The sequence below is a fragment of the Vibrio penaeicida genome (assembly GCF_002933855.1).
Classification (GTDB): domain Bacteria; phylum Pseudomonadota; class Gammaproteobacteria; order Enterobacterales; family Vibrionaceae; genus Vibrio; species Vibrio penaeicida_A.
This window is the reverse complement of the sequence record NZ_BFAQ01000023.1, coordinates 1-57,671: the sequence shown is the minus strand read 5'-3', so window position 1 is coordinate 57,671 and position 57,671 is coordinate 1. Positions and strand designations below refer to the sequence as shown.

Genomic DNA, 57,671 nt, shown 5'->3' with positions numbered 1-57,671 from the left:
CACCAGTACACCCTAAACAAGTTTTGTGGTCAGCTCAAATAGAAAAACCGCCTTAAATTCAATCAGAACGCATACTCATTCAGCTATCACTAGGAATTTGACGAATAATTTTTAGCGATCTCAATCACAGAAAACTTGCCTTACAGCACTACGCATGATAATTATTATCATTTCTATTTGTGTGAGTTAAACAGGATTGGTTTGCTCACAATACACTGGATAAAGGCTTCGGTACTGTAGCGATACATGCCAAAGGACCTGCAGAGCTAATAGCTGCAAGCAATCAAGGAAATGATCGAATGAATCAGGAATCTCGCTCGCTGTATGATCGCGAGCATGAACACTCAAGCTGTGGGGTGGGTTTCATCACGGATAAAACGGGGGAGCAGACTCATCAGCTTCTTACCCTTGCCCATGAAGCTTTATGCACTATTCCACATCGTGGCGGTATGAATGCCGAAGGTATTGGTGATGGTGCCGGTGTTAACATCGACTTATCCGTGAACTTTTACCGCTTTCTGTTAAACGAGCCAACGCTTGAAAAAGGCGAATTTGGTGTCGCAAACTTTTTTTTCCCATTCGACTCTGCACAATTTGAGTCGGCTAAATCTCTTATTCTAGAGACGCTTTATAAGTATTCATTGAAGGTTGAATTGTGGCGCGAAGTGCCCGTTAACCCAGAGGCCGTCAACGAAGCGTCACAAAAAGTTCAGCAAGCCATTCAACAGGTGGTTTTTTTAAGAGGCGATAATCAGCCAGACGCGCAATCGTTTGAAGACCAGATTAACGCAGCGCTTTCCGAACTTGAATCGATCGGATTTACCGATTCTGAATTTGAAGGGTTTTACCCGCTTTCAATGAGTTCACGCACTCAGGTGTACAAAGGGCGCTTGAACTCAGGTGAAGTCGTACCTTATTTTTCGGATCTTACGCATCCAGAGCACCACGTTACCACTTTGTTTTTCCATACGCGTTTTTCGACGAATACCGCACCCGCCACCATGATGGCTCAGCCGTTTCGCCGTATGGCGCACAATGGTGAACTTAATACCGATAAGAAAAACCGCCTAAGCGAAGATGCGATAGCGCGTCAGCAACACAAAAAAGTGATCTTCCCGAAAGGGCAATCGGATTCTGCCCGCCTTGACCAAACATTGGCTAGACGCGTTGTTGAAGACCGTATGGACATCGTAACAGCGGTGCTGGCGATGATGCCGCCTGCTTGGGAAAACGACGAATCAATTTCGCAAGAAGTAAGAGACATGCTGGAATATTTCAGTTTGTCTGAAGAAAAAAATGATGGACCTGCGGCACTGATATTCTCTGATGGCGAGAAAGTGGGTGCACGCCTAGACCGATTGGGTTTGCGTCCGCTTCGTAGTGTTGAAACCAATCGTTACCTCGCGGTGATGAGTGAATCGGGTCAAATTGATTTCCCGCCAGAAGATGTGATTCGTTATGGACGCATTCAGGCTGGTGGCATGATTTACTTTGATCACTCCACTGGCAATAGCTACGAAACCAAAGAAATTTTAGAAACGCTCGCGAAAGAGCGTAATTACTCAGCATTGCTAGAGTCGGCAAGAATCACGCTGAACGATATTGAATCTGTTTCCCTTGATGCAGTTAAGGAAAACAATAATTTCAGTACCTACAGCCGCCACGTTGCATACTCATTAAACCAAGAGAGCTTCAAATTCTTCCTCGATCCTATGATCGAAAGTGGTGCGGAAAAGATCTCAGCAATGGGCTTTGGCTTAGCGCCGAACGTTTTGACCGACGAAGAAGGCGGCATGTCCAAATACTTCAGTCAGCGTTTTGCACAGGTAACCAACCCACCTTTGGATTCGCTGCGTGAATCGGATGGTATGACCTTGCGCGTTGCCTTAGGCGCTAAGCCAGGTTTTAGCCCTCAAGATACCGTTCAGCTTGTTTTACAATCACCTGTGTTGCAGCCACAACAACTAGAGCAAATTCTTGAACAAGATCGCATAGAAGTCGCCACGTTCGATACGCTGTACACTCCGACGCTTAATAGCCGCGAAGACAACGCTAAGCGAGTAGAAGAGGCGATTAACGCGCTTTGTGACCAAATTGAAGAAGCGGCTCGTCGTCGCTGCGGTATTGTTCTGCTAAGTGATAAGAACATCGGCAAAGACAAAGCCGCTCTGCCTGCTATTTTAATGGTAGCCGCGGCCAACCAAAGGTTGATCAAACAAGGTCTGAGATTCAACACCAGTATTGTTTATCTCACAGGACAGGCGGCAAGTAGCCACGATATAGCCTGCCTTCTTGGGTTTGGTTCATCTGCGGTTTGCCCTATTTCTGTGTTCTATCGCGCTCAAACGTTATCGACTAATCAAACGGTTGAAGCGGGCCTTAAGCATTTCCAAAAAGCGGTTGAAAAATCACTCATGAAGACCATGGGTAAGTTTGGTTTGTGTACGGCTGAAAGTTACATCGGCGGTGAATTTTTCGAATCAAACTTCTTAGATTCCGATTCCGATTGTTTGAAGCGTTATTTCCCGAACATCAGCTCGCCGGTTGGTGGTGCAAGATTTGAGGACTTGGCTTGGAGCTCCGCTAAATGGCACTTTAAAGCACTTGCTATCAATGAAGAGAATCAGATTCCACTTCTTGGCTTGTTTAAAGAGCGACAAGATGGCGCGGGTCACAGCTTTGGTAACACAGCGGTTCGCGAATACATCAACATGACTCAAGAGCCTGTCAGTTACGCCGACCAAGCCGAACTGGCAATGGACAAGACCAATCAATTTGCCAGTGAAGACATCGCATACAAAGACAAGGGTTACGAGAAACGCAGCCCAGAACAGATTGACGAGTTTGACATTACGCCGTCTTATCAAGCGTTCATCGACAACCTGTATCAGGAACGTAGCGCTCGACCTGCGGCTCTTCGCGATATCTTGCTGCTGCCACTGGATTTCTCCAAGGCCAATACCGTAGAAGCATTCTCGCATCTTCTCGACCGTTTTCATTTGGACGGCAACGTCAATTATTTGTGGGGCGGTATTTCTATCGAGAACGTATCGCGCCAAGACCGTGCGTTTAGTTTCCGTTTGGACAACACGGATAACCTCTCGACGTTTGCAGAAGCGATGCAAACCTGTTGGGCAGATCATGTTGAACAATTGTCCCTTCACCAAGACAAATTGGATGTGGTTCTCGCACCTAAATACGCAGAGTTCATCGGGAAGATTCAAAAAGCGAAATCACCGATAGCATTGGACGACGTCGAGCCTGCACATCTCATTACTCCTACCTTTGCGTCGGGCGCGATGAGTCATGGTGCGCTTAACTCCAATGCTCACATGGCTGTTGCGCAAGGCACCAATATTGCGGGTGCTATGAGTAACTCCGGTGAAGGTGGTGAACACTCAAGCCGTTTTAACAGCATCAAGTCGAGCAAGATCAAGCAGTTTGCATCCGGTCGATTTGGTGTTTGGGTAGGTTACCTTGCCGATCCACAGCTTGAAGAGATTGAAATCAAAATCGCGCAAGGTGCGAAACCCGGCGAAGGTGGTCAGCTACCATCACCAAAGGTCACCGTAGAAATTGCGGCGGCGCGTGGTGGTACACCGGGTGTGGAATTGGTGAGCCCACCGCCACACCATGATACTTATTCTATCGAGGACCTTGGTCAGCTTATTCACGATGCCAAAGCAGCACGTGTTCGCGTTATCGTTAAGTTGGTGTCATCCGAAGGTATCGGTACGATCGCGGTTGGTGTTGCGAAAGCGGGTGCGGATGTCATCAACGTCGCAGGTAATACAGGTGGTACGGGTGCAGCCGCAGTAACCAGTTTGAAAAATACAGGTCGCGCGGCAGAAATCGGTATTGCAGAAGTGCATCAGTCGCTCAGCGAGAATGGCTTGCGAGACAAAGTGACGCTTCGTTGTTCCAACGCACACCAAACGGGGACGGATGTCATCAAGTCCGCGATCATGGGCGGTGACTCGTTCGAATTCGGTACAACCGCACTGATGATGCTTAAATGCGTTATGGCGAAGAACTGTAACATCAAGTGCCCAGCGGGTCTGACAACGAACCCTGAGCTCTATCAGGGCGATCCACGAGCACTAGCGCAGTATTTCTTAAACGTTGCGCATGAAGTTCGCGAGATTCTGGCAAGCTTGGGCTATAGCAGCCTGCGTGATATCCGCGGTAAGACAGAACTTCTGCATCTTGCGAATCACCACAGCATTGTGGGTCGATTGGATGTTACAGGGCTTCTTCGCGAAGTGGAGCATGTCAAAGTACCACGCCCTGTTTACTTGGAAGCAGACTTCACGCCAGATGACGCATACATCGAAAAACTGCTCAGTGAGTACTTCAATTCAGAGCTTCTGAACATTGAATTAGCAGGAACAAAACTCAACAACCGCAACAAATCGACGGGCGGTCAGCTTTCAATCGATATTGAACGCGCGTTGAACTATGAAAATGTTGGAGAAAAACACCCAGCCGTGTTTACCGCTGGCAATGGTCGTCGTTACCTTGATGCTGAATCCATTGTGGTTCGCACCCACGGCAGCGCGGGTCAGAGCTACGGTGCATTCAACAACTCCGGTTTGGTGATGGAACATGTCGGTACATGTAACGATGGTGTCGGCAAGGGTTCCAGCGGTGGTCATATCGTGGTTCGCTCTCCGGGCGGAAACGATATGTCGGCGGGCAATAATGTTCTTATCGGTAACTTTGCGTTATTTGGCGCAACTGGCGGTCAAGCGTTTATTCAAGGCGAAGCGGGTGACCGATTTGCCGTGCGTAACTCTGGCGCGATTGCTGTTGTAGAAGGCGTCGGTGATTTTTGTTGTGAATACATGACAAATGGTTCCGTTATTAACCTTGGCGAATACGGTAAAGGTTTTGGTAACGGCATGTCTGGTGGTCTTGCTTATCAATACGATGTTGATGGTGCGTTTGCGCAGCGTTGCAGCAAAGATTCCGTCTTAGCTTTGCCGCTCATCGAGCACGATGAGGGCTACGAAGAAGCACTGAAATGGCACTTAGAACAGCACGTTCGATTTACTCAATCTGAAAAAGCGCAAGCCATTTTGGACGACTGGGCGACAAGCCGAACGTTGTTCACGTTGGTGCTTCCACTTGCATTAACGCAGAGTCAGCACCCTGAGAGTATTCTTGAGACCAACTCCCGCAAGAAAATGCTGGAAGAATTGATCCAAGGAGAGGCGAATCGCTTAATTGAACAAGTGCACTTTGCTTATGAAGGAAATGAAGCCTTGTCACGTGGTTTCAGTCCACAGTATGGCGATATGGATACGCCACTGATTTGTGATTTATTGACGCAAAGCGGTGTGCTTCACCGAGCGCATCAATTGGTAAAAGGTCAGTTTGAAGGTGAAGTTGAGCAGTCTCGCGCAGTGAAACGCTTGTTCGAGCTTCGTGACAAAAAACTGTTGGATGTGTTGCTGAAAGATATCAAGGAAGCCATATCGAACTATCGCGATGACGAATTGGCTGTATTACTGGCGGCTAAACGCGTGCAGGACTACAAAACGTCTTTGGCACGCCGTGATGTCTGGGATACCCATTCGCGTGGTACTTCAGTCTGGATATTGGCGCGAGAGAAAGACATTAGTAAGCAAATGGTAGAGATCGAAGCGGTGTCATTACGTACAGCGACGCTTTACTGCCATGTTTTTGCCGATGTCATTCGAGACGATATTGAAGAACAAAAAGCTCAGCAAGTTTTAGAAGCCCAAACTGCCTAGGGAAGGCACCGATTTCAAAGTAGGAAGAAAAATGAAAGTACCTTATTTGCCTCAAGACATTCCGTTTAACGACGATCAGAAGACCTGGTTGGCGGGCTTCTTTTCTGGATTACACTCACGCCTGTTGGTTAAAGAAGAGTCCGTAGTACACGCGGAATCTAAGCCTCAGGTTAAAGCACTGACGATTCTTTATGGTTCTCAAACTGGTAACGCAGAAGCCGTTGCTTACGATACGGCAGAAAAAGCCAAAGAATATGGCATGACAGCCACGGTATACGATATGGATGACGTCGATGCACAAATCTTCGTTAAATCTTCTCGTATCCTGATTGTAACCAGTACCTATGGTGAGGGTGAAATGCCCGATAATGCCGAGTCACTTTGGCAGACCATGTCTGATGAACATGCGCCTAAATTGGACGGCACCTTCTTCTCAATATTGGCACTAGGTGACACCAGTTACGATGAGTTCTGCCTTGCAGGTAAACTTTGGGATGAGCGCCTTGAAGAACTTGGTGCAACGCGTGTTACGACTCGTGTTGATTGTGACATCGATTTTGAACAACCTGCTGAAGAGTGGATGATTGCCACTCTGCCAGGTATTGCAGACAAAGGTGATGACGGTGAAGCCACCGTTGCTCAAGGGGGCAGCGCCCCAAAGGCTAAGTCGAAGTACAGCCGTAAACAACCACTGCAAGCAACGCTGAAACATAAGCGTGTGCTGAATAAAGAAGGTTCTAGCAAAGAAATCGTACATTACGAAATCTCTTTGGAAGGGAGCGGTGAGTTCTATAAGGCTGGTGACGCCCTAAATGTAATCTCTCAAAACCAGCCTGAACTGGTTCAAGCATTCCTAGAGCATTTCCAGTTTAGTGGAGATGAAAAGCCGTCGTGGAATGGCGACAACTTCAGTTTACGTGAAATCTTTACCTCGCATTTGGATATTCGAACTCCGTCGAAAGAGTTTGTTAAAGCGTTGGCTGAAAGTGCCAGCGACCATAAATTGATCGCTTTAATCGGAAACGAAGACAGCAAAGGCTTGAACGACTTCCTTTGGGGGAAAGACATTCTCGACTTGTTGCGCCAGTACCCAAGCGTGACGTTATCGCTGGCAGAAATTTTATCGCTGCTTAAGCCTATTGCACCGCGCGCTTACTCCATTTCATCGAGCTTGAACAAGCACGCAGATGAAGTGCACCTAACCATTGGCAGTGTGCGATACCAAAATGGCGAGCGTGACTACAACGGCACATGTTCAACGTGGTTAGCAGACTTGGTGGAAGAGGGTGATGTAGTGCCTTGCTACTTTGCTCCTAACAAGAACTTCGCTGTGCCTGAAGACGACAAAGCACCAATGATCATGGTGGGGCCGGGAACGGGTATCGCGCCTTTCCGAGCTTTCCTTGAAGAGCGTGAGGTTCAAGCTTCTCCAGGCGACAACTGGCTGATTTTTGGTGATAGAAACGGTTCAACAGACTTTATCTATCAAGAAGAGCTAGAAGCACTTCAAACCAAAGGTGTGCTGACTAAGCTAGATCTGGCATTCTCGCGTGACCAAGCTGAAAAAATCTATGTGCAAGATAAAATGCGTGAAAGTGGCGCTGACTTGTATGAGTGGCTAGAACGCGGTGGTTACTTCTTCGTGTGTGGCGACGCTTACTACATGGCAAAAGATGTAGATAAAGCACTGCACGAAGTCATCGAAGTTCACGGCAACAAATCGAAAGAAGAAGCAGAAGCTTACGTTAACCAGCTTAAAAAGCAGAAACGCTACGTGCGAGACGTATATTAAGCTCTATTCGGGTTTAGCATCATTCAAAGCCATGGTTCGCCATGGCTTTTTATTACCTCAGGTTTTTCTTTGTGTCCCTTTATTCCTAAAAGAGATTATTAAAATAGTTTAAAGTTCTAAAGAATATTGAAGCTTTTATCTTAAAGATGTATTTTAAATGCATCTTTAAGATAAAGAGGTAAAGCTCATGTCAGACTTCAAATTAACGCATCGCTCTGCGAGCAAACTTTCTGAACGTGTCGCGTATCGGATTACGCAATTCTTAAAATTTACCCTCAATATTTTCTATGGAAAGAAATACGCGAAGCGAGCGGTGATCTTAGAAACCATTGCCGCAGTACCTGGCATGGTTGCTGGTATGTTTAACCACATGAAAGCCCTTAGGCGCATGAAAGACGACGAAGGTTGGATCCGAGAGTTACTGGACGAAGCCGAAAATGAGCGTATGCACCTTATGATTTTCTTGGATATCGCAAAACCCAGTTGGGTTGAACGTGCTCTGGTGTTGCTAGGACAGGGTGTATTTATTGTTGTTTACAGCCTGATTTATCTGCTTTCTTCTAAGATTGCGCATCGAGTGGTCGGGTATTTTGAGGAAGAAGCGTGTAAAAGTTATACCGAGTATCTGGGTAAAATTGACGATGGTGAAGTAGAGAATGTACCTGCGCCGAAACTGGCCATTGGGTACTATAAATTGCCGAGTAATGCGATGCTAAGAGACGTAATTTTGCAAATACGTAATGACGAAGCCAAACACCGCGATCGCAACCATTCATTCGCTGATGCTTATGAAAAACAAGACTTACCTGCCCACCAAAACTGATGGATCCAACTCGCCAGCGCTCCCTTTTGGGCTGGCGAGCACCTCGATATCTTATCTATTACCAGAGCTGTATTTTTCCTTTTTAAACCAATCACAAAGAAACTGAATCAATGTTTTAAGCTTTTCTGGTTGGTAGCGATTCTTGTGGTAAATCAGGTGAATAGGAATAGGCACAACTGACCAACCTTCAATTGCATGTACCAATTTACCGCTTCTCAAATGTGTTTCTGCGTATCGGCTAGGTAGGCGGCAAATACCCATCCCGTTGATCGCGTAAGTCAACAATACTCGGCTGTTTGAACAACTAGCAGATGGAACGATTTGGACAGTCTGTGATTCGCCATTTGAATGAGTGAATACCCATTTGTCTATTGTGCCAGTTAAACAATGGTGCTCCTTGAATTGACTTGGGTGGGTTGGGCTCGATGTACCTTGCAGGTAGTTTGGAGAGCAAAATACACCTATATCCATATCCATCAAGTGTCGCGCAATCATACGAGAATCAGGCAAGTTTCCTGAACGGATCACAAGATCAAATTCATCCTCAATTAAGCTGACTTGTTTGCTGTCGAAGGAAATATCAATGCGTATATCTGGGTAAAATAGTGAAAATTCGGCGATAGCTTGTGATAAATATTCTTCACCAAATGCGCCTCCTAAACTGTTGATGCGAATCAGCCCAGACATAGATGCGTTTTGTTCTAGCGCGTCAGCAGCGGCTTGATCGATTTCTATCAAGGCGGCTTGGGATCTTGAGTAAAAACGCTCCCCTTGCTCGGTAAGCTTGAGGGAACGAGTTGTGCGAATCAGTAATTGTACGCCTAATGTTCTTTCTAGCTGACTCAATTGACGAGATAGATGTGCTTTGGATGAACCTAATGCCTCGGCAGCATTGGTAAAGCTGCCATTAGATACGATGGCGACGAATGCTTTTACGTCTAGCAATGAAATATTGTTGTTCATTATGTAACAGTTAGTGTGGTGTTGATGTATATATCATAAATCAAACTGTTCTTATGATGTAGCCATCGCTCAAAAAGAGTGAACAACTTATTACTAGAGGCAGAATCTCCATGACTTACACTCAACAAGAAACCTTTTTTTATAGCAACGGTAGCCGAATTGCCGCGAACCTTTTTATCCCAACTAAAGGCTGTCACCCTTTTCCAGCAATAGTGATTGCTGCGCCTCAAGCGGGTGTTAAAGAGCAAACGGTCGATCACTATGCCACTCGATTGGCAGCTAAAGGTTTTGTGACCCTGACCTTTGATCACGCTACGTTTGGTGCCAGTGAAGGGCAGCCGAGATTTCATGAAAACCCTTATCTTAAAGCAGAAGACATTTCTAATGCGGTGACGTTTCTTCGGTTACATCACCATGTTCAGCCAGATCGTGTTTATGGCTTGGGCGTGTGTTCAGGTGGAGGGTACTTAAGCTTTGCTGCTGCAACGGATAGGCGAATTAAATCCGTAGTCACAGTAAGTGCTTACTTTGATCACCGAGGCTTCTATCAAACTATTATGGGAAGAGAGGGGGTTTTGGAAGTATTGGAACTGGGTAACAAAGCAAGAGAAACCTATCAGCAGACAGGTGAAATCAGTTATTTGCCTCATGCTCCTGAATCAGACAGCGAAGACATGCCAAGATTATTCAGAGAGTTTTACGATTATTACATGACGTCCCGAGGGCAAAAAGGACGTTATGAGAGTAAGTTCTTGCCTTGGTCGTTTGCCAGCTTAGCCAACTTCTCGGCATTAGATGTTGCTGAAAATTTGTCGCCGACACCTCTGTTGATGATTGTTGGCTCTGAAGCTGACTCGGCATACGAAAGTGAGCAAATGTTACGTGCCACCGCCGGCGCCGGAAAGCTTGAAGTGATTCAGGGTTCCAATCATATTGGGCTTTACGATGTCGCAGAATATGTTGACCAAGCTATCGATAAGATTGCCACGCATTTTACTGATTAAGTGGTTTTACGGTTAGCGAATTGGAGACCAGCAGTTCCTACTACTGGTCTCGTTTGATCCGATTGAGTATGAAGCTTGTCTCATTATACAAAGAATTTAGATGGGCAAGTTCGAGATGAGTTGCGTAAAGCTTAGTATGAGCTTCTCTACGGTTCGTGCTGAAATATGAACCAGATACGCTCTGTTTCAAGGTTAATTACCGATGCATGTTATTTGTCGCTTTTTCGATCGTCTCCCGCTTCTTCTTTTCTTACTTACTTTCAGTGCAACTTCATTTTCCAAGAGTTGCGATTCGTTCAGGACTCCTATTTCCTTCAGTCCTAAAGGTATGCCGATAGTGACGTTGGAAGTAGGTGAGCAAGAGATAGACTTCCTTTTGGATACCGGATCAAGCGCAGGTTTTCATCTACCTAAACCTATGATTCAGGCATTACCTGGAATATCTGAACTGCCTGAAAAACGCAAAAGCATGAATTCGGTAGGTCAAGAGTTCAGCAATTCTGTATATCGCTTGAAGACGCTGAAATTGGGGTGCATGGAATTTGAAGATCTTGAAGTAGTTTCGCTGCAGCCGTGGGGGGTATCGGTCGGAGAAGGAAAGCCAGATATAGAAGAAATACCCGTTTTGGGCTTAGGCGTATTCTTAGGGAAGACGGTTAGAATCAGCTTCCACGATAAAGTGCTGATTATTGAGAACTCAGATCAATCTGAATCTAAATTTTGGCAAGCTCTTACCGTATACAAAGAGGGAGTCGGAGTTGAACTTAAAACTAAAAATCAAAAATATCTGTTGGCGTTGGATACCGGAGCGTCACAAACTCTTTTTGTTGGCAACAAAGTGAACCCTAATGAATCACTTGAGCCGTGTCATTACAACTTAGGTGGCATCTCTTGTCAGCTTTTCAACGAGCCGATGACCACGCACGGGTATCCTTTTGTTAGTAAGGCATTACTGTTTCCCATTGATCATCGGTTTCAACTGGATGGCTTACTTGGTGTGGACTTTCTTCATCAATTTGATGTCCAACTGGACTTGACTCACAACAAAATCCTCGTCAAGCCAGCGAATTAATTAACCGGTGTGGCTTCTTACTCAATTCTTTTCTGTTTTTTAGATATCTGCCTACCGTATCAAGTTAAATGTATGAAGGTACGTTTTTACAGGTACAAGGTTCATTGCCAATAATAAAAGTTTACCAAGCGTGATTGCAGGGGAGCGTCTAGTCTTGAGGAGTAATCGATGTTTTTCAGCGTAGTTAAGCGGATCGACGCGGAATTTCTTCAACCCTATGGATGTGTTTGTTTAATTGGGATTATTTGATTTTTGGATACAAAAAAGCCGCAGACTCTAATGGTTAACCACAAAAATTAAAGGTTGTATTAACAGGTTAGCTTTATTCTAAACAATGAGTTATAAATAACCGATCGTTCTAATAAAAATATCATATAGGGGTTTTAACTGAGAAAAAAGACCTAATGTATGTTGTAGGGTCTGCTGATCTCAGGCTCAGATATATCCCCCTCCTCACACAGATAAGGAATTGAGATGGCAAACGAATATACACCACCAAAAGTTTGGACGATGGAAGATGAAAATGGCGGTCAGTGGGCAAGCATCAATAGACCAGATTCTGGTGCACGACATGAACAAGGACTGCCGGTAGGTAAGCACCCGCTGCAGCTTTACTCCATGGGCACTCCAAATGGGCAGAAAGTCACCATAATGTTGGAAGAACTTTTGGCACTTGGCGTAACCGAAGCCGAATACGATGCGTATTTAATCAAAATAGGCGATGGCGACCAGTTTGGCTCGGGTTTTGTTGGTGTTAACCCTAACTCGAAAATCCCAGCGTTGGTGGATCGCTCAGGCAGTGAGCCAGTAAATGTTTTTGAATCGGGCGGTATTTTGCTTTACTTGGCAGAGAAGTTTGGGCAGCTATTACCTAAAGATGCGAAAGCTCGTACAGAAACGTTGAATTGGCTTTTCTGGCTTCAAGGGTCGGCACCATACTTAGGCGGTGGCTTTGGGCATTTCTATGCTTACGCGCCAGAGAAGTTTGAGTACCCGATCAATCGCTTTTCTATGGAAGCTAAACGTCAGCTCGATGTATTGGATAAGCGCCTTGCGAGTAATAAATACTTAGGTGGCGATGAATACAGTATCGCGGATATTGCGACATGGCCATGGTATGGCAATCTTGTGCTTGGTGTGCTCTATGATGCAGCCGAGTTTTTAGATGTAGAGAGTTACCCCAACCTTGTGCGCTGGGCTAAAGACATTTCTCAACGTCCTGCTGTGCAACGTGGCCGAATGGTTAACCGCGCGTGGGGTGAAGAATGGGAGCAAGTGCCAGAGCGTCACTCAGCTGCTGATATCGATGAAGTGTTGGCAAAAAAGCCGTCTTAACCCGTTGAGCTATATACCCAAGCGCCTTTACCTTAAGGTTATTTGGATAGGCAAAACCCTTTCAATGTTGGAAGGGTTTTTTATATTTAGCCGTCTTTTACGCTTTATTTTTGAGCGGCAACTCTAGCCGCAAGCTGTTTAGCTTCTTTCTTCGCCCCTTCAAACGAAAGGCTGTGGCGCTCATCTCCAAATTCTTGATACTCACTGGTGATTTCATGGAATTGGCTGGCTCCTAAATAAGGGCTTAACAATTTGATGTGTTTTCCTAAGTGATTCATATGATGCTTTTCTCCTCCTTCAGAAAAACCCGATTCACCGCTGGAGGTACACAGCACAACGGTTTTTCCAGACAATATAGGCTCGATAGGATTCTCTCCTCGTGCTAAATCAAATGAGAAAGTTTTATTCACCCGTATGACTTGATCAAACCACGCTTTCAGAACCGCGGGCATGCCGTAGTTGTACATAGGGGACGAGATAACAATGACATCGGCTTGCTCGACTTCTTCTATTAACTTGTTTGATGTTTCTAAAGCGGGATGATTGGTCTTTCCTGTTTGTTTTGCAAAGCTTTGTGCGATCCATTCTACATCTATAAATGGTGGAGGAGTCGTTGATAAATCTCGATATATCAGATTATTCTTATGGCATCGCTCATTGAATTCAGAAACAAAGTGATGTGCGATTTGGCGAGAAAGCGACTGGTGTGCTTTCATGTCTGGAGAGTAAGGTCTCGGGCTTGAGTCAATGTGAAGAAGTGTTGCCATGATGATGTCCTGCGTGATTAGGAAGAAGGTTTATTCTTAATTGGGATAGAGGTTTTGACAAACGAGAAAAAACCACTTATAGATGAGAAATAATTACTTATAGAGTTTCAGTAATATGGCGAATATCCCGTCTTTGAATCATTTAAGAGCGTTTTCCTTAGCTGCCCAGTACGGTAGTTTTAAGCATGCTGCGTCTGTACTGAACGTAACGCCAACAGCCATTTCTCACCAGATAAGAAGCCTAGAAGCTCAATTGAACGTGACGCTTTTCGAACGCAAAGTTCGGGCGGTGACGTTAACGGAAGAAGGGAAGAAACTGGCGCAAACAACACAGAATGTGTTTACCCAATTAGAAGACACCATCTCAGATATTCAGGCACCAATAAATCGAGTCACTATCTCGTGCTGTACGTCGTTTGCGGCACTGTGGTTAGCCCCAAAACTACCGGAACTGCATGCCAAACGTTCGGATTTGGAAGTGGAAATATGCGCCAGTGACAGGCTGGTGGATTTTAGTAATGAGCGCCGCATTGATATTGCGGTTCGTTATGGTTTGCCAGAAACGATGGAAGAAGGGGAAGTGCTTCTTGGTGCTGAGCGATTAGGGTGCTATGTGCCAGCGAACCCTGATGACCAACGTAAAAATATACCCAAAACCCTATTTGTAACCGAGTGGGAGGATGAGTCTTATATTCCTAATGTGCCGTGGCAGAAACATTTTGCGAATTCAGGCTTGGCGACTCAAAAATTCAATCAGGAACAGTATGTGTTACAGGCGGCACTTGCAGGTCAGGGAGTGGCATTGGTCAGTGATGTGTTGAGTGAAGTCGCGAGAAAGCAAAAATGGCTAAAACAAAGATCCGATTTACCTTCTTTTGAAGGGTATAGCTACTACCTCAGGGTTTCACCATTCAGCAAAGACAAACACGTGGTGAGATATTGTGTGGATTGGTTGCAAAAGCAATTTAAGGAGCGAGGATAGCCTCGCTCCAATAGCGTCAAAAATTCATGCTTGTTTCTTCACGTATTCTTTTAGCTAAGTATTTGTGAATGGCAGTTGTTGGGTGGGTTACATCCCAAAAAACGTATTTATCCGATCCAATGGCGGCGCAGTCGTTCGTAATATCATGTCCATACAAATAGTCGGCGGCAGAGCTGCGCGTTAAGTTTAAGCAAGGTTCATTTGTGTTCACGAACCCATGTTGCTTAGGGTTGGCGAGTACATCTTCAAACAATTGGTATCCATCAAACAATGTAATATCGACTCCTTGAGTTTGATAGTGGGTTGCTCGTTCTTCAATAAAACCGTTGAATTCAAGAATTTTCCTACGGATTGTATCGATGTTTTCTTGAGTGCTGTATTGAAATTGCGGTGCTTTTGTCGCATCAGGTAAAGTCAGCAGTAAGATGTTTTTTGCCCCTGCTGTGGTGAGCCTATTCATAGCTGAATCAAAATCTGCTTTTACTTCAGAGACATCACGCCCGTAATTCATAAAGTCGTTCAAGCCGAATTCCAGAGTGAATAACGTGTTCTGGATTTTGTAGTTTTTAGCTTCTTCCATGTAGGTCAGAAAAGAGTCGACTTGCGCCTTAACTCCTTTAATCAGTAAGTACTGATCCGATCCCGCAGCCCCACCAACCGACCAGTTGTACATTGGTAATTTCTGAGACTTGGCAAGATATTCAGCCCAAATAAATCCGTTTGAAAAATGCCCTAAATACCAAGAATCTCGGCTCGGAAATTTCCATTCAGATTCGTTAAATATATTTCCCGTATCCGACAGGCTATCACCGAGTACCACCACTTTATTGATGGTATTCGGCTGCATCACATGATCATTGGTCCAGATAGTGTAGTTGTAGGAAAGATCGTTATCGGAGGCATAAAACATGATGTCGGCATTGTTATAATTCACTCCGAGTGTTTGTTCACAATACTGATGAATGGTTTCTTGTGGCATATCGGTATAGAACATATTTCGTCTACCAAAGGCAGACCACCAATACCCATCCAATTCAAGGTAAGTACCATTTTCATTTTTTGCCCATTTCCAATCGGTGCCAACGTCTTCCTCCGCGTGGCTGGTTCGATACCAGCAGCGTACGTAAGTTGGTCTTTCTCTATCAAAAATGAACGAAACAGGAGCAGAAGAAAGTACGGAATCTGGTATTTCAGCCATGTCTAAATCCAGCAGTGATGTGAATGGTTGCATAGCACCAAAGCTGGTTATAACGGGTAAAAGGTAACTGAGCATAAGCATTAACTCTCTTATTAAATTGAGTTAGTGTTTTTACTCTAAATTATGCTAAGGGTTTGGAACGAATCTCTATACGTTAAAAAGTTGAATACAAATGCCGGTGAAATTTGGGCTAAAAGACGCATTTTCAATTTTAATCTTTAACATAGATGTTGATGCTTTACCTATGCGATGCCGCCGGGTTTCTGGTTTTATTTATTCAATAGAATGTGCATATTCTACAATGACTTGGTTACCTTCAATGTAGGTTTTTTGGATCTCTCCATCGACGGTGATTCGACTTTTCAAATAAATAATTTGGCTGGGGTTATCGTTGTTTTTCAGTGAAGGGATAACCGATTTAGGATCGACATGCAATTGACTACAAAATTGCTCAACAAAAGCAGGCTCTAACCGCGCATTTCCTCTTAAAAGCTCGGAAAAATCGATTTGGCTGATCCCAAGTCGTTTCGTGATTTCCATTTGAGTCATGCGCATTTTGGCTTTTTGTGACATCCAGATTTGATAAAGCGCTTCGCGATCTTGTTGAGTAAACTCCATAGCCATTCCTGATTAATTTATTGGTTTTAAAGTACGATGAACAGAAGTGCGAAGAAGTTTGCCGTGCTGATGGGCGTATTTGTCAAAACAGGGTTAGAAATTGTCAGTTCAATTTTCTAGGTTGCTATATCGTGACCTTTTACCAAGGTAAAAACAGGGTGCCACAAGACGGTGTATTAGACTCGCTCCCTTATGGCTCTCTGGCTTAGTAAAGCTTGTTGTCGCCTAACGGTATTTCCATTGCGTTGCTGATGGGTTTATCTGGTCCTCCAACCATTTCGTCGTAAGCGCTTTCTTGGCGCATTACTCGTTCAATGGCGTCAATGTTTCGGCAACGCTTTTGAATCTCTATGAACGACCAGGCCCGGACTAACTGCCCATCTTGCTCTGTGAGAAACCACTCTTCGTCGTCGATCACGACAGAGGCTTGATAGAGCGACATATCCAAAGAGTGGATCACCAACTTGTCGATATGAAAATATTTTTTGGCTTTGTTTAACGTCATTTTCATAGAAACTCACCTTCCATAAAATTCTCCAATACAGCTTTAGTACGCAACAAATTTACCTTCAGTTCACTCTCAAATATTCGCAAAATTTCTTGTGATCCCATTTGAAAATCCGACCGTAGTTACAGCAACCAGTTATTTACTGGAACCGTTGATCAAAAACTAAGGACAAAACTATGTTCAAAAAAATTCTGCTTGTTGCCACTGTCGCTCTCACTTCTTTTTCATTTATGAACCATGCCGGTCATCATGGTGAGAAGAAAGATATCGTTGATGTTGCTGTAAGTAACGGGTCATTCAACACACTCGTAGCCGCTGTAAAAGCGGGCGGACTGGTGGATACATTGAAGGGAAACGGCCCGTTCACTGTATTTGCTCCTACCGATGCGGCGTTTGCAAAATTGCCTGAAGGCACCGTAGATATGCTTTTGAAACCAGAAAACAAAGACAAACTAATTGCTGTTCTTACCTACCACGTTGTTCCAGGAAAAGTAATGGCATCAGATGTGGTTAAGCTATCAGGCGCGTCAACCGTGCAAGGACAAGATGTATCGATCAAGACAATGGGAGATAAAGTCATGATTGACAATGCGAACGTTGTTCTAGCGGACGTCAAAGCTAGCAACGGCGTTATTCATGTGATTGATTCGGTGATTTTGCCTAAGTAAAGAAGACCATAGATAGCCAAAATTAATAACCAAGCGACAAAGTGTTATGCAGTGCTTGCCGAGCTAAAGTAACCCAAGATACTAGACCCGCTGGCGCTGCTTTTTACAGGACATGAGATGAACAAAAGTTGTTACACACGAAGAATCATCGGAGAGATGGAAGACAGGTATCGAGCTCGGTTTGTTAACTCTTTATCGGGGTATAAGAGTGCTAACTTGATAGGTACGATAGACGACAAAGGTCAGCACAATCTGTCTATCGTGAGTTCCGTTTTTCACCTTGGAGCCAATCCACCTTTAATGGGCTTTATTATCCGCCCTCATAGTGTCGAAAGGCACACGCTCGAAAATATTCTGGTTAGCCAGCAATACACGATCAATCCCGTATGCCAATCGATTTTCAAATCAGCTCATCAAACGTCTGCTCGTTACAAAAAAGAAGAATCCGAGTTCGAGAAGGTTGGGCTTACTCCTGTTCTAGGAAGCGAAATATGTGCCCCCTATGTAAAAGAAAGCCCTATACAAATTGGTTTATCGTTAAGAGAGCACACGACGTTACGCGTGAACAATACTGAGCTGATCATTGGTGAGATCCAAGAGGTACGTTTGCAAGATGATGCGTTAAACACAGACGGCTCAATTGATGTAGATTCGCTAGAGCTGGTTGCAGTGTCGGGGCTAGACAGCTATCACATTGGAACCCGACTTGCGCGATTGAGCTACGCTAAGCCGGATTCTGATCTAAGGGAGCTTGAGTGATGGGTACACTGTAATATCAATTCACCTGACTTGCCGGTTCTAAGTTAATGTTGCTGCTTTTGTTTAACAGTGTCATGAGTATGGCGGCAGCGATAACAATGACTGCAGCAATCACGAATCCATAACGAGTTATCTCATGGTGACTAAGGTACGCGATTAATACGTAACTCAGTGATTGAGCCAGTGTTGAAAACAGCGCTAAGCCACCGTCTACTCGGCCACGCTCAGACACCTTTACGCTGTGGTGCATCCAGTTGGTTCTCGCAATTCGGTTAAGCGCATTAAAGAATCCAAAACCTAATGTAAATGCCATCAAATAGGCTGGGTGTTGATAGATAGACATTCCGACTAACATAAAAGCAACCACAAACATGGAGTACTTCATAATATTTTGGTGTGATGATTCCGCCAAAATTTTACTGACCAACAAACCTGTAATTAACGAGCCTAAACCGAAGCTGATGTTGTACCCGGCAAGCCACTCTCCAGAAATACCCGCCTCAGAAAACCAAATAGGGACAAGTTTTCCCAAAAACGTCAGTATTGGGTAAGACAAGCAAGACAACAGAATGAAGGCATAGAAACGCGGTGCTTTGGCGAATATGCTTTTGCTCTCTTTTAACTGGGCAAAGAAAGGCACTACTTGAGTTTTTCTTAGCTTTCTTCGATATGGGGTAAGCAGGTAAGCGATAGAGGCAATACCAGACGAGATTGCAGCAAACAAAGCGAATTCCCACATACTCCACATTTCTAACAGAACCACACCCAGCGCACCTGCACCCAAAGTTGTGCCCTGCATGACCACTTCTTGGTAGCCAGAAATAGACGCATATTCATGCGAATCGTAGTTTTCTTGAGTGAAGGCATTGTTGGTTGACCACGCTAAGTTACTAGAAACCCATATAACCAACTGAGCCCCGGCGAGCAACCAATGCGATCCTGCATCGAGTGAATACGCGACAACCACAATTGCGGCGGTAAGGGCTTGTATAACTTGATTGATCACCAATAATTTTTTTCGGGAATGGCGATCAATCAAAGTAGAAAAGAAAGGTGTCGCAACAAAAGAGACGGCAGTACATAAGAGTGCGACCATGGCAACGAACGTACCCATATTGGGTTGAGATAAAATGACCCATGGCAGCGCCATCATAAAAAGCCCAGATGAAATGCCATCAAAAAAGCGGCCAACTAAGTAGGGAAAGGTTTTGTTTTTCATTCTTTTTCCTCCGTGAATTCTTTAGGTCTGCGTGCTACTCTAAAACCTCAAGTTAAGTTGAGGTAAAGGTCTTTTTTGATCTTTTTGGTAGGTGGTATATGGACATAGGCGTTGGCGAAGTAGCGAAGCGGGCTGGGGTGAAAGTCTCGGCTATTCACTTCTATGAGCAAAAAGGGTTGATATCCAGTTGGAGGAACGCTGGAAATCAGAGGCGTTTTCATCGCAGTGTGTTACGCAGAATTGCTGTTATCAAAGCCGCCCAGCAAGTGGGGTTGTCGCTAGAAGAAATCGCCCAAGCTTTGTCGCACTTACCCAAACACCAAGCACCAAACAAAAAAGAATGGGATACATTGGCGAGCCACTGGCACACGATGTTAGAAGACAGAATCCGCCGCTTGCAGGCGCTTCAGAATGACTTGGGTGGGTGCATTGGCTGCGGTTGTTTATCTTTGGAAAATTGCGCTCTTCGCAATCCCCAAGACCAGTATGGCGAAGAACACAAAGGAGAAAACTGGCTAACGAATTAAACCTTTTTCAGCCCAAAAAGTTGAACATTTAATTGACTCGGTTTGAGAAAATGTACTTAGAACTTTGATCTTTATATAAAAGTGTAAATATTTCAGGGTTTTATTATATTATCAAGCTCTAAAACAGGAGCTACCTTGATGTCTCCCGCTTTCATCATTGAAGACAAACGTTGAAGCGAGGAAAGAAGTAATGACTGTTCCCATTCTTCTAGTTGTTGAAATTTATCAACGAAACTTTGTTGCAATGGGGGAGGCGTCTGCAATAGCACTTGGTTGCCCTTTGGCGTAAGAAGAGCATGGACTTTCCGCTTATCGTATTCATTTCTCACTCTTTTTATCAAATGATGCTTTTCTAGACGATCCAAAATGGTGCTGGCAGTCGCTTGACTCATATTTGTGTTCTCTGAAAGCTGACGTATGGTGACTTCGCCGAGTTCACGTATTGCAAGCATGATGATCAGTTGTGGGGTAGTCAAGCCGGATTCTTTGTTGAGTTTTTTAGAATGCAAAACAATCGCTCGGATGATTTGGCGAATCGAAACAAGAACTTCTTCGTGCCTATCCATACATACCTCCACTGTATCTTCATAGGTTCATCCAATTAACCTAGGTGGTATATCCCATAGGTATAAGTCCCTGACTCTGGGACTTATACCTTACGGACAATAAAATTATAAAGCCGCTTTTTTCGCTTCAGCTACCCAGGCGTCAAACTGTGATTGGTTAGCCTTTATCCAACCATTCACATGTGACTCGATATCTGCTGAACTGTTCTTCCCTTGGCTCATCATCATGTTTTGTGCACTAACATCGTTGATATTTAGCTTGATGATTTCAAAAAGCTTCGCTGCAGCTGGGTTTTGCTCGGCGAAGGATTTGTTCGCAACAATACGCATTGCATTCATTTCAAAGCCATAGTTTTTACCATTTGGTAGTGTGGTATCGACATTTTTACGCTCGCCAGGTAAGGCAGAGAATGGGACTTCTAACCACACCACATCTTTACCCGGAACGAGAACGCCACTAACCCAGTATGGCGTCCAGGTGTAATACAAGATTGGGTCGCCTTTTTTGTAACGAGAGATGGTATCGGCAATAATTGCAGCGTAATTGCCTTGGTTATGAGTCACGGTATCACGAAGCTTAAAGGCGTTGAGTTGTTCCTCGATAACTAACTCACATCCCCAACCCGGATTACAACCCGTCAAATCTGCTTTGCCGTCGTTATTGGCGTCAAATAGCTTTGCCAGCTTTGGATCTTTTAGCTGGCCGATATTAGTAATGCCGTATTTCTCAGCAGTTTTTTTGTCGATCAAATAACCCTGAGCTGCACCAGTAACATAATGCCCTTGGCGGTAGAATTTCTCGTCGCCACCAGACATGGTGTATTTATCTGCATGAAGTGGGAACCAACCGACAGCGAGGAATGTTGCATCACCCTCAGCAATGGAGGTGTAAGCCACATTGTAGTCAACTTCTTTAGTTTCTTTTACATCGTAACCCAACGCTTCTAGTGCTCGATTAACAATTAAAGTCTGGAACGTTTCTTCTGCAACCGTAGATTGCAACGGCTGGACAGTGACGCCTTCACCTGGGAGTGATGCTGACCACGCCTGAGGCGAAAGAGTCAGTGCGGATAATGCACTTACAGTGATTGCTTTCTTCCATGAGTAACTCATTTGTAGTTCTCCTTTAATGATGCTTTTGGTTTGTTAGGTTGTTTCAATGTGCGCAGAACAATAGAGATTGGTCCAGAGTGGTACCAGCGTGTTTTAGTATTTCCAGCGTTGTGTCCTAGCGCTTGAGTAATGCGGTCGAGTAAAATTGCGAGAATCACGATGCCGACACCGCCTACCGCAGCAAGCCCCATATCTAATCGACCAATGCCTCTTAATACCATCTGCCCTAGACCACCGACTGCGATCATTGATGCTATGACAACCATAGAGAGCGATAACATTAACGTTTGGTTTATCCCTGCCATTATTGTTGGTAGAGCAAGTGGTAATTGAATTCGATAGAGCATCTGCTTATTACTTGCGCCAAAAGAGTGCCCAGCTTCAATCAACTCTTCAGGAACTTGCTGTATACCTAAGATGGTCAGCCTCACTACCGGGGGTAAAGCGAAAATTATTGTGACTACAACTCCTGGGACATTACCAATACCAAATAACATTACGATAGGAACCAGGTAAACAAACGCAGGGGTTGTTTGCATGGCATCGAGGATAGGTCGAACAAACTTGGCGGCGGTGTTACTTCTGGCCAGCCAGATTCCTAGGGGTAAACCAATCAGTAGGCAGAAAAACACTGAGGTCATTACAAGGGCCAATGTAGTCATGGCTTCTGACCAAGCCCCGATGAGACCAATAAATATTAAGGACACAACGGTCGTAAGACCAAGGCGTAAGTTTGAGAATTGCCATGCAAGTAAAGACAAGATAACTAGCATAAATGGTGCGGGTGTCGAGACAAGTGCAGCTTCAAACGAAGTGAGAATGAAGTCTATGGGAACCCGAATCACTTGGAAAATAGGACGCCCGTGTTCAACTAGCCAATTCAACCCCGTTTCTACCCATGTGTCTAATGGTAGCAGCGCCTCTTCAAATGGATTGAGTATGTCGAATGGTTTCTGTTCAACAACTTCAGAGTTTAGCCAGTCGGTTGATGTAGTTGTCTGCTCCGTTCCCCAAGGGTCACTGTTGGTTTGTTCACTGGCTTGTGACCATGGGTCATTCTGGGTTTGCTCTGATGACATGGTGCTACTCCTTATCCAAAGTTTGAAGCAATCTTGATTTACTGATTACCCCGTAATATTTGCCCGAATCATCGACTACGGGTACTGGGTAAGGAGCACTGGCGACGGGTCCAAGGAGCTCGTTAATCGGTTGTTCAGGGGTTACAGTTATGGTTGATTCCAGCTCTGCGCTGGTGAGTGAACGATTGTCTTGATAGGCTGACTGAAGTGAATCCAATGACACTATGCCTGAATACAGGTTTTCTTTATCAACAATTATTCCATACTCTCGATCATTATCTGTGAGTAGTTGCAGCGCCGAGGCCGGACCGTCATGTTCCGACTTTTTGAAAACGGCTGCGGGTATTTTCTTTACGATGTCTTTTGCGGTTAACGCATTGGCAATATTCACACCTCTGAAAAAGGCGGCAACATAGTCGTTGGCAGGTTGGTGCAGAATTTCGTCAGGTGTTCCAACCTGAACCACTTCGCCATCTTGCATAATTGCGATACGGTCACCAATGCGCATAGCCTCATCAAGATCATGTGAGATAAAGACGATGGTTCGCTTATCATCGTTTTGCAGGCGAATCAGCTCATCTTGCATTTCTGTGCGAATCAGCGGATCTAGTGCAGAAAAAGCTTCATCCATTAATAGGATGTCAGGGTCACAGGCCAACGCGCGCGCTAAACCAACCCGCTGTTTCATCCCACCCGATAATTCATCTGGAAACGAATCGTTGTATGCACCTAGTCCTACTCTGTCTAAAGCTTCAGAAGCAGACTTTTGACGGGCTTCCAAACTTATTCCAGCAAGCTCTAAACCAAAGGCGGCGTTTTCAATCACGGTCATGTGAGGCATAAGAGCAAAGTTTTGGAAAACCATGGAAATGTTTTTGCGTCGAACCGCCCTCAGCTCTTCTACAGAGATATTGGCAATGTCTTTACCTCTAAGTAAGACGCTCCCTCTTGTTGGCTCTATAAGTCGATTAAGTAAACGAACAAGAGTGGATTTTCCTGAACCAGAAAGCCCCATTATTACGAATATCTCGCCTTCATTGATAGAAAGGGAGACATCGTTAACACCAATAGTTAAGCCAGTTTCAGCAAATACTCTATCTTTGTCAGCGCCTCCAGATAACATGCTAAAAGCACGCTCGGTGTCTTCGCCAAACACCTTATAGAGTCCCTTAACTTCAAGTATGGGAGCCATGTAATTTGTCCTGTGCTAAATGTATGTTTGCAAAATTGATTCGTACTCTAAATAAAAATCGACTGTATTTCAAATAGGCGTGTCTTTCATTTGTTTAGTTTTTTCATGACGAAGCAGCTTTTTTATGTGTTGTATTTTGGTGTTAATTTATTGAAATAAAAGCAATATTTAATATTTTGAAAAGCATGTTCTATACCTTGTTCGGTTTAGTGAAAATTTATTTTATATATCTTCGTATTCAGTTTTGAAAATTGAAAACATTACTACTCAAAACTTTAGAGGTGGAATTAATGTCCACTAAGAGGTTTTCTTATTTTTTTGCTATGCTCATCACACTTATTGTCCAATATTAGGAGTTTGGTTGCTTTTTAGTGCACTTTTTGTCTGATAATAAAAGCACATTTGTTTAGAGTACGAAATAAAAGCGTGTTCCTATGATCACATCAGCACCCTGGGTTGCTCACCCAAGAAAGGGAGAAGAATTCAATCGATATGGTTCATTTAGTGAACCTTGTGCCGAAGATGGCGATGATATTTTTAACCTTATTGCCCAATGCCCACCATTGGATACCAACTCTCCCTATTGCAATTTTTTGCAATCCACTCATTTTCGCCAAACGTGTATATTGGCTCGTTGTGACGGCAAGGTTTCTGGTTTTGTATCCGGATACCTTAAGCCCGATGATCCAAACACATTGTTTGTGTGGCAGGTTGCCGTTTCACCCAAGCACAGAGGAAAAGGGCTAGCATATCAAATGATTAAATTACTTCTAGCCAGGAAGTCTTTGCAGGGTGCTTGTGCGATAGAGACAACCATAACCCGTGAAAATGATGCCTCATGGGCACTGTTCAAAAAGATTGATTCGGAAAATGGTTTACAAGGAAATGTGTCGACATTTCTTGACAAAAGAACACATTTTAAAGGGAAACACGATACGGAGTACCTGTATCGTATCTTGCTGAAAACCCCTCAAACCACAGGATAGATAAACGGTCTAATAATGGATATTTTTGATAAAAAAGAGTCACAAGTACGTTCCTACTGCAACAGCTTCCCAGTCGTTTTTACCAAAGCGAAAGGGTGCTGGCTAGAGACGGAATCTGGTGATAAATACCTAGACTTTCTTGCTGGTGCCGGGTCTCTCAATTACGGTCACAACAACCCAATTTTTAAGCAAGCTTTGCTTGACTACATTGAAGCTGATGGGGTTACACACGGTCTCGACATGCATTCTTCTGCTAAAGCTGACTTCCTTACAGCGCTGGAAAATCATGTACTTAAACCACGAGATCTTAACTATAAAGTCCAGTTTACCGGACCTACGGGAACCAATGCTGTTGAAGCAGCCCTAAAGTTGGCCAGAAAATCAAAAGGACGTAGCTCAATTGTGGCATTTACCAATGGTTTTCACGGATGTACATCCGGTGCCTTGGCGGCGACGGGTAACCAACATCACCGTCAGGGGGCTGGTGTTAGCTTAAACGATGTCACTCGTATCCCTTTTGAGGGCTATGCGAGTATTGATGGGCTAAAACTATTTGAAACCATGTTAAGTGATAATTCGGCAGGTATCGACAAACCAGCTGCAGTACTTGTTGAAACGGTACAAGGCGAAGGCGGGCTAAATGTGGCGTCTGATGAATGGTTGCAGCGTCTGAGCACGATCTGCCTGCAAAACGATATTCTACTGATCGTTGACGATATTCAAGCTGGATGCGGACGCACAGGAACCTTTTTTAGTTTCGAATCTGCTGGTATCAAACCAGACATGGTAACGCTATCAAAATCAATAGGCGGCTATGGTTTGCCTATGGCGATCGTCTTGATGAAACCTGAGCTCGACATTTGGAAGCCCGGCGAACACAACGGAACGTTTCGTGGTAACAATCACGCGTTTGTAACGGCGACGAAAGCGCTTGAGGCGTATTGGGCTGACAGTGAACTATTCGAACAGCATATTAAGAATTGCTCCGATCTGGTGTCCGAGGCGATTGATGCAACCCTAACTCGTTATCCAAATATGTTTGTTAAACAAAAAGGGCGAGGAATGATGATTGGTATTGAATGTTGCAATGGGCAACTGGCCAGTCACATCGTTAAAGCCTGTTTCAATAATGGGCTAGTGATTGAAACTGCTGGACCAGAAGACGAAGTGGTGAAGTTTTTTGCTCCACTCACGATTACTGAGTCTGAGTTAAAACAAGGTTTAGACATCTTTAAGAATGCTGTTGAACATGCTATCCAGCAACAATTTAAGAACGCGTCGTAAAAAGGAAGAAAAAATGATTGTTCGTACACTTGAAGAGTGCCGTGATAGCGAGCGTAGAGTTGCCTCAGAAACATGGGAAAGTGTCCGCATGTTATTAAAAAATGACAATATGGGCTTTTCATTTCACATCACAACCATTTTTGAAAACACCGAAACGCACATCCATTATCAAAACCACCTTGAGTCAGTCTACTGCATGAGTGGTGAGGGAGAGATTGAAGTGGTGGGTGGTAAAACCTACCCGATAAAGCCTGGAACTCTTTATATTTTGGATCAACACGACGAGCATTACCTTCGTGCATATGAGGGTAAAGAAATGGTGATGGCATGTGTGTTTAACCCACCTATTACGGGTAAAGAGACCCATGATGAGAATGGTGTTTACCCTCTCATTGATTAACGATCTGTACTTGAGCTAGTCGAAAGAGTCTAGCTCATTACCTAACTTCATAATAAAGGCCCTAACATGACTTACACCGTAGAGAAAATCGGCGGTACCTCGATGTCTGCGTTTGACGCTGTTTTAGATAATATCTTGCTCAAAGACAGTGAAGAGGAAATGTATAACCGAGTGTTTGTCGTATCTGCTTACGCTGGGATTACTGATGCCTTGCTAGAATGCAAAAAAACCAGTAAATCCGGTGTGTACCAATTGGTTGCTAAACGCGACGACAAATGGTTAAGTGCACTTGATTACGTAGAACAACGAATGCTGCTTGCCAACGAAAATATCTTTGCGGATCCTATGAATCGACTGCGTGCGGATAAGTTTATTCGCTCTCGAATTTCTGAAGCGAAGGTATGTATTTCGAACATACTGGAAACATGTCAGTATGGGCAGTTCTCACTTCGTCACTATCTTCCTCAAGTTAGAGAGTTTCTCTCATCAATCGGCGAAGCACACAGTGCATATAACACAGCTCTGAAACTCAAGAACATGGGAATCAATTCAAGGTTTGTCGATCTGTCTGGTTGGGATACAAAAGTGCCTAGTAGTATAGATGAATGCATTCTTGAAGCCTTTTCTGACATCGACACGGCGAAAGAGTTGCCGATTGTCACAGGATATGCCTCTTGTAAAGAAGGGTTAATGTCTACTTATGACCGCGGTTATAGCGAAATGACTTTCAGTCGAATTGCATCACTAACCCATGCGGACCTAGCGATCATCCATAAAGAATACCATCTGAGTTCAGCGGATCCCCGCGTTGTTGGTTCAGATAAAGTACTGCCTTTGGGAGAGACTAACTATGATGTTGCTGATCAACTTGCCAATCTGGGGATGGAGGCGATTCACCCAAATGCAGCGGCAGGGCTACGTGAAAGTGGGATAGAGCTTCAAATCAAGAATACTTTCGAACCTCACCACCCTGGAACGCTCATCTCCGGTTCATATCGCCCTACATTGGATAAGGTAGAAATCATTGCGGGCAAAGAGAAAGTCTTCGCCTTACACCTCTTTGATCAGGACATGGTCGGCTGCGTCGACAACGTAAGCTATGATCTTATGCAGATAATTACGGATACTCGAGTAAGGCTGGTAGGTAAAGAGATGAACGCCAACTCTATGACCTATTACCTGACAGGCAGTACAGATGCATTGAACAAAGTTCTGTACAAAACAGAAAAGCGATTCCCAGAAGCTAATATCAAAGGTCGAATGGTTGCTCTGATCTCGGCTATTGGGTCTAAGTTTGATACCAATGAGGCCCTAACCAAGGGAGTACTGGCATTGATGGAGCAAGGTGTTACACCAATTGCGGTCCACTCTTCGATGAGAAACGTTAATGTTCAGTTCGTGGTAGATGATACGGAGTACCACACGTCCATATGTGCCCTACACGAAGTATTTTTTAATGGTAAGGCAAGCAGGAGTGTTCAAAATTCTATATCGGCTAATTTTGGCTAGATAACTGAAAACCGCCCAAATACTGATCGACGTACGCTTTGCCCAACCTACCGATTATCAAGACAATCGGTAGGTCAAGTTGTCTTTAGAAGACAGAATCCGCCGCTTGCAGGCGCTTCAGAATGACTTGGGTGGGTGCATTGGCTGCGGTTGTTTATCTTTGGAAAATTGCGCTCTTCGCAATCCCCAAGACCAGTATGGCGAAGAACACAAAGGGGAAAACTGGCTTGGTCACTCGGGTTAATAGCTTAGCCTAAAATCAGTTCTTCGCTGCCTTTTACAAATGGAGTTGTATATGGTCACAGCCGTGTTGCTCGCGGGGTTTATTCAGAGCTTAATCTTACTGGTGTTTTTGTTTTCAAGGTCTCGAACCCAGCCACTCTTCTGGCCATTAACATTGGTTCATGCCGTATTTTCGGCAGATCTTATCTTGCTAATTGCAGAACATGAACAATGGTTGAGCAGTCGATTTAACGCTAGCTGGGCTTTATTGTATCCGGTGTTGTTCTTCTTATTTATTCGAGCCTGCTTAACCCAAGAAAAGATTACACGACGTGCAGCGGTGCACTTTATTCCTTGGTTAGCGATCAGTGCACTTATCTACGACTTTTCTTTATCTCCAGACACTGTGGTGATTACTACAAGGCATTGGATTGCCACGTATTTAATATTGTTTGTTTATCTAATTTACAATATCGCTGCTATACGAATGGTTTGGCGTTATCAAGTAGAGCAAAAGACCGTTCAAGCAAATCTCAGCCGAGAAAACCTTTGGTTGATGTGGGGCGTATGTGCAGGGCTGATTGTCGCGATTTCAACCATTCCATTACAAGTTGCATTTAACACCGAGCTGCCTCTTCCCCAGTTGTTTGTTAGCCTATTTGTCTTTTTGGTGACGTATCTGTTTTTGGTTAAACCGGAGCTGTTGAATTTCGAGCCACTAGTGCAAACTCCAACGGAGGAATATAGCGCTAATGAATTGGACTTTGAGCTGGGTAAGCAGGTTTCTCTGTTGATGGATAGTAAGCAGCTTTACTTAAAATCAGATTTGAATTTGCAGTCGTTAGCGGAAGAACTTGGCGTAAAACCCTATTTGTTGACTCAAGTCCTGAACCAACAATTAGGGATCAAGTTTTATGACCTAGTGAATCAAAAAAGAGTGGTTCATGTGTGTGAATTGATTAAGCAAAGGCCTCATAAATCAATTTTAGATTTGGCATTTGAATCTGGATTCAGTTCTAAGTCAACATTCAACTCAGCATTTAAAAAATACAAAGAATGCACACCAACCCAGTATAAATCAGCACTTGAACGTCCGAACTAAATAATCCGGACGTCCAAATAAGGTATTCGGACGACGGAATACTGCCAATCCCCCACCATTAGGCTCTCAATCAAGGAGAGCCTTTATGAACGTTAAAACCGCTATTTTCTTACCTGTTTTTATCACACTGCCACTGCTTACAGGATGTAATGATGAGACAGTACCACCTGTCGATGATACCAAAAGAGTAGTCGATCATGTGTACCCTTCACCGAGCGGTCCTTATCGGGTTGGCACACTCGACTTCGACCTGACGGATTACCGTGAAGATACATTGAATCCAGTTTCAGGTGAGATGCGTAAGCTCCACATTAAAGTGTATTACCCAAGCAATACAGAATCAGCAGAATATGAAAAATACTTTGACGAAGGCGGTCATCAAGTTGAGTATTTATCCAGTGTTCGCCCACCTAATGCCCCCATTCATCCAAAGCAACATGATCTGAACGAGATGCTGTCGTGGTCGGTCAATAATGCAGAGGTTGCCGAGATAGACCAAGGTTGGCCAGTTCTCTTTTATTCTCATGGTTCAATGCTATTTGAAAAGGACAATGTTGAGTTACTCGAAGAGCTGGCGAGCCAAGGGTTTGCAGTTGTGGCAATCAATCATACGTTTGCCTCTGGGCTGGCTGTATTTAACAACGGAACAACGGTCAAAGGGTATATACCTGAAGGGGCTAACGACATAAATACCGATAAGGGCTTCGCGTATTTCAATGGGGTTGCTGTGCCACAAATTACTCAGGATGTATTGACTACGTACCAATGGCTTTTATGGAATCAATGGCGCTTTCAGTATCAATTGGATACCTCAAAAGTGGGGGCGTTGGGCTATAGCTTAGGTGGCAGCGCGGCGATGAACAGCTGTAAAGCGATTACCGAATGTGTCGCGGCGGCCAATATGGATGGCATAATTTTGGGTGATGTCGCCGAATCTCCAATGAATAAACCGTTGATGCTCATGCAAGCAGCCAATCACAATTTAAGCGAAGGGTATAAAGCAAACCAATCTGATACCTATCTGGTGTCCGTCGCAGACACTAACCACAATGACTTTACCGATCAAAGCCGATGGGCAGTCGGGTTTCCTTCTGGAATCGGTGCAAACGATATACACGACATCGTTCAAACAAGCATGACAGGCTTCTTCTCGCATTATTTAAAAGATAAGGAATTGGTATTTTCAGAGCACATTAATGTTTCTATTCAACGTAAAGAGAACTAGGGTAGGAACATCAAATGGGGGCATGCTGCCCCATTTGATGCTTTTCAACATTCTATTATCTAAAGCAACCCATTTTGCTTGATGAAGGTGGTGAGCTTCGTCGCGATGTCTTTATGCTCTGCTTCTGTTGGGTGCCAAATGCAGCCTTCTAATGGCGATATAAAGGTATGGCTATACAGACCTGTTACCCCTTTGCTGTTTAATACGCTAATCGCTTCATTTGTCGCTGGAATGATGTAGTCGTACGGGTAGGCTGGACGGGGCATGTAAACAATATTGGCATCGTCATAGCGATATTTCAGTTCTTCAGTAAACTCCACCATGCGTGCGACCCAAGCTGTTTTCACTTCATCAATATTTGCCCATGGTTCATGAGGTTGTGGATCGGTGCTGAAATCATTGGTGCCGACTTCGATAACAATCAAATCTGGGTGTTTGTCTTCAAATTGCTGCACGTTACCAAACACAGCGCCGGATTTATCAGCGTAATAGGTTACATCATGAAAAGATTGGTTACCGTCCCAGTTTCGGATTAACCCTAAACCAGAAAGCGAAACTTGAGTGATACTGGCATCCAGTTGATCGCCTGTTTGATGTGGGAAGGCCAGACGTGCGTTGGATGTGTTATACACTTCGTCCCATGTACAGTCACGTTTGTTGGATTCGCTGGCAAACCCTGCACTGATGGAATCTCCAATAAACAGGACATGAGGTTGGCTTTCCCATACCCCTTCTAGGAAGCCATCGTGATCGAGCGATACGATTTCAATCATGGCATCGTAGTTTTCTGTTCGCTTAACCACTTCGATGACAACCGTGCTTTTCTCTACACTTTTGAACAGCTCAAATTTTTGGGTTTCGTTGCCTATATTGGTGACAATTTTGTGCGATAACACACCATCGACCAGTACATCAAAATGATCGCCTTTGCCCTTTAAATTGATGGCAAGTTGAGTGCCCGTGAATTTCGTTTTCAGCGCACTGCCTGGGAAGTTAATTTGAACCGTACCCGTTGCGTAGTCCTTCACGCTTCTCCCTTCATACTGCACTGCATAATGTGTCGCTGAATCGGTTTGAGCAAACGTGTAGCCAGAACATACCATACAAGCCAAAAAGCCAATTTTTTTATACATAGCCGATTCCTTTTAGTTATTTATTTATCAATATGTTATCGATGGATAACTAGATCTAACTTAAGGAGCGAAATATTGAGGTTCAATGAAGAAATTATTCAAGGCTAAGTAATTTATTAAATCTTTGGTGGGGTTGGCATTCTTTCGTGATAACGGTGTAGTGAAGTGGCAACATTCCGTTAGGTAAGTCGTGCGGAGAGCGAGTTCCCCGCACGTGGAATAAATGGCGCTAAAGAAGCGATTTAAAGTCCGAGTATGCGGTGTAACCACTCTGAAATGTCTTTAATTTGGGGCATGCAAACTTGATGTTCCATTGGGTAAGTACGCCAATTGGGTTTGTACCCTGCGGTTTCTAAATCGGCTTTAGCCTCTTCACCCATAACTGGGAATACAACTGGGTCATAGGTGCCATGCATGATCTCTATAGGTAAAGATTTGCTTGCTTCTGAGTATTCGATGGAGTCGGACGTCGGGAAATAAGTGGATAGTGCTAACAAGCCAGCCAGTGGCTGGTCAAAGCTTAGCGCCGTATGGTATGCCACCGCACCACCTTGAGAAAATCCGGCAAGTATAATGCGGTTTGAAGCGATGCCGCGATCTTGCTCTTGCTTAATCAATTCAACAACTTGATGGGCAGAATCGATGAGCTGCTGTGAATTTAGCTTTCTACCTGCACCCATTTCAATAATGTCGTACCATGCGGGCATTACCATTCCGCCATTAACCGTTACAGGGATGGAAGGAGAGTGTGGGAAAATAAATCGGACAGGGGCATCTGCTGGCAGTTTTAATTCAGGGAGAATGGCTTCAAAATCGTGTCCATTTGAGCCAAGACCGTGTAGCCAAATCACGCTGGCAGTGGCATTTGTTGTCGGTTCAACTTCAACGTAGCTAAGCATTTTGATATTCCAAATTGGTTTTAAGTTTGGCTCACCTTAACGCTATTCCTATGTAATTGCGATCTTCGATTTTCCCCATGCAAATTGAGCTCTCGAACTTGAGAACACGCACAACTTCCTCTGATTGTACGAAACTTTTCCTTTTTAATGATCTGGATAAATTTTAACCTATGCTATGTTTTAGTTGATACTTCAATCAACAAATTTTGCCATCGATTGATTGCCTAAAAAGTCCATAGTGCCTATGAGAAACAATATATTCATTCGTATAAGACCGATTCTGTTCGCTATTTTTGCGTTTGCCATCAGCCATAACTTATTTTATGTCATGTTACCGATTCGCCTAAAAGATGGTGGATTTGATTCCTCTGAAATCGGTTTAGCGATGAGTATGTTCGCAGCGGGGGCGATTTGTGCGGGCTTATTTGGCTCAAAGGTCGTTCTGCGTGTCGGGCATATCAGAGCCTTTGCCTCTATGGCCGCAATGCTGGCGATTGTGTCGGTCGTACACAGCTATTCAAATGATATTTATGTGACGTCGGCACTAAGAATGGTGTCCGGTGTTTGCTATGTCACCAGTTTTATCACATTAGAAAGCTGGCTTAATGTGCTGAGTGATCGAAGTAACCGTGGGAAGGTGTACGGTACTTATCAAATCTGTTTTGCTATTGGTTTCGGTACCGCCCCATTTTTGATCGCGTTTTCAGGCGCTCAGGACCCCCGAGTGTTTGGGATTATTTCAGTGTTTTTGTGCATTGCCCTCATCATTATGTCGATGAGCAAGCTGCCCATGCCTGAATTACCGGAAAAAAGCGCGCCGCTTACTATAAAGAAAATGTGGAGCTATTCACCCTCAGGGACGCTTTCCTGTTTCTGTGCTGGGCTGATAAATGCCGCGAGCGTGTCTTTGATTTCTTTGTACGCATACGGCAAGGGCATATCTGGGATCTGGCTATCTCTGATTTTGGGCTCCTATCAAATGGGTGGGTTGTTGACTCAATTCCCGACAGGTTGGCTCGCAGACCGATACGATAAACGCGTCGTTGCTTCGGGGCTTATGTTTATGGGGGTGATCAGTAATTCTTTGATCATTTTAGAGAACTACATCCCGATGCCGATCGAAATGCTCGCTGTTCTGTTTTGGATTTCGGGTGGTTCTGGTGTGGCGTTGTTCCCACTCGCCGTGACTCAAGTGTTTGATCACATTCAACCTAAAGAAGCGATGCCGGCAACAAGCACCATGCAAATATTGGTGGGGATTGGCGGGGTAACGGGCCCCATCGTTGCAGGTTATCTTATGAATGAGTTCTCCATTGTTTGGCTTTATTACTATCTCATCGTGGTTCACTTATTTGTGTTTGGTTTCTTACTGTACCGCAAAGTCTTTGTGCGCACCGACACGTTGGAAGCCGTCAGCCAGTATCAAGTGAATGTGCAGCCGATTCCTACGGGAACCGCAGAGCTAGACTCTATGCTGGATTTCAAATACACCGACATTGCCGACCCAGAACTCAAATTGTTGATCGCAGCACTGGGCCAAAACCCGACAGATCCTGGCGTGTTATTCCGAACGGCGTTAGAAGGGTCATCGCTAAAAGCCAACGATGTTGCCATCAATATTACGCTTGCCTACCCTAAGCAATCGGGGGAGCTTTTAAGCGAGTTGATCAACCAATATCCACAGAGAAGGCTAGAAATAGCGCACTCATTACACGACTTTTTCTTGCTTAGAAAAGACAGAATTAATGCGTTGATTTATGAGGCATTATTGGATGGTGCAGATGAAGAGGAAACGGTTGAAATTAGATCCATCGCAAGCAGTATTCCAGAAGCCAGTTAGCTTGAGAAATGGTCATTTGGTGTGATCTCATAGGGTAAGATCACACCTGTTTGTATTATTTGACGCGTCTTAGATCCACGTCGGTAAAGTCATCTGGATCGCTAGTGCGATATACCGTACCAGCAAACTCGCCTGCTTTTTGCGTTTCAAATTGACCGTGCACATCGTGCGTGCAATCGCCCCAAGGGCAAAAATATACCCCCTCAAATTCGAACCCTGCAGGTGTGAGAGTAACCTCACCCTTAATACGCTGGGAGCCTGTGAGTTTTTCTAAGGTGAATACGCCTTCTTTTTCAGTAATTTTACATTTGAAATCGGGGTAAGCGTAGGTTTCGCCATCGGAGTATTGGGTGAAAGCACAGGCGTAGTTCCCTACAAAATTAACGCTGGTTTGAGTTTCTTTAGCAAAAGTAGGTGTGCTCGCTGCCATTGTGACGAGAGCAAGGGTGGATACAAAAAATTTCATGTCATCCTCTTAATTTGAAGGTATGGGTTGAATCCTGCAACTTAAGGAGGCTTATGTATATTGTTTCATTTTCATTTTTTTGTATTTATGCGTGTAGGTGCGCATTGTTTTTCTTTGGCATAAATTCTTGGTTTGCGATCGCGGTATTCGACAACGTTTTGGGATTTATTTATAAAAGATTTTTTGCGAATGTTATTCACGCTTAGATCTCTCAATATGGAATGCTTATGAACTCAACTATCGACACCATTCTTTCTCACCGTTCGATTCGTGCATTTACTCAGGAGGCAGTAAGTAAGGAACAGCTTGATACCATCATTCGAGCTGGCATTGCGGCCTCTTCATCCAGTTTATTACAGGTGAACTCTATTATTCGCGTGACTGACCCTGTAAAGCGTGAAGCCTTGGTGACATTTTCTGGTGGTCAAAAATACGTAGGATCCGCACCGGAATTTCTGGTGTTTTGCATCGATTTCCAACGCCATGTTGAATTGAACGAGAACGTTAAATCAGAATTTACCGAGCTGACTCTAATAGGTGCAGTAGACGCCGGAATTATGGCTCAAAATTGCATGTTGGCTGCGGAATCTATGGGATTGGGTGGTGTATACATTGGCGGATTAAGAAACTGTGCTCAAGAAGTGGATGAACTACTGGAGTTACCGCCTCATACCGCGGTGCTATTTGGAATGTGTTTAGGTCATCCAGACCAAAACCCAGAAGTAAAACCTCGATTAAGCCCTGATGTAATTTTGCATGAAAACACTTACCAGCCTTTAGATAAAAACAAAATTAGTGAGTATGACCAAACCATGTTGGATTATTACTCAAGCCGAAGCGGCAACAACAAAAGTGTGACTTGGTCAGAGCAAATCACGGGTAAACTTTCAGGAGAATCTCGACCTCACATTAAGGGCTACTTGAACGGGAAAGGTCTGGCGACTAAGTGACCTTTTAGCGAGTTAAATTAAATATCGATATTACATGAGCCGCCGACGTGCGGCTTTTCTATTTGTTTCTCTTATAAAAATAAGCTCATAGGAATAGCAGCTGCTGACCAAAGAGGTTTCCGAATCTAAAACTGGAGGTTACTTGTGTTTAAGTCACAAGGAGTGGGCTAACTTCCAATTCCATATGACCTTCATGTAATAGCGTAACAATGATTGCTAATTCTCTCAGTTAACGCTTCTATCAAGGAGCATATTGATTTTGCTGGGTAAAAGAAAAAGTTTGGAGATTGTGTGTTAACAATTGTGAGAAATGGAGCATTTGTCAGGCTTTGGCTTGGCAGTACAACATCGGGTTTTGCAACATGGGGGCTACCATTTTTGCTTGGCTACGCCATGACACAAGATATGCTGACAACCGCACAGTTGGGAATCGCGTTGGCATTTCGAACGGGTGGTTTTTTGGTGGGTGTTTTGCTTGGAGGCATTTTTGCCGACAGGTATTCGTGCCGAGGTGTTGTGTTCATCGCCAGTTTCATTGCTGCTGTTGGGATCGTGCTTACTCTACTATCTTTACCTATCAATACAGAGCAGGGTTCAGGTATCAGCCTTTTGATTATAGGAGCGATGCTTTCGGGCTTTGGGCAAGGTGCATGCCGACCCGCTTTTCAAGCATTGGTTCCCAAAGTTATTGAGCCCGACCAATTGCAACCTGCCAATGCAGCAATGAGTTTATCCATTCGCGTGGTTACATTAGCAGGGCCGGCTGTAGTAACCGCGCTTGCTATCTGGCAAGGTCTTCACAGTGGATTTGCCCTGCTTATCGCTGGCTGGCTAGTCAGTGCCTTTGTTCCCCCTTGGGTTGCGGAACAAAAAAGGCACAGAGAGTCCGATTCGCTGCATGTTTCTTCAATGTGGTTTGATATTCGAGAAGCACTTGAAGAAGCCAAGCGCCACCCATGGTTTATAGTGAGCCTAGCGGCATTGACCATCGTGATTGCGGCAGGGTATTCCGCCACCAGCGTTCTCCTTCCTACGATTTCAAAAGCGAATTTTGGTGATTCTAGCCTTCTTACATACTCCATGACGGCTTACGCATTGGGGGGATTAACAGGGGCTGTTCTTCTTGGGCGATTTACTTTTCACCCTCAAGGCTGGTGGGCCTTAATAGGTCTCGCTGTGTATGGTGTCGTGCCGTTGAGCCTTGTATTTGGTCACCATTTACTTTTGCCCGTTGTGGTCTATTTTGTTGCCGGTGTCGGTATTGAAGTCTTTAATGTTATTTGGTTTTCTTCTTTGCAAAAAGAAGTCCCCAAAGACAAGTTAGCCCGTATCTCTTCCATTGATTTCCTGTGTTCTTATGGTTTCGCACCATTAGGGCTGCTAGCCATTGCTCCGCTTACAGGGTGGTTTGGAAATACGGTAGTTCTTCTAGGGTGTGGTGCGGTGTGCTTGGTCGCACCGCTGTTCGCGATGAAGCAAAAGAGTACGAAATATTTCAAAGTGGAATGATTGGTAATGTGATTAGAAAAAGGGGATTTACAATGTAAACCCCCTTCAAAAGTAAAACTATCAAGTTAAGTTTGCTAAGTCTGTCTAGAAAGGCATTCTTAAGAGATGTTACTTACGCAACAGGTCACAGCCTTCATCTTGTGAAAAACTAAGGTCAGAACTTTGTGTCACTTCACAGCTTAATTCGTGACCCCATACATCAGTGATACGATTTACCTGAACCCATGTTCCTTCCGCACCATCAAGCTTTAGAGTGGTCGTTGAACCAGAGTTATCGCTAATTTTATGGTCTATCGCAATGCCGTGTGTCTCGCTACCCGCTGTGACCAATGAAGAAAAAGAGGTATTTGAACCATCAAGACTGAATGCCAGATTATTTAGCGCTATAATCTTCTCGGCTTTATTTTCATCTTCTAGGTTGAAAAATCCACTAATGTTTAACTTACTGCCAGCAACCGAAAAATTCAGCTTACCATTCGCTCGAATATTTAAGTCATCTGATAAACTACAGCGATCAATTGTGAACGTGCCAGTAGAGTTATGCTCACCACCGCTAGCCTTTGTCACTACATTACCATTTCCGTTATAACATGCGATTGTATCGTCAATGTTTGACGCCGCTCTGGCACTCAATGCCATTGCATTCCGAGCAGCCCCAGATGCTCCTTGATTACCAACATTTCCAGCTACATTGCGTGCGGCGTTTGGATCTACCGTGTTCGCACCATTTATCATGCCGTCTGCGCTGTTATTGGTGATTTTAGTTTTAGCTGCGGTGCTACCACCACTGCCACTACCACCAGTACCACTACCACCAGTGGAAGAAGCACCGTCACCATTGCCACCACCTCCACATGCTGTTACGAGAAGGGCAGAAGAAATGAGGAAAGCCAGTTTTTTCATTTTGAAGTCCTTTTTGAAGTGAACTCCTAATGTTAATGCATATCATTTCCTATCTTTAGGTCCGATTTATAAATTTGCGATCTACACGACGAATGGTAAATTTCTTTTTAATCAGTATGTTATGTTGAAATCGTATTCATGCATTTATTGTTCTGCATAACTAGGTTCACCATAGAATCGAATTACAGATTGGGTGCTTTAGAGTTAAATTCCGACACAACCTCTGACATAGCTTCTTGGTGACTCTTGTCTATCGCGTTTTGTTCGTACAAGGTCGAAAACGAAGTGTAGAACTGTGTTCATCTTAATCAGTATGTTCTTGGGTTATTATTGCAAGAGCTATCTCGTATCAAAGGGGTCATTCCCTAATGAGTATGACGGAATTGGTCTTGCCGGATAAAGTGATCGATCTGATTTGGAAGGTAGTGGTTGTAAATCATGCTGGTGTGGCTAGATTTGGTTTGTAAGTGATCGGTCATGCCTTCAATTTGTGTTTCTTCTACCGTCACTGTTCCATCAGATAAAGTATCGTTATCCATCAACAATAAAGGGCGCATACCAAGTGGGATGGTTCCAGCAATGCTGCCCAGTTTTTGTGGATAACCCCATATATCGTCGTGCTTTTTCAATCCAAATTCGGGAGCGTTACCTAACATAGCGCCCAGACCTAACTCTTGAATTTTGCAAATAATAGACGCCCCTTTAAGTGGTGATCCAACGGCAATGACATGGGAAACAAGCGAAGGCGAAGGGGAGCGAGAGGCTAAGTAGTTTTTAATCACCACACCACCAAGGCTGTGCCCGACCAGTACATTTTTTTGTGTTCGGTCTAATGCTGAATCAATGGAGTGGAACAACTTATCTTCATCGATAGAAACGGAGTTATAGCTGATAACTTGGGTTTCATACCCGAGTTTGCGAAGGCGTTGGCTCAGCGGCTGCATGACCAAACCGTGCATATATAAGCCATGTAGAATGATGATTTTCATTGCGGTCTCCTGTACTCCTGCTTGCTCAACTTCGTTGGATATAGATGGAAAAACAACGACGAATGAGTTAATACATGTGACGTTATTATTATGTTTCAAATTGGGTATCAAATCTGTGATGTTGCAGGTAAGTCATCAGTTAGAACGTACCTTCATCAACTCTCCAAGTATTGGGACTATCAATGATAGCCCCCAAATGTAAGCACCTATCAGAAGTTGCAAATCGATGGAAGAGCCTGCTTCTCCTATCATGGTTATTGGCTGAATAAAAAATAACGCCACAAATAATGTACTGATTACGCTTAATATTAATCGATTTTTAGACTTAGACATCACTAAGCTCATGAACCAAGTGATATTAGCCAACCAAGGTATAACGAGCAGAAGACCAACAGAATAATCAGATAGGGAAATCACCAAAGCTAGCAATACTTGTATGCTACCAAGAAGTAATGCTTCGAAACCATAAACGGTGGTTGCGTCATGTGCCTGACTTGAAAATGTTGGTAGACAAAGCGATAAAACAAACAGGGCAATCGAAAGCTGCTTATTTTTGAGCATATATAGAGCCTCGACCTATTGTGTTATCAATGTTTCAACATGGTGCTGGAGCAGAGAACGGTTTGCCGACTCTCCATTCACGCTCTTACCTATGTTGATTTCCAGTTTTGACCAAAATCGTTTTGGTAGGTGAGTGAACGCATGCCCATCTTTGTGTGAGAAAAACGACCCCCAAAGTCCTTTCAGTGCAATAGGAACAACAGGTACAGGATTACTTGCCAAAATGCGTTCCACACCCGGTCTGAATTCGTTTATCTGACCGTTTTTGGTAATACGTCCTTCTGGAAAAATACACACCAACTGATCTTGATTTAGCGCTTCTTCAATTTGGTTAAACGCCTGATTGTAGGTTTCTGAACACTGCTTAGGAGAGCAGATTGGGATGACACCCGCATGACGGAAAAAGTATTTAAGAATCGGCAGCTCGCTCAAGCTTTTGTCCATCACGAAGCGAACTGGGCGGTCAGCTAAACCCATTAGAATCAGTGCATCGATATAGCTGACGTGATTGGCGACAATTAACGCTGCCCCATTTTGCGGAATGTGTTTTTTGCCGTTCACGCGAATACGATAAAGCAAGCGGCTGAATAGAGAGCTGATGAGTCTTAGATAAGCGTGCATGTAAACCTCATAGACTGCTTTTAGAAATAGACAGTATTTTTAGAAACGGACACTATCTTAAGAAATGAGCAGTGCCTTAGTGCATGAGGTTAATGTGCTTTATTAATACTATGTTTAAAATAAAAATAATAAAAGTCACATAATAAGTAACTTTTTTGTCGGTTATGGTTACTTTTTTGGTCTCTCATGTCGTTTAAACTGTGGGAGGCTCCAATGGCGAATCCCGACTATCATTGATGTTCCATGGCGATCATCCAGGTTCAGTTCACCATCATCACGGCAGGCGGTGTAAAAATCGGAAACGAGTTTATCAATGCGTTTTTGAATCTTTTTATTACTAGGGACAGACATTAAACCTGTTGCCATCATCAGTTTTTCATCTTCACCTGAAAAATGACTTCGAAAGAATTCATCTTGAACTTGTTGCTGGAAAAAGCGCTGAATAGGTCCGCCAGCAATCCATGAGAACGTGGGAGAGAGCTTAAGTTTTAGCCTATTGTTTGGAAGCAGCTCGATGATATCCAATTTATCCAATTGAACAAGGTTTTTAATGAGCTCAGGCTCGGCAAAGTCGTATTGATTCAGAATTTCATCAAATCGATAGCCGTTCACAACACACACAGCGACCAAGAGTAACGCTTTGTCATCGACGAGCTTTTTTTCTTGTTCATAAGTTAAGGAAGTAAGCGCTTGTGTAGGAGAGGCAAGTTTAAAAAGTTCGGCCATATCCATACCAATCAGCTCACAAATGGCGCTCAAGCGCTCCAAACTGATTTGATTACCTGTGGCAAGTAAGCGCTTGACGGAGCCTTCAGTGAGGGACAGGGCTTGTGCTACATCTGTGTATTTAACTCCACTGATTTTGAGTTGCCGCTTGAGCTCTGTGATGACTTTATTGGTTTCAGACATGTTTATTCCGCTTCGTTTTGCAGTTGCAAGAGGTAACTTTTCATAAACACTACGCGTTTTTGAGCTTCTTTCTTAGCAGAAGAGGTATTCATTGTTTCCGCGATTTTGAACAGCTTTACCTCAAAATGATCGACAGTATAGCGTTTATCATTGAGTGGTCGATGTTGGGCAAACATGTCATCTGGGTGATACAAATCGGCACCGAATGTGCCGCTGACTTGAATGCACCGGGTTACTCCAATGGCACCCAATGCATCTAACCTGTCGGCATCTTGTACCACCTTGGCTTCTTTGGTTTTTGGTGTAATTCCTGCACTGAAACTGTGCGCCATAATAGCGTGGTGAATGTCATCTAAGTAATGCGTAGGGTATCCAATAGAACGCAAAAACTCGCATGCTTTGTCTGCGGCTATCTGAGCACTTAAATGACGCTCTGGATGGTCTTTAGGGTAGGTAAAGCAGTCGTGTAGATAAGCGGCAGGTAAAACAATATTGATGTCGGCTTGTTCTTTGTCTGCTAACGACTTCGCTGTTTTGACGACCCGAAAAATATGCTGAAGGTCGTGGGCGGCGTCGGTGATCATTTCTTTCGTTATGAATTCAATGCAGTCTTTTTCGTATTTTAACGCGAGGCTCATGGATACTCATCTATCTGAAAATGATGCTGTATTATACCCAAATGACCTCAAGATACTGGATTTAGAGCCACATATTCTGGTTCAATCCAAGTCTTTATACAGACACGCCAGCAAAATGCTGGCGTGTTTTTGGAAGGTGTCTCGATCAATAGACCTCAGAAATTAAGAAGCTTGTTTTCCTGGGAACTGATGAACATGCACATCGCGCTGTGGGAATGGGATAGTGATGCCTTGCTCGTCGAAGGCGATTTTCACGCGCTCGTACAAGCTGAAATACACAGGCCAATAATCGTCTGATTTAACCCAAGCCCAAACCAGCATACCGACATGGCTGTCGCCGTGTTGGCTAACGTGAACAAGCGGCTCAGGATCATCCAAAACAAGATCGTAATCGGCCAATACTTTCATGAGAACTTCGCGAGCTTTACGTACGTCGTCGCCATAGCTGATGCCAAATTCAATATCGACGCGGCGATTCTCTTCACAGAATAGGTTTTTAACCGTTCCGTTAGACAACATACCATTAGGAATAATGATTCTTTGATTATCGTAAGTAATTAATACAGTGACAAAAATCTGAATATCAACCACTTTGCCCATATGACCTTGTGCTTCGATCACATCGCCAATTTTGAAAGGCTTGAAGAACAGAATGAGTACGCCACCAGCAAAGTTAGACAAGCTACCTTGCAGCGCCATACCGACGGCTAAACCTGCGGCACCCAGCATAGCGATGAAGGACGTGGTTTCGACCCCTATCATGGAAGCGACAGAGATAATCAGTAGTATTTTAAGAATGACCGACGCAAGTGAGCAGAGGAAACTTCTTAGCCCTTGTTCTAAGCGAACACGTTCTAGTGCAACGTCAACACCTTTGGTTACTTTCCCAATTAACCACCAACCAATAACCAAGACCAAAAATGCCAGAATGAGCTTAGGTCCGAATGTCAGAACGAGTTCCAACGCTTTTTCGTAGATGTGTTCTAACGAAATATTGTCCATCATAAATATGACTCCTTTTTAAAATCACCTGAATTATAGGTTAGACCATCTACGTAAGTACTTCCCATTGTTGAGAAAATAACGGGATCATAGGCATTCTGTTATCCAGAACTGAGGTTATCTACCATCGAGTCTATCAGGGAGTGGAGTACAGGGTCCGTTTGGCGAGATTTTTTACATACAAGTAATGTTCTGATTCTTAGCGATATGTCATCCAGAATAACAATATCGTTGGTTTGTTCGCTCGATTGAGATTGAGGTTTGTCGTGAACTAATCCTACACCAAGACCACCTGCTATTAGGGTACGAGTGACCTTTTCCCTGTCGGCATGAATCAGCTTCTTAGGGCGAAAGCCATGACGTTCAAATAATTGTTCTGCCGCTTTCCCACAGCACGTATCTTCACCGGGGTAAATCCAAGGGATATGCTGCAACGCTTGCCAGTCAATGGGGGAGTGGAGCTGAGGAAAATGTGGGGATGAAGCGAGCAGCAATCTTATTTTAGACAGCTCCGCAGAGAAAAAATCATCGGGTGCTTCACCGAATTCGTTATAAATCCCGGCATCCAAGTCGCCGCTCCTAATACCAGCAATAATGGCTTGCGTCGAAAGATGTTGCAGTTTTACATCAACTTCTGGGAAATGCTCCGCGACATATATCATGATTTTCCCAAGCGTTTTGGGATCAGTATGACTGGTTGCACCAACTTGAAGTACACCCGTTATTTGCCCTTTGATTTTGCGTGCTTCTTCGACCAAATCTTGATGTGCTTGAAGTGTTTCTTCGGCTTTAAGTAAAATTCGTTGACCATCTAAGGTGAGTCGCATGCCTTGAGGTGTGCGCTCAAATAAAGTGAGATCCAAAGACGACTCTAACGCTTTAATGTGCGCACTTATGGCTGGCTGACTCAAATAAAGCCGGTCTGCCGCACGTGTAATACTGCCTTCTTGAGCGACGACGACAAACGTTCGCAATTGGTGGTTATCCATTATCCCTCTTCTTTTTTGTCAAAGTAGCCCATTTCAGAATAGACCTAGAAGGTGCCACCATAATAGATCCAGCGGTAAAAGAACTACGACGGTGATAAAAAATAGAGCCAAACATAATTTACTGATGGCTGCGATGGGCAACTTACCCATTTGTATTGCTGTGACTAACGGAGGAGCTTGGTACGGCAACAAAATGTTGGAGAAGGCAAAAACCTGTGTCATCAAAACGGTGGCGATAGGCAAACCAGTGGATAGTGCAAGGTCGCTCGCGATAGGGGTCATTACTGCTGGAACACCCGGTAAGCTGGTGGTAATGGCAACAATGGTGGAAATAAAGGTGAGCGAAACAATGCTTTGCAGTTGTTCTTGCGGTGAAAACTGTACGCTATCACCCAGAGCAGCGATAAGCGTTTCCCCCAAGCCAGATTGTGCAATGACTGCGCCTAAACCAATAATGCCCGCAACAAAGAAAAGAGAGTTGTAATTCAAATCGGCTTGAAAGCTGCTTTTGGTGGTTAAATTCAAAAATGGGCATAAGCAAATCACTGCACCCGCGAGCCCAATCCATCCCGGAGAAATATGGTGAATACCGTCTGTTAGCCACATGACCAAGCAACCCAAAATAATGTAAGCCAGCGTTTTCTCGTCCTTTGTTACAGGAGGCAAAAATGCTGTTTCTTTTGTAGTGTGCAGTGGATCATCGGAGGGAAACATTTTTAAAATCAAAAGAACCAACACCACCCCTTTCAGTGCACCCAGTACAGGAAAGTGAATCAGTAAGTAATCCCAGTAGGAAAGCTGTAAGCCATGAAGGTTTTCTGCCATACCCACAAGGATCATATTCGGCGCGTTGGCGGGTAAAATGGTGAAAGCAGGTAGCCAAGTTCCAAAAGCCGTGGCGGTTATCATTCCAATGCGTCCCTTGGAATCACTTTGGTATCCCATTTGTTCCGATAACGCCATGATTATAGGGAGTAAGAGTGCAATTCTGCCCATGGAAGAGGGCATGATAAAGGCGAGTGCAATACCGAAAATAACGATTCGCCAGATTATGGTGTTGTAGCGAGTACCTAGCGCAGAAGCGAGCAAATGGGCGATGCGCTTTCCTAGCCCAGTGTGTTTGAATGCGGCTCCAAGAACCAACCCTGCAAACAATAACCAGAACGTAGAGGATTGAAAGCCAGAAAGTGCAACGGAAGCGGGCGCAATATTGAAAACGATGGCGATAAGGAAGAAGCTCAATGCCGTCCAATATTCCGGTACGACGACCGTCGCCCACAAGCCTATGCAAAATACTGTTAGTGCCGCGACCGAAGCCAGTTGAACGGACTGAAATTGCGCGACGATAATGCCAGTTAAGATGCTAAACAGAGTAATGCCAGCGGCGACCCTTAAATTTTTTGTTTTGCCTTTTAATGAAGATGAATTAGGAGAAAGCGGTGCTTTCGTGGTGGAGATCGGGTCTGACATGTGAGCCTCACCTCTTTTCTATTAGTTGTAAGAATACTGATAGCCATGAGAATACTGGCAGCTGTGTGCATGCTAGCAATACTCATTGATTCATTACCAATCAATTAAATTGAAGAGGGAGGTCAGAATTGCTGAGGTCTAATTGTTTTTGCATTGCTGATGTTCAGATTTTGAATTATATAAATGTCTGATCGTTACCGCTTTACTTATTCTAACCAGATGTACTTGCATTTACGGTGGTTGAGGTGTGTCGCAATACCATCAGTTGTATATTAAAAATTGTGAGGTGGAGTCAGGAGTTTAGTATTGTGACCCCATAAAACCGTAATCTAAAAGAAAAATTGGTAGTGGAATGATGAAGAAATTGCGTTGTGGTTTGGTATTAATTGCGGGCTTGATGTCTGGCTTTGCGAGTGCTCAAGATTTTAATCGATTAGAAGGCTGGAGCCTCGGTGCTGGGTATTCCGATACTGATTACTCAGCGAGCCTGGGAGGGTTCTCAATTACAGAAGATGCAGGATCTGGCTTTAAGTTGGAGACCACCTATAACTTCAATGGGTTTACAGCGTTAAAAGCATCGTATGAAAGTAACTCTAAAGATGAACTGAAAGGGCATACCTTAAAAGCTGGAGGCGAACTTGGTTATTCGTATGTGTTTTCCGATGGCTCATTTATCAAGCCTTACATTGAAGCGGGCTATGCCAATCATCGAATTGCAGGCACTACTACCACGCAAAAAGTGAATGAGTCTGCAGCGTATGGTGGAGCCGGCATCCGATTTTCGACTAATTATGGCTTCTATGTCGATTTTGGTGCAGACCGAAGCAAAATGGACGGCGTCAATGTGACTCAGCTGAGTGCCACAGTCGGTATGAAGTTTTAATACTGTTCAGACTCACCCGATTCCTCACCTAAAAAAACAGCCTGATATCGTCAGGCTGTTTACGTTTTTAGTGATTTATTTAGGACCGTTATTCACCGATGCGGCTTAGTAAAAAATAAATAAGTCCGTGGTGTTAAATAGAGTCATAAAATCTTGTTCGCTCATGGCTTTCTCCTTTCTGATTTCTCTTTTCTGATTTAGGAACACGGCGTTTATTAAGATTCGTTTGCTTTCTTAATGGCTTTCTCTAACCCTTCACCATATGCCTTGTCTGCTTGATACGCGTGGTCAATATGACGTTGCTGTATGAAGTCCGGCACGCCTTTGATAGAACGGGCGGTGTTTTCAAACAAACGTTGTCGCTCCTGATCATCCATTAGTCGGAAAAGATCACCCGCTTGAGTGAAGTAATCTTCGTCTACACGGTGGTCGTAATGATCCGCATGACCAGAAATACGCAATGGTGGCTCGGAGTAATCAGGTTGTTCTTCCCACTCCTGTTGTGAATTCGGTTGATAACCAATGGTTGAACCGTAGTTGCCATCCACTCTCATCGCACCATCACGGTGGTAGCTGTGCACTGGGCATCTTGGCGCATTCACAGGGATCTGATGGTGGTTTACCCCTAAGCGATAACGCTGCGCATCACCGTAAGAGAATAAACGACCTTGAAGCATTTTATCTGGGGAGAAACCAATACCCGGAACAATGGAGGCAGGGTTAAATGCCGACTGTTCAACTTCTGCGTGGAAGTTTTCTGGGTTGCGATTGAGCTCCAGCTCGCCGACTTCGATCAACGGATAATCTTTCTGAGACCACACACGAGTCAGATCGAATGGGTTGAAATTCACCTCATCAGCTTCTAGCTCCGGCATGATTTGAATGTACATAGTCCATTTAGGCGCGTTTCCACTTTCGATGTTGTCATAAAGATCGCGGTGATGGCTTTCTCTGTCTCGCCCACACAAAATAGTGGCTTCTTCGTCGGTTAGGTTTTTAATGCCTTGATGTGTTTTAAAGTGGAATTTCACCCAGTAACGTTCACTATCTGCGTTAATAAAACTGAAGGTATGGCTGCCAAAACCATGCATGTGACGATAACTGGCAGGAATGCCTCGATCGCTCATTACAATGGTTACTTGGTGAAACGCTTCAGGTAGGGAAGTCCAGAAATCCCAGTTATTCACCGCGCTTCTCATATTGGTTCTAGGATCGCGTTTTACTGCGTGATTCAAGTCTGGAAATTTTAAAGGGTCCCTTAGGAAGAAAACTGGCGTGTTATTCCCAACCAAATCCCAGTTGCCTTCTTCGGTGTAAAATTTAAGCGCGAAGCCACGGATATCTCGTTCTGCATCTGCTGCACCTCGTTCGCCAGCGACGGTAGTAAAACGCGCGAACAAGTCGGTCTTTTTCCCTACGTCGGAGAAGATTTTTGCCCTAGTGTATTGAGTAATATCATGAGTCACTGTGAACGTGCCGTATGCGCCAGATCCTTTAGCGTGCATGCGCCTTTCAGGGATCACTTCACGGTCAAAATGTGCCAGTTTCTCCAAAAACCAAACATCTTGAAGAAGTTGCGGTCCTCGCGGGCCAGCGGTCATAACATTCTGGTTATGCGCAACAGGGCAACCTGCTGCAGTCGTTAGCTTCTTACTCATAATAAATTCCTTCCAGTGTATTTGGGGGATCAACTCGTCTACAACGGGGCAATCCGGCAACAAAGCAAAATGTGTATTGTTATGTTCTCGCTTTTTAGCGTTTATATGACCTAATAAGCTTTCGCTGTTTAGGTATAAGTAAAGAATACTGAGATACTTGTGTTAGGTGAATTCGATTGTATTTATATTATTAATAGTTAAAACTAATCAAAAAGACAGCCGTACTGACTGCCTTTTGAGTGTAGCTATGCATAATGAAATGGCTTACTTACTATTGATTATTTTGTGAGTAATATCTCCTGCCAAACCTGGGGTCGAAATATTGAAAGAAACCTGTTTTCCCGCAGCTTGGATCTCTTTCACATTGTATTGGACTTGATTGAACGATTCTCCCCACTGGTAACGCACAAGAGTTTCACCAGATTGAAGGTGACGGTTAACAGAGTATTCCGTTGCGTAGCCAGCCATAACGCCGTCGATCTCCCTATTGGGGGCATCATGTGGAATTTTGAATGATGTTGAGTCCAGCTTCAGCATGCCATTAATGATACTGCTTGGCTCTGTTAGGTGACCTGAGAAGTAAGTGGCGTGAATAAAACGATCCTCAGGGTTCGTATTACCGCCTGTGCCTAAGTTTGTTTGGCTCCACTGCTTATCTAGATCGCCCCATCCTCGTTGCGAACGTTCAACATTAGCGAGATGTTGGGCATAACCCGGCTGGTTGGTCATTACCGTGTATTGTTCTCCATGCCATACCTGTGGTTTGCCGTCACGCCATTCCAAGATTGCACTGTCTCCACTGGTATCTTGAAACGAAATATGCAGAGCTATGCGCACGGGCACTCCTGGCACAAACTCCTCGGCTGGTGTTCTCTTCTCAATAGCAGAAACCACTTCATCGACCGAGGCATACTGAGATAGTAGATGGCGAAGGTAAGTTATCGCGCCTTCTTTTTGATTGGCTGTAGCCTCACCTAAGTCCATTAACCCATCGTATAGGACATTGCCGCTCAACCCTTTTGAATTAACACCATCGGTTACGGCACCATAGGTTGTAAGGCCTGTGACATCGTATTTAGAGGTCACAATATTTTGTTGCTCCATGTGAGTGGAATATTCAATCCCTGCAGGAAAATTAACGACATTGGGACGAGTTTGTTCAGACCAATCTAATGTGCGGGTAACGAATGTGCCATGATCTTGTGTTTGCCAAAGAATACGAGTACACGCATTGGCCGTGACTGAAATAGACGACATCATTAGGGCGCTGATAACAGAGGCTGCAATAAAATTACGTTTCATGGTTTTTCTCCCGCTTCGATTTGCCTGTATATTGACAAGTTTTTAGCGGCAGAACATCTCCATTATGTAGGGAAAAACCCAACATAAAAGGATGGTTTCTGCAAAGCGGCACTTTAATTGAGAAATGATTATTTGTCGGTTTATTGATGGGGTGAATATACGAAGTGGCAGAGGGAGCGATTTTAAAAAAAGAGAGAGGCCTAATGCCCCTCTCCGATGACTTTTAAGGATGATTTATCCTACTAGTCATATACCGTTTACTCTGCTGTAAGCGTTAACGTCACACCAGAGCTATTGTAGTAACCGTAAATACCGATGTGCCACGTGCCAGCGCCAGGGTTCGCAATCGTGCAAGATTCGTTGTTGCCATTTTTCCATGGGCGGCAGTCGTATTGGTAGAGCGTAGGATTGGAGCCTTTTCTAACATACAAATCGACGTCACCATACCCACCAGACGTAGTAATCGTCATGGTTGAATAGCCCGTACCCAATTCTTGAGTGTACTGTTGCCACTGACCACCGCCAACAGAGATGTTGTTCAATGTATCGTTGATTGGCGTAGGACCACTAGGAGGTGGTGGAGGTGTTGTTCCGCCATCGTAGCTGGCCGTTAGAGACACACCACTTATCTGGTTCCATGCTTCAACCATGACATGGTAAGTGCCTGTTTGGATGCTGCTGATAGCACAAGTTTCGTTACTGGAGCTGGTGGTGCTCTTACAATCGTAATTGCTTAAAGATGGCTTGGAACCAAATTTTACGTAAAGATCAGCATCGCCTGAACCGCCCGTTGTAACGAAGCGCAAGTTTGTTGCACCTGCTGGGACTTGGAATGTGTAGAATTTCTGATCTTTCGCTGCACCTGAAATACCGGTGACGGGTACGCCATTTTGCAGTTCGTTATCGCCAGTGGGTGGTGGAGGCGGTGTTGTTGTTGGGCAGTCGCCCACACCAACAGCACACCAAGCTGTTTCAACGGCGTTTTTCTCTGTCGCACCATACAAGTCTTGTGCCGCTTGAGCTGTTGCGGTTCGAGCACCAGAGAAATTGGTATTTTGGTTCATGTAGGTAACTAACGCACGATAGAATATTTTCTCGGCTTTTAGCATGCCAATGCTTGGTACTTGTGCATTGGACTTACCACGTGGGTGTGTTCCGCCATCTACTAGCAATACGTACGCTAAGTTTGCAATACCAGAGTTACCGTGCACGCCACCATAATCATTATCTCTATGAGGATTATTGGTGAACGGTATACGCTCTGGATACCAATCTTTTGAATAATTATCTTTGGTTGGATTATTCATGTAGCGGAAAGCTTTTCCAGGTTGATTGTACAAACCGTCACCCAGTAACCAGCTGGATGTCGTTGTACCATTCTTGAACGCTTCTGCTGATAACCCAAGAATATCAGACCATGCTTCATTCAATGCACCAGACGCATTTTGGTAAACAAGACGGGCAGAGAAGTTGGTGACACCGTGCGTAAATTCGTGACCAATGATGTCGAAATCAGAGGTGAAATCGTAATCAACCCCGCCACCGGCTTGACCATAAAGCATTTGCGAACCAGTCCAATACGCATTTTGCTCACCAAGGTCGACACTAGATACCAACGTCATCCCGTTGTTGTTGAGGCTGTCACGACCATGTCGCTGTTGGTAGTAGTCATAAACCGTTGCTGCACCATCATGAGCGCGTTGCGCAGCAGCGTTACCACCACAATTTTGGTTGTTCGTACAAAGCAGTTGCCCTGGTGCAGAGTTTTGATTACCGCCGTTTAGGGTGTACGTTTTCCAGCTCTTTGCCGAGTGTACCTGTGCATGGCGTGCGAGTACTTCATTGGTGGCTGCATCAATGTAAACAATGTCACGACCAAAAGGTCCGGCACCTGCAAAGTAGACGACTTCCATACGCCAAGCGAGTTTCGTTTCGTCTTGATCAGGCAAGTAGATGTAAGCCAGTTCGGGTTGTGTTTGAACTGAGCCAATGCTTTCGCCAACAGAGCGCGCCTGTTTACCATTGTCATTACTTTGCTTGGCAGCAAACGCAGCCGAAGCAGGAGCAGAAGAAACAGCGAGTGTACCTGTTACCGCATAAACAGGTGCATTATTCAGTAAGCCGTTAGCGTTATTGCTTGCTTCTGTGTGCAAAGCAATACTGTTGCCATAAACTTTAATGCCATTGATTTTCTGATCAAAAAACGTGTGCTTTTTCCCTAACTCATCAACCCATTGGCGAGAAACTTCAAATTCCTCACTTCCCGTCGATTTATACGATGGGTTGCTGGCTAAGATTTGCTTTAACGCCTGAACTTCAGCACCTGCTGTTGCATTACCTAAGTTCCCCGTGACAAATGAAGGTCGCCCAGTATCTGTCGCTGTTTTTATTTCCATCTGTGCGAAAGCAGAGGTCGATAATGTTATACCGACCAATAAGGGGATAATTCCAATTTTAAACTTCATGATTTATTTTCCTGTATTTAAAGGATCGCTGGATATTCCAACATTCCATCCACCATGAATATTCATGGTTTCCTTATACGTATTCTTTTATTTAAAAAGAGACGTTATTCCATTAATACCAAAGATTTTAATATCTCTTTCAGTATTAATTTGATGTGCTTATTCATGCTGTTCTATTAACTAAAACGGCATAAAAAATAGTTAATGCAATGACAAGCTCATCAAATTTGGATGCGTTTAATCTGCCCTTTTCTGATTAGAAAAGGGCAGCGAAGCGCCACTATTTTATGGTGTGGCTTTGATATTGAGCGTTAGCCCTGTCGTTGTTGAATATCCGTAGATGTCGATATACCAAACGCCAGATTGCGGTGACGTAATTGGGCAGTTTTCATTGTTCCCATTGAGATAAGGCCGGCAGTCGTGTTGCCCAAACGTAGATTGAGCGCCATGACGAACGTACAGATCCGCATCACCTGTTCCGCCCGATATCGTGACGGTTAGGTTTGAATAGCCTTCGCCCAGTTCTTGGGTGTAGCGTTGCCACTGCCCACGCGAAACAGAGATATTCGTGACCGTTTCGTCAATGGGTTCAGTACCTGTAGGTGGTGGGGGTGGATTACCGCTGTCTGCATAGCTTGCGGTTAGAGATACACCAGATATCGCAGACCAAGCCTCGACCATCACGTGGTAAGTTCCCGCTTGTGCATTTGGAATTTGGCATTGTTCGTTGTTAGAACTGTTGGTGCTTTTGCAGTCATAACTGTTGAGCGCTGGCTTAGATCCAAATTTAACGTATAAATCTGCATCGCCAGTTCCACCTGATGTTGTGAACTTCAGATTGGAAGCCCCCGCTGGAACATTAAACGTATAAAAGTTTTGTGCTTTAGCTACCCCAGATATGTTGGTTTTTGGAACACCATTTTGCAGTTCGTTTTCACCCGTGGGTGGCGGTGGTGGAGGGGTTCCTGCAATCGTACCTTTGGCGAGCTCAGAAATGAATGCAACGGAAAGCTTAGCAAACTTAATCGCGTGGCTTGAGTCGAATTGGGTATCATTCGCCGTATGGATGAGCGGGTTCGAATCGTGGAAATTCGCTTCAGCTGGCATGGAAGCAGGGAAACCTTCATTGTACCAAGACGCGTGGTCGGAACACGCGTAACCACACTTCGAGTTACCATGCGTCATATTCGGTAAATACTTGTTGATCAAGTTGCGAATAAACTGGTTTTGCCCTGAATTGGTGTAGTCAGTGATGAGTACGATGTCGCGATTAAATGTCCCCTTATAGCCCGTCATATCAAACTGAGCGACACCCACTACGTTCTTGCCGGAGCTTTTATAAGACTGGGCGATGGCTTTTGAACCTCGTAGCCCGACTTCTTCTGCCGCATAACCGATGATTTTCACTGTGCGCTTGGGCTTAAATCCACTTTTAACAATCGCGTTTAGCGTCTCAGTGAGAACAGAAATACCAGAAGCATTATCGTCGGCACCTGGGGCGGATTCGTTACCTGGGCTGCGTGTATTAATGGAGTCTAGGTGCCCGCCGATAACGACGATTTCGTCGGCAAGAGTCGTACCATTGATCGTTGCGATAACAGAAGGTTGTTTCCAGCTGTGATTAAAAAATTCTACACTGATATCACTGCGTGCCTGAGAAAGTTGAACCCAACGATCCTTTATCCATTTTGCCGCGTCGTACCCTGACTGAGAGGTATAATACCGATCGTAGTAATTGGATAATGTATTGACGGTGTTGGTTAGATTTTGTTGTGACGTTTCCGACATCATCGCATTGGTAACATATTCGTTATCGATGGTGTAGTTAACAGCCGCAAAATTGGCAAAGCTCTGATTCGCATTTGCGGCTTGTTTTGCGTATGCCTGTGCCTCTTCAAACGAATCATGATAAAAGAATCCACCACATCGTTTGAATTCATGGTGCATTAGCTCACTCAAATTGTTTATATCGCTGGTATTAATCTCCGATACCGTAATGCCATCAACGCCTTGTACAATTTGAGGTGAAAAAGCCAACCCTTTGTGCTCTTGCGCGGTTGTAAAGTGCTGAATTGCATCGCTACCGATTGTTATCCAAGCTTTTGTTGGTTCATTCGGATTTATATTGTTTTGGCTAGCGATTGAATTTGTAGCGCTAATTACTGTGACGAGTAACAAATACTTAACTTTCATTTCTTATTCCCGAAATTATTAAAGTTAAAGAAAATAAAAAGCCTATACCCACAAAAATAAGTTATTTCTTATATAACTCAATATTATATTTTATGATTTATGTGACTATGGCTACTATTTAGTTCACTAATGTTTGCTGAAAATATGATTTTTCCTCAAGCATCAAAAGAAAACAGAAATAGAGCCAAACTCTATTCCACTTTAGAAAATTTTAATTAATCAGATACACAGCCGTATCAGTGGCTGAGTACAGAGATTGTTATCAATGACGTGAGAAAAAACAAATATCAGAATAATTTAGAAAACCTTATTATGTTGACAGGTTTTATCTAATATGTTTGCTGGTGTTTTTTTACGGTACGTGTATAAGAGGATATGCTTTATATATAGGCGATACAGCAAAGAGTGTAAAAAATATTTTCCATTTCTGTACTAATCACTTCCAGTAAAAATGAAGTGAACAGAAGATGAATATGGATAAAAAAATAAGAATAAATGAGATCAATGTTGTGTTGAATAAGTGTTTTATTTTTAACTCATTGATATATATAAACTTATACGTGAATTAATTATATATGAATTAAACTGAGTGCTATACGGGTTTGCATATCAAAAGTATAAGCAATTGAAATAACTATACTTTATTTTAATTCTGAAGTAACAGATTGAGCTATTTTTTAAATTGTATATTTCATTCGTTTCATTAATTTCATGTGATAGCTATTCAGGAAATACTATAATTAATGTCAGAATTATGTCATTCCAATAATGAGAATGAAAATACATGTTTCATAGTTTAGCGTTTGCTTTCCTGTAAACAACAGAATTAATATTGTTATGTTATACAGTAACGAAAATGGATGTTCAAATATTAATTCATTTCCTCCTCCTTATATTCGTATGGCATGTACCTAACTTTTTCTAATAAAAATACCCAAGAACCTTTGGGTTCTTGGGTATAAGGATTACTTAAGGGTTAGAATAGCGCCTTTTACTACGCCAGTATCTTGTTCGAAATTATCCGTGACACGCAGTGTCCATTGACCGTTGAAGTCGATATCTTCAATCTCTTGCAAGGTGAAGGTGACATTGTATTTCTCCCCACGATCTCTACTGTTCGCTTCCTTCAAAATCCAGTAGTTGTTGTCTGGTGCGATAAGTCGAATAGACAAATCACCAATGAACCCATGTTCCACGTTTAGTGCGATTGTCGGTTTGGTGATATCCCCTTCGAAGGACACCTTAATCGGAATGTCTACCTGAGCTTGGTCTGGAATTGTTACAGGAGAGTCAATCTTAAAGACGTTGTTGGGTTCTTTGGGATCGGTTGGCTGGGTCGGTTTACCTGTATCTGTGCCATCGGTTTTACTTTGATAAATATTGGCAATTTTAGGTGCAGTAAGACCAATAGCACGAGCGGCATTTGCAACCCCTTTGCGGCCACATGGTTGCCCTTTACACTCTACATCTGGGTTAGAGAAATTGTAAGAACGCCCTCTTATACCGAAAAGGTATCCATAAGCCATTGTGGTTGCAAATTGCCCGTTTACGCCATAACCATAAGCATCTTTTTCTGTCCCATTTTGGAGGTGAGGCAAACCATTGTATTGTTCACGTGCGTGGTTGATACCGAAATTGTGGCCTAATTCATGAATAAACGTATCACCACCACATTCGTTAATGTAGGTATGGCTGTACATTTTGCTTTTTGCCCAAGATTGGCTGCCATTCCATTGGAATGCGGGTACAATCCAAGCCAAACCGCAACTGATGCTATAGCCGTTAGCAGTGCGTTCATAATCCGGAGAGTTGTCGATGTCTAGATAACGGAACATGGCGACCATATCCGCGCCTTCATCCTTTCTTACTTGTTCGATATCTTGGAACAATTCGGACTGTTTATACCCTGGAGTCATTGCATCTAAAGCAACACCTTGATCTTTTTTTCTGCCGGGCTCGGAGTCGAAGTTATACTCTTTCAATCCAGCGAGGTTCACTCTTATGTCTAGCTTACTGTCCTTAAGAATCTTATTACCAACATTGAAACGATGCTGGATAGCTGTAATGTGATCAGTTTTTTGCGCGGTTTCTGTTGTGTAAACACCCAGTACATCAATATTTGTTGTTGCGTGTGCAAGTGGCGCAACAATGCTCGACGCAACAATCGCCGCTAATAACGTTTTTTTCATTTTTTAATCCTAAAATAGTATCTTTAAATTAATTAGTTTATTTTTATTTGAACTGCATTTATTAATCAGTCGTATCCATGACTATCCGGGACTTCATAAATCCATGCAGTTTTTCCAGATCCTTCAATTTTAATTGGACCATTAGGGTGACCAATAAAACCAAAAATTGAAGAACTTCCAAAAGTGAAGGTGGCAGGGTAGTTCTGATTATCAATCTTGAAATTCCCCGACCATGTTCTAACCCCTTCATTTTGAAATTCGTTAGATTCCACTTCGATATCAATGTCAGTGTTATCCGGTAAATTGAGTGTCACGTTGTCATTTTCATTCAGAGATTGAAATTCAGATACATTAGAAAATTCAATCGCTTTAATGCTTTCGATTGCTTCACTTTTAGGCTTTATGCTTGCGAGTGTTTCGCTAGGATTTACATCTATCCAAGCCTGTTCCAAGCTTATCGGCTCTCGATATTTTTCCTTTCGCGTACTTGTTTCTTCACTCGTATTGATTTGAGTACTTTCCTCGCTTTGTGCTTCTAAATGATTGTTTTCATCTATTTTCGAAGCGTAATGATTGACATCATCTTGCTTTTTTAGGCTTGCTTTCTTATTCAGTGCGTTGTTTTCTTTAGAGCTTCTGTTCGCTTTTCGCTTTTCATCAGAATTGGTATCTAGCGATATATTAGGTTCGTTAGATATATCGTTAAAAATAAATAAAGATAAAGGAACAGTTAACCCTATAGCGATCAATATAGGTTTTATTTTCACAAAAAATCTCCCTACCAATAATTATGTTTATGGCAAAAATATTAAGAATACAGTTGGTTTAGTGTTTACTACCGAAGCAGATACCGACCCGTTATGTCGCGTACAAAAACGATCTGTACGTATAATTTTTGAATGATAAATCTATAAATTAAAATTCTTTGTTAATTCCTTGTTTTATTTTGTCAGGATTAAAATAAAACAGAGAGCCTCCCCGATTGGGAAGAGAGGATTCTATTAGAGTTATTTTATGCTAACAATAGTTAACTCATTTAATAATTTTAGTGGGTTGAAATTTTATAGTGTTTATGTTTTACCATCATAATTTTTTTCTTACCTACTCTATAGGCATTGATGACTATAGGTTTTGGATTATATTGATAATTATGTAATTTATTATTTATTAAACCTAGTTTTCACAGAGTGATGTAAGGTGTGATTGTAGCTTTCTACCAAATGTATTTGATTCGTGTCTGTTATTTAATTTAATGAAAGTAAAGGATTTTTAATCGAAATCTAGATACTGGTGATTAAATTTAATTTAGAGTAAATACTTTAATTTTACCAATTATCTACTAATAAATAGAAACATGGCAGGGATCTTGGTTTATCGAAAACTTGCATTTTTCAATGTGATCACACTTCAAATAAGATCATGCGATTATTATA

General features: G+C 43.6%; 47 protein-coding genes and 2 pseudogenes. 21 read left to right on the top strand and 28 right to left on the bottom strand.

The genetic code is table 11. The annotated features are described in order from the left end of the window. Window positions 1-299: 299 nt before the first annotated feature. The 3 genes from VPNCDNU1_RS13640 to VPNCDNU1_RS13630 all read left to right on the top strand — a co-directional run bounded on the left by VPNCDNU1_RS13640 (window position 300) and on the right by VPNCDNU1_RS13630 (window position 8,371). On the top strand, window positions 300-5,756 hold the full coding sequence (locus VPNCDNU1_RS13640; RefSeq protein ID WP_104400825.1) for a glutamate synthase-related protein: 5,457 nt from the start codon (window positions 300-302) through the stop codon (window positions 5,754-5,756). A gap of 31 nt (window positions 5,757-5,787) precedes the next feature. Next, window positions 5,788-7,548: a diflavin oxidoreductase gene (locus VPNCDNU1_RS13635; RefSeq protein ID WP_104400824.1), complete on the top strand. Its 1,761-nt coding sequence runs from the start codon at window positions 5,788-5,790 to the stop codon at window positions 7,546-7,548. 187 nt (window positions 7,549-7,735) lie between these two features. Next, the gene (locus tag VPNCDNU1_RS13630; RefSeq protein ID WP_104400823.1) at window positions 7,736-8,371 is read left to right on the top strand and encodes an alternative oxidase; all 636 of its coding nucleotides are present in this window, start codon (window positions 7,736-7,738) and stop codon (window positions 8,369-8,371) included. A 51-nt stretch (window positions 8,372-8,422) separates the two neighbouring features. Here VPNCDNU1_RS13630 and VPNCDNU1_RS13625 read toward each other — a convergent pair whose 3' ends face one another. Beyond that, window positions 8,423-9,334 carry a LysR family transcriptional regulator gene (locus VPNCDNU1_RS13625; protein WP_104400822.1) on the bottom strand — a complete coding sequence of 304 codons (912 nt, stop codon included), beginning with the start codon at window positions 9,332-9,334 and terminating at the stop codon, window positions 8,423-8,425. A 110-nt stretch (window positions 9,335-9,444) separates the two neighbouring features. Between VPNCDNU1_RS13625 and VPNCDNU1_RS13620 the strand changes: the two genes are divergently transcribed. The 3 genes from VPNCDNU1_RS13620 to yghU all read left to right on the top strand — a co-directional run bounded on the left by VPNCDNU1_RS13620 (window position 9,445) and on the right by yghU (window position 12,745). Further along, a complete protein-coding gene (locus tag VPNCDNU1_RS13620; RefSeq protein ID WP_104400821.1) occupies window positions 9,445-10,338 on the top strand; it encodes an alpha/beta hydrolase in 894 nt (297 codons plus the stop codon). Between the two features lie 337 nt (window positions 10,339-10,675). Continuing rightward, on the top strand, window positions 10,676-11,410 hold the full coding sequence (locus VPNCDNU1_RS13615) for a pepsin/retropepsin-like aspartic protease family protein (protein WP_167404792.1): 735 nt from the start codon (window positions 10,676-10,678) through the stop codon (window positions 11,408-11,410). A gap of 474 nt (window positions 11,411-11,884) precedes the next feature. Beyond that, the gene (gene yghU / locus VPNCDNU1_RS13610) at window positions 11,885-12,745 is read left to right on the top strand and encodes a glutathione-dependent disulfide-bond oxidoreductase (protein WP_104400819.1); all 861 of its coding nucleotides are present in this window, start codon (window positions 11,885-11,887) and stop codon (window positions 12,743-12,745) included. 104 nt (window positions 12,746-12,849) lie between these two features. Here the strand turns inward: yghU and VPNCDNU1_RS13605 are convergent, their stop codons facing one another. Then, complete coding sequence (locus VPNCDNU1_RS13605) at window positions 12,850-13,512, bottom strand: FMN-dependent NADH-azoreductase (RefSeq protein ID WP_104400818.1); 663 nt, start codon at window positions 13,510-13,512, stop codon at window positions 12,850-12,852. A gap of 115 nt (window positions 13,513-13,627) precedes the next feature. On the opposite strand from VPNCDNU1_RS13605, the gene VPNCDNU1_RS13600 reads away from it, so the two are divergent. After that, window positions 13,628-14,494: a LysR family transcriptional regulator gene (locus VPNCDNU1_RS13600; protein WP_104400817.1), complete on the top strand. Its 867-nt coding sequence runs from the start codon at window positions 13,628-13,630 to the stop codon at window positions 14,492-14,494. Window positions 14,495-14,510: 16 nt separating this feature from the next. Here the strand turns inward: VPNCDNU1_RS13600 and VPNCDNU1_RS13595 are convergent, their stop codons facing one another. The 3 genes from VPNCDNU1_RS13595 to VPNCDNU1_RS13585 all read right to left on the bottom strand — a co-directional run bounded on the left by VPNCDNU1_RS13595 (window position 14,511) and on the right by VPNCDNU1_RS13585 (window position 16,821). Further along, the gene (locus tag VPNCDNU1_RS13595) at window positions 14,511-15,767 is read right to left on the bottom strand and encodes an SGNH/GDSL hydrolase family protein (RefSeq protein ID WP_104400919.1); all 1,257 of its coding nucleotides are present in this window, start codon (window positions 15,765-15,767) and stop codon (window positions 14,511-14,513) included. Window positions 15,768-15,965: 198 nt separating this feature from the next. Next, complete coding sequence (locus VPNCDNU1_RS13590) at window positions 15,966-16,310, bottom strand: transcriptional regulator (RefSeq protein WP_104400816.1); 345 nt, start codon at window positions 16,308-16,310, stop codon at window positions 15,966-15,968. 205 nt (window positions 16,311-16,515) lie between these two features. Next, on the bottom strand, window positions 16,516-16,821 hold the full coding sequence (locus VPNCDNU1_RS13585; protein WP_104400815.1) for a DUF6482 family protein: 306 nt from the start codon (window positions 16,819-16,821) through the stop codon (window positions 16,516-16,518). A 173-nt stretch (window positions 16,822-16,994) separates the two neighbouring features. On the opposite strand from VPNCDNU1_RS13585, the gene VPNCDNU1_RS13580 reads away from it, so the two are divergent. Together VPNCDNU1_RS13580 and VPNCDNU1_RS13575 are read left to right on the top strand one after the other, a co-directional pair. Next, window positions 16,995-17,486, top strand: a complete 492-nt coding sequence (locus tag VPNCDNU1_RS13580; protein WP_104400814.1) for a fasciclin domain-containing protein — start codon at window positions 16,995-16,997, stop codon at window positions 17,484-17,486. A 117-nt stretch (window positions 17,487-17,603) separates the two neighbouring features. After that, a complete protein-coding gene (locus tag VPNCDNU1_RS13575) occupies window positions 17,604-18,245 on the top strand; it encodes a flavin reductase family protein (protein WP_174715144.1) in 642 nt (213 codons plus the stop codon). Window positions 18,246-18,261: 16 nt separating this feature from the next. On the opposite strand, the gene VPNCDNU1_RS13570 is transcribed toward VPNCDNU1_RS13575, so the two are convergent. Continuing rightward, window positions 18,262-19,464, bottom strand: coding sequence for an MFS transporter (locus VPNCDNU1_RS13570; protein ID WP_104400813.1), 1,203 nt, complete (start codon window positions 19,462-19,464; stop codon window positions 18,262-18,264). Window positions 19,465-19,562: 98 nt separating this feature from the next. Here VPNCDNU1_RS13570 and soxR point away from each other — a divergent pair, with 98 nt between their 5' ends. After that, window positions 19,563-19,991 (top strand): redox-sensitive transcriptional activator SoxR, encoded by a 429-nt coding sequence (gene soxR / locus VPNCDNU1_RS13565; RefSeq protein ID WP_104400812.1) that lies wholly within the window; start codon window positions 19,563-19,565, stop codon window positions 19,989-19,991. Window positions 19,992-20,083: 92 nt separating this feature from the next. On the opposite strand, the gene VPNCDNU1_RS13560 is transcribed toward soxR, so the two are convergent. The 4 genes from VPNCDNU1_RS13560 to proV all read right to left on the bottom strand — a co-directional run bounded on the left by VPNCDNU1_RS13560 (window position 20,084) and on the right by proV (window position 23,941). Continuing rightward, on the bottom strand, window positions 20,084-20,557 hold the full coding sequence (locus VPNCDNU1_RS13560) for a MarR family winged helix-turn-helix transcriptional regulator (protein WP_104400811.1): 474 nt from the start codon (window positions 20,555-20,557) through the stop codon (window positions 20,084-20,086). 105 nt (window positions 20,558-20,662) lie between these two features. Beyond that, on the bottom strand, window positions 20,663-21,670 hold the full coding sequence (gene proX / locus VPNCDNU1_RS13555; RefSeq protein WP_104400810.1) for a glycine betaine/L-proline ABC transporter substrate-binding protein ProX: 1,008 nt from the start codon (window positions 21,668-21,670) through the stop codon (window positions 20,663-20,665). Next, a complete protein-coding gene (gene proW, locus VPNCDNU1_RS13550; protein ID WP_104400809.1) occupies window positions 21,667-22,749 on the bottom strand; it encodes a glycine betaine/L-proline ABC transporter permease ProW in 1,083 nt (360 codons plus the stop codon). The genes proX and proW overlap by 4 nt, the downstream gene beginning before the upstream one ends. A 4-nt stretch (window positions 22,750-22,753) precedes the next feature. Beyond that, the gene (gene proV / locus VPNCDNU1_RS13545; protein ID WP_104400808.1) at window positions 22,754-23,941 is read right to left on the bottom strand and encodes a glycine betaine/L-proline ABC transporter ATP-binding protein ProV; all 1,188 of its coding nucleotides are present in this window, start codon (window positions 23,939-23,941) and stop codon (window positions 22,754-22,756) included. 434 nt (window positions 23,942-24,375) lie between these two features. On the opposite strand from proV, the gene ectA reads away from it, so the two are divergent. From ectA to VPNCDNU1_RS13510, 7 genes and pseudogenes are all read left to right on the top strand, one after another. Beyond that, window positions 24,376-24,927, top strand: a complete 552-nt coding sequence (gene ectA / locus VPNCDNU1_RS13540) for a diaminobutyrate acetyltransferase (RefSeq protein ID WP_104400807.1) — start codon at window positions 24,376-24,378, stop codon at window positions 24,925-24,927. A 15-nt stretch (window positions 24,928-24,942) separates the two neighbouring features. After that, window positions 24,943-26,211, top strand: coding sequence for a diaminobutyrate--2-oxoglutarate transaminase (gene ectB / locus VPNCDNU1_RS13535; RefSeq protein WP_104400806.1), 1,269 nt, complete (start codon window positions 24,943-24,945; stop codon window positions 26,209-26,211). 13 nt (window positions 26,212-26,224) lie between these two features. Then, on the top strand, window positions 26,225-26,611 hold the full coding sequence (locus VPNCDNU1_RS13530; protein ID WP_104400805.1) for an ectoine synthase: 387 nt from the start codon (window positions 26,225-26,227) through the stop codon (window positions 26,609-26,611). 66 nt (window positions 26,612-26,677) lie between these two features. After that, window positions 26,678-28,120: an aspartate kinase gene (locus VPNCDNU1_RS13525; RefSeq protein ID WP_104400804.1), complete on the top strand. Its 1,443-nt coding sequence runs from the start codon at window positions 26,678-26,680 to the stop codon at window positions 28,118-28,120. Window positions 28,121-28,205: 85 nt separating this feature from the next. After that, window positions 28,206-28,364 (top strand): annotated as a pseudogene (locus VPNCDNU1_RS29095) (redox-sensitive transcriptional activator SoxR); the annotation flags it as partial. Between the two features lie 51 nt (window positions 28,365-28,415). Further along, window positions 28,416-29,444: an AraC family transcriptional regulator gene (locus tag VPNCDNU1_RS13515; RefSeq protein WP_104400803.1), complete on the top strand. Its 1,029-nt coding sequence runs from the start codon at window positions 28,416-28,418 to the stop codon at window positions 29,442-29,444. Between the two features lie 85 nt (window positions 29,445-29,529). Next, entirely contained in the window at window positions 29,530-30,669 is a 1,140-nt protein-coding gene (locus VPNCDNU1_RS13510; protein ID WP_104400802.1) for an alpha/beta hydrolase family protein, read from the top strand. 59 nt (window positions 30,670-30,728) lie between these two features. Here the strand turns inward: VPNCDNU1_RS13510 and VPNCDNU1_RS13505 are convergent, their stop codons facing one another. Both VPNCDNU1_RS13505 and VPNCDNU1_RS13500 read right to left on the bottom strand, forming a co-directional pair. Continuing rightward, a complete protein-coding gene (locus VPNCDNU1_RS13505) occupies window positions 30,729-31,802 on the bottom strand; it encodes an SGNH/GDSL hydrolase family protein (protein WP_104400801.1) in 1,074 nt (357 codons plus the stop codon). A 242-nt stretch (window positions 31,803-32,044) separates the two neighbouring features. Next, window positions 32,045-32,701: an alpha/beta hydrolase gene (locus VPNCDNU1_RS13500; RefSeq protein WP_104400800.1), complete on the bottom strand. Its 657-nt coding sequence runs from the start codon at window positions 32,699-32,701 to the stop codon at window positions 32,045-32,047. Window positions 32,702-32,945: 244 nt separating this feature from the next. Between VPNCDNU1_RS13500 and VPNCDNU1_RS13495 the strand changes: the two genes are divergently transcribed. Further along, window positions 32,946-34,541 carry an MFS transporter gene (locus VPNCDNU1_RS13495; protein ID WP_104400799.1) on the top strand — a complete coding sequence of 532 codons (1,596 nt, stop codon included), beginning with the start codon at window positions 32,946-32,948 and terminating at the stop codon, window positions 34,539-34,541. A gap of 55 nt (window positions 34,542-34,596) precedes the next feature. On the opposite strand, the gene VPNCDNU1_RS13490 is transcribed toward VPNCDNU1_RS13495, so the two are convergent. Then, window positions 34,597-35,007, bottom strand: a complete 411-nt coding sequence (locus tag VPNCDNU1_RS13490; RefSeq protein ID WP_104400798.1) for a DUF4893 domain-containing protein — start codon at window positions 35,005-35,007, stop codon at window positions 34,597-34,599. Window positions 35,008-35,234: 227 nt separating this feature from the next. On the opposite strand from VPNCDNU1_RS13490, the gene nfsA reads away from it, so the two are divergent. Continuing rightward, window positions 35,235-35,957 (top strand): oxygen-insensitive NADPH nitroreductase, encoded by a 723-nt coding sequence (nfsA, locus tag VPNCDNU1_RS13485; protein WP_104400797.1) that lies wholly within the window; start codon window positions 35,235-35,237, stop codon window positions 35,955-35,957. Between the two features lie 291 nt (window positions 35,958-36,248). Continuing rightward, entirely contained in the window at window positions 36,249-37,466 is a 1,218-nt protein-coding gene (locus VPNCDNU1_RS13480; RefSeq protein ID WP_104400796.1) for an MFS transporter, read from the top strand. 108 nt (window positions 37,467-37,574) lie between these two features. Here VPNCDNU1_RS13480 and VPNCDNU1_RS13475 read toward each other — a convergent pair whose 3' ends face one another. The 9 genes and pseudogenes from VPNCDNU1_RS13475 to VPNCDNU1_RS13435 form a co-directional block, all read right to left on the bottom strand. Then, the gene (locus tag VPNCDNU1_RS13475) at window positions 37,575-38,369 is read right to left on the bottom strand and encodes a hypothetical protein (RefSeq protein WP_104400795.1); all 795 of its coding nucleotides are present in this window, start codon (window positions 38,367-38,369) and stop codon (window positions 37,575-37,577) included. 365 nt (window positions 38,370-38,734) lie between these two features. Further along, a complete protein-coding gene (locus VPNCDNU1_RS13470) occupies window positions 38,735-39,358 on the bottom strand; it encodes an esterase/lipase family protein (RefSeq protein ID WP_104400794.1) in 624 nt (207 codons plus the stop codon). Between the two features lie 135 nt (window positions 39,359-39,493). After that, complete coding sequence (locus VPNCDNU1_RS13465) at window positions 39,494-39,919, bottom strand: hypothetical protein (protein ID WP_104400793.1); 426 nt, start codon at window positions 39,917-39,919, stop codon at window positions 39,494-39,496. Between the two features lie 15 nt (window positions 39,920-39,934). Then, a pseudogene (locus VPNCDNU1_RS13460) lies at window positions 39,935-40,525 on the bottom strand (1-acyl-sn-glycerol-3-phosphate acyltransferase); the annotation flags it as partial. 183 nt (window positions 40,526-40,708) lie between these two features. Next, a complete protein-coding gene (locus VPNCDNU1_RS13455) occupies window positions 40,709-41,449 on the bottom strand; it encodes a helix-turn-helix domain-containing protein (RefSeq protein WP_104400791.1) in 741 nt (246 codons plus the stop codon). Window positions 41,450-41,451: 2 nt separating this feature from the next. Further along, a complete protein-coding gene (locus VPNCDNU1_RS13450; RefSeq protein ID WP_104400790.1) occupies window positions 41,452-42,087 on the bottom strand; it encodes an HD domain-containing protein in 636 nt (211 codons plus the stop codon). Window positions 42,088-42,249: 162 nt separating this feature from the next. Beyond that, window positions 42,250-43,092 (bottom strand): mechanosensitive ion channel family protein, encoded by an 843-nt coding sequence (locus VPNCDNU1_RS13445; RefSeq protein ID WP_104400789.1) that lies wholly within the window; start codon window positions 43,090-43,092, stop codon window positions 42,250-42,252. Between the two features lie 98 nt (window positions 43,093-43,190). Then, window positions 43,191-44,078, bottom strand: coding sequence for a LysR family transcriptional regulator (locus VPNCDNU1_RS13440; RefSeq protein ID WP_104400788.1), 888 nt, complete (start codon window positions 44,076-44,078; stop codon window positions 43,191-43,193). Between the two features lie 33 nt (window positions 44,079-44,111). After that, window positions 44,112-45,548 (bottom strand): SLC13 family permease, encoded by a 1,437-nt coding sequence (locus VPNCDNU1_RS13435; protein ID WP_104400787.1) that lies wholly within the window; start codon window positions 45,546-45,548, stop codon window positions 44,112-44,114. A gap of 352 nt (window positions 45,549-45,900) precedes the next feature. On the opposite strand from VPNCDNU1_RS13435, the gene VPNCDNU1_RS13430 reads away from it, so the two are divergent. Then, on the top strand, window positions 45,901-46,431 hold the full coding sequence (locus tag VPNCDNU1_RS13430; protein ID WP_104400786.1) for an outer membrane beta-barrel protein: 531 nt from the start codon (window positions 45,901-45,903) through the stop codon (window positions 46,429-46,431). A gap of 215 nt (window positions 46,432-46,646) precedes the next feature. Here the strand turns inward: VPNCDNU1_RS13430 and VPNCDNU1_RS13425 are convergent, their stop codons facing one another. From VPNCDNU1_RS13425 to VPNCDNU1_RS13400, 6 genes are all read right to left on the bottom strand, one after another. Then, window positions 46,647-48,089 carry a catalase gene (locus VPNCDNU1_RS13425; RefSeq protein WP_167404791.1) on the bottom strand — a complete coding sequence of 481 codons (1,443 nt, stop codon included), beginning with the start codon at window positions 48,087-48,089 and terminating at the stop codon, window positions 46,647-46,649. A 264-nt stretch (window positions 48,090-48,353) separates the two neighbouring features. Next, window positions 48,354-49,391 carry a linear amide C-N hydrolase gene (locus VPNCDNU1_RS13420; RefSeq protein WP_104400785.1) on the bottom strand — a complete coding sequence of 346 codons (1,038 nt, stop codon included), beginning with the start codon at window positions 49,389-49,391 and terminating at the stop codon, window positions 48,354-48,356. A 257-nt stretch (window positions 49,392-49,648) separates the two neighbouring features. Beyond that, the gene (locus tag VPNCDNU1_RS13415; RefSeq protein WP_104400784.1) at window positions 49,649-51,856 is read right to left on the bottom strand and encodes a M4 family metallopeptidase; all 2,208 of its coding nucleotides are present in this window, start codon (window positions 51,854-51,856) and stop codon (window positions 49,649-49,651) included. A 285-nt stretch (window positions 51,857-52,141) separates the two neighbouring features. After that, entirely contained in the window at window positions 52,142-54,049 is a 1,908-nt protein-coding gene (locus tag VPNCDNU1_RS13410) for a M20/M25/M40 family metallo-hydrolase (protein WP_104400783.1), read from the bottom strand. Window positions 54,050-55,014: 965 nt separating this feature from the next. Beyond that, a complete protein-coding gene (locus tag VPNCDNU1_RS13405; protein WP_104400782.1) occupies window positions 55,015-56,238 on the bottom strand; it encodes a zinc-dependent metalloprotease family protein in 1,224 nt (407 codons plus the stop codon). A gap of 65 nt (window positions 56,239-56,303) precedes the next feature. Continuing rightward, a complete protein-coding gene (locus VPNCDNU1_RS13400) occupies window positions 56,304-57,005 on the bottom strand; it encodes a hypothetical protein (RefSeq protein ID WP_104400781.1) in 702 nt (233 codons plus the stop codon). Between the last annotated feature and the right edge of the window lie 666 nt (window positions 57,006-57,671).

Coding starts and splice junctions, on each gene's coding strand:
- VPNCDNU1_RS13490 (WP_104400798.1), bottom strand. CDS start 35,007: ATGAAATTTTTTGTATCCACCCTTGCTCTCGTCACAATGGCAGCGAGC.
- VPNCDNU1_RS13415 (WP_104400784.1), bottom strand. CDS start 51,856: ATGAAGTTTAAAATTGGAATTATCCCCTTATTGGTCGGTATAACATTA.
- VPNCDNU1_RS13410 (WP_104400783.1), bottom strand. CDS start 54,049: ATGAAAGTTAAGTATTTGTTACTCGTCACAGTAATTAGCGCTACAAAT.
- VPNCDNU1_RS13505 (WP_104400801.1), bottom strand. CDS start 31,802: ATGTATAAAAAAATTGGCTTTTTGGCTTGTATGGTATGTTCTGGCTAC.
- proW (WP_104400809.1), bottom strand. CDS start 22,749: ATGTCATCAGAGCAAACCCAGAATGACCCATGGTCACAAGCCAGTGAA.
- VPNCDNU1_RS13495 (WP_104400799.1), top strand. CDS start 32,946: ATGAGAAACAATATATTCATTCGTATAAGACCGATTCTGTTCGCTATT.
- VPNCDNU1_RS13600 (WP_104400817.1), top strand. CDS start 13,628: ATGGCGAATATCCCGTCTTTGAATCATTTAAGAGCGTTTTCCTTAGCT.
- VPNCDNU1_RS13585 (WP_104400815.1), bottom strand. CDS start 16,821: ATGAAAATGACGTTAAACAAAGCCAAAAAATATTTTCATATCGACAAG.
- VPNCDNU1_RS13630 (WP_104400823.1), top strand. CDS start 7,736: ATGTCAGACTTCAAATTAACGCATCGCTCTGCGAGCAAACTTTCTGAA.
- VPNCDNU1_RS13420 (WP_104400785.1), bottom strand. CDS start 49,391: ATGAAACGTAATTTTATTGCAGCCTCTGTTATCAGCGCCCTAATGATG.
- VPNCDNU1_RS13590 (WP_104400816.1), bottom strand. CDS start 16,310: ATGGAGTTTACTCAACAAGATCGCGAAGCGCTTTATCAAATCTGGATG.
- VPNCDNU1_RS13625 (WP_104400822.1), bottom strand. CDS start 9,334: ATGAACAACAATATTTCATTGCTAGACGTAAAAGCATTCGTCGCCATC.
- VPNCDNU1_RS13475 (WP_104400795.1), bottom strand. CDS start 38,369: ATGAAAAAACTGGCTTTCCTCATTTCTTCTGCCCTTCTCGTAACAGCA.
- VPNCDNU1_RS13530 (WP_104400805.1), top strand. CDS start 26,225: ATGATTGTTCGTACACTTGAAGAGTGCCGTGATAGCGAGCGTAGAGTT.
- VPNCDNU1_RS13570 (WP_104400813.1), bottom strand. CDS start 19,464: ATGAAAAACAAAACCTTTCCCTACTTAGTTGGCCGCTTTTTTGATGGC.
- soxR (WP_104400812.1), top strand. CDS start 19,563: ATGGACATAGGCGTTGGCGAAGTAGCGAAGCGGGCTGGGGTGAAAGTC.
- VPNCDNU1_RS13580 (WP_104400814.1), top strand. CDS start 16,995: ATGTTCAAAAAAATTCTGCTTGTTGCCACTGTCGCTCTCACTTCTTTT.
- VPNCDNU1_RS13440 (WP_104400788.1), bottom strand. CDS start 44,078: ATGGATAACCACCAATTGCGAACGTTTGTCGTCGTCGCTCAAGAAGGC.
- VPNCDNU1_RS13500 (WP_104400800.1), bottom strand. CDS start 32,701: ATGCTTAGCTACGTTGAAGTTGAACCGACAACAAATGCCACTGCCAGC.
- VPNCDNU1_RS13455 (WP_104400791.1), bottom strand. CDS start 41,449: ATGTCTGAAACCAATAAAGTCATCACAGAGCTCAAGCGGCAACTCAAA.
- VPNCDNU1_RS13450 (WP_104400790.1), bottom strand. CDS start 42,087: ATGAGCCTCGCGTTAAAATACGAAAAAGACTGCATTGAATTCATAACG.
- nfsA (WP_104400797.1), top strand. CDS start 35,235: ATGAACTCAACTATCGACACCATTCTTTCTCACCGTTCGATTCGTGCA.
- VPNCDNU1_RS13510 (WP_104400802.1), top strand. CDS start 29,530: ATGAACGTTAAAACCGCTATTTTCTTACCTGTTTTTATCACACTGCCA.
- VPNCDNU1_RS13640 (WP_104400825.1), top strand. CDS start 300: ATGAATCAGGAATCTCGCTCGCTGTATGATCGCGAGCATGAACACTCA.
- yghU (WP_104400819.1), top strand. CDS start 11,885: ATGGCAAACGAATATACACCACCAAAAGTTTGGACGATGGAAGATGAA.
- proX (WP_104400810.1), bottom strand. CDS start 21,670: ATGAGTTACTCATGGAAGAAAGCAATCACTGTAAGTGCATTATCCGCA.
- VPNCDNU1_RS13620 (WP_104400821.1), top strand. CDS start 9,445: ATGACTTACACTCAACAAGAAACCTTTTTTTATAGCAACGGTAGCCGA.
- VPNCDNU1_RS13445 (WP_104400789.1), bottom strand. CDS start 43,092: ATGATGGACAATATTTCGTTAGAACACATCTACGAAAAAGCGTTGGAA.
- VPNCDNU1_RS13605 (WP_104400818.1), bottom strand. CDS start 13,512: ATGGCAACACTTCTTCACATTGACTCAAGCCCGAGACCTTACTCTCCA.
- VPNCDNU1_RS13470 (WP_104400794.1), bottom strand. CDS start 39,358: ATGAAAATCATCATTCTACATGGCTTATATATGCACGGTTTGGTCATG.
- VPNCDNU1_RS13430 (WP_104400786.1), top strand. CDS start 45,901: ATGATGAAGAAATTGCGTTGTGGTTTGGTATTAATTGCGGGCTTGATG.
- VPNCDNU1_RS13595 (WP_104400919.1), bottom strand. CDS start 15,767: ATGCTCAGTTACCTTTTACCCGTTATAACCAGCTTTGGTGCTATGCAA.
- VPNCDNU1_RS13425 (WP_167404791.1), bottom strand. CDS start 48,089: ATGAGTAAGAAGCTAACGACTGCAGCAGGTTGCCCTGTTGCGCATAAC.
- VPNCDNU1_RS13465 (WP_104400793.1), bottom strand. CDS start 39,919: ATGCTCAAAAATAAGCAGCTTTCGATTGCCCTGTTTGTTTTATCGCTT.
- VPNCDNU1_RS13515 (WP_104400803.1), top strand. CDS start 28,416: ATGGTCACAGCCGTGTTGCTCGCGGGGTTTATTCAGAGCTTAATCTTA.
- ectA (WP_104400807.1), top strand. CDS start 24,376: ATGATCACATCAGCACCCTGGGTTGCTCACCCAAGAAAGGGAGAAGAA.
- proV (WP_104400808.1), bottom strand. CDS start 23,941: ATGGCTCCCATACTTGAAGTTAAGGGACTCTATAAGGTGTTTGGCGAA.
- VPNCDNU1_RS13560 (WP_104400811.1), bottom strand. CDS start 20,557: ATGGATAGGCACGAAGAAGTTCTTGTTTCGATTCGCCAAATCATCCGA.
- VPNCDNU1_RS13435 (WP_104400787.1), bottom strand. CDS start 45,548: ATGTCAGACCCGATCTCCACCACGAAAGCACCGCTTTCTCCTAATTCA.
- VPNCDNU1_RS13525 (WP_104400804.1), top strand. CDS start 26,678: ATGACTTACACCGTAGAGAAAATCGGCGGTACCTCGATGTCTGCGTTT.
- VPNCDNU1_RS13575 (WP_174715144.1), top strand. CDS start 17,604: ATGAACAAAAGTTGTTACACACGAAGAATCATCGGAGAGATGGAAGAC.
- VPNCDNU1_RS13635 (WP_104400824.1), top strand. CDS start 5,788: ATGAAAGTACCTTATTTGCCTCAAGACATTCCGTTTAACGACGATCAG.
- ectB (WP_104400806.1), top strand. CDS start 24,943: ATGGATATTTTTGATAAAAAAGAGTCACAAGTACGTTCCTACTGCAAC.
- VPNCDNU1_RS13405 (WP_104400782.1), bottom strand. CDS start 56,238: ATGAAAAAAACGTTATTAGCGGCGATTGTTGCGTCGAGCATTGTTGCG.